Source organism: Frankia alni ACN14a, assembly GCF_000058485.1.
Classification (GTDB): domain Bacteria; phylum Actinomycetota; class Actinomycetes; order Frankiales; family Frankiaceae; genus Frankia; species Frankia alni.
Window position 1 is genome coordinate 3,276,664 of sequence record NC_008278.1, and the last position, 55,548, is coordinate 3,332,211.

A 55,548-nucleotide genomic window follows, 5' to 3' on the forward strand; every position below is an offset into this window, starting at 1 on the left:
CCGGGTGAAGTTCTCCTCCTCCGCGACCGCGACGAAGTACTCCAACTGCCGCAACTCCATAACTGGCGATGCTAGTCATTGCCAGAGCGATCTGTGGAGCTTCTGCATCGATGGCGGCGCGCGGAGCGTCTCCTACCGGACTGCCGCCTCCAGCTCGTCGCGGCTGCCGTACACCCGCAGTGGGCCGCCTGGTTACCGGGCGCCAGGCGTGATCCGGCTGCTGCGAGGTGCGTAGGGCTGGGTTCGTCGAGCGGACGATCAGCGGGACGGCAGGCCGAGGTTCGCCAGCGCCTCCCGCAGCCGGTGCCGGCCGGACAGCGACTGCGGGCCGGCCAGCCGGGCCAGCACGCGCTCGCTCCACGTGCCGGGCAGCCCGTGCCGGGCGTTGTACGCGCCCAGCCGCTCGTCGTAGGCCGGGATGTGCGCGTCGGCCGCGGCGGCGTCATACCGCTCGTGGTGCAGGACGGCGCCCTGCGGCAGCCGCGGCTTGATGCCGGCGTGCTCGGTCGGGTCGGGGGTGCCGACCGCGAGCCCGAACGCCGCCGCCGCGTGCGGTGGCAGGCCAAGCTCGGCCGCGATCTGCTCGGGACGGTTGCGGACCGCCCCGACGAACACCGTGCCCAGGCCGAGCGACTCGGCCGCGACGACGGCGTTCTGGGCCGCGAGGGCGGCGTCGACGAAGCCGAGGATCGTCGATTCCAGATAGTCGGTGCCCTCCGGCACCCCGCCGGTTCCCGCGGCGTCGGCGAGCCGATGCACCCGGCTCAGGTCGGCGACCCAGATCAGAAACAGCGGTGCCTGGTCGATGAACCGCTGGTTGCCCGCCAGCGCCGCGAGCCGGGCCTTGCGCTGCGGATCCCGCACGGCAACCACGCTCCACGCCTGCAGGTTCGACGACGTCGACGCGGACTGGGCGGCCGCGACCAGCGCTGCCAGCTCGTCGTCGGTGACCGGCCGGGGCGTGAACCTGCGCACCGACCGGTGCGCGAGCTGCAGCGTCACGATCTCGCTGGTGACGTGAAGCGTCGCCGCCGGATCCGCGTACCGCGCGGTGATCGTCATGGGGGTCCTCTCGTGGTGGTCCGGGGAAGGCCGGCGACCCAGGGCTACCCGGCCGGGTGGTGGCGGTTGCCCTGGCGGAGGGCCGCGTCCAGCTCGTCGCGGGTGACGAGGGAGATCGCGCGGCCGTCCCGCAGGACGACGGCGGCGGGGTGGCGCGGGCCGAGCGCGAAGCGGCCTCGGAGATCGTCTGGCCGCCGCCGACGGCCGGGAGCGGGTCGACGAGGTGATCCAGCACCGGGCTGTCCGCAGGGATCCGGCCCGCGGTGATCGCCGCCCCGAGCGCGGCGGGTTCGACCCGGCCCAGGATCTCGGTGGCGGACAGTCCGTGCCGGCGCCAGGTGGGCCGCGGGGTTCGCCGGGTTGTCGTACTGGTTCGCCAGCCATGCGCCCGGAATCTCGTCCCGACGATCACCCGGTAACCTCGCTGCCGGCCGATGATCGCGAGGCCGATCCCGATGTTGCCGGACGTGGCCTCGACGATCGTCCCGCCCGGCCGGAGCAGCCCGTCGCGTTCGGCCTGGAGCACCATCGACAACGCGGCCCGGTCCTTCACGCTGCCCCCGATGTTGAGGAACTCCGCCTTCGCGTAGAGGGGGGTCGCGATGCCGCGGCCGAGCCGCGTGAGCCGGAACAGCGGAGTCTCGCCGATCGCGTCGAGGACCGACTCGTGGACTGTCATGACACGCGCGCGTCCGCACCGACGAGGATCTTCTGGAAGCAGCGAGAGCGGCGACCGTGACCAGGGCGGTCACCGGCCCGCGGCACCCAGGGCGGTCACCGGCCTGCGGCGGCGGTGCCGCCGTCGCTCCCGTGTCGGCTTCGTCCTATGGCTTCGGCAACTGTTGCTGTCTCGCCAGCGGCTGTGGGAACGTCGGTCCCGTGCGAGTGATGAGCAGGTGAGCGAGCATTCCGTCGCCCAGACCCTCGAGCAGGCGCTGCAGATCGTTCAGGTCGGCGAGGATGACTTCCAGTCGGTGAGCCTGGTCGACACGGGCGGCTACCCGCTCTACGGCGGCCAGATCCTCGCCCTGGCCCTGCGTGCGGCGGCGATGACGATCGAACCCGACCGCCGGCCGCACTCGCTGCACGGTTACTTCCTGCGGGCCGGGCGGCTCGACGCCCCGGTGACCCTGCACGTCGACCGCGATCGCGACGGCCGCTCCTTCTCGGCGCGCCGGGTCGTCGCCCTCCAGGACGACAAGGTGATCTTCTCGATGGTCACGTCGTTCACCCGGGGCACGGGTGACTTCGTCCTCGACGCGGCGCCGCGGCTGGGCCGCACCTACACCGAGCCGCCGGACAAGCACCGGATGCTCCTGCTCGACCTGTGCGAGTTCACCCCCCGCCGCCAGCAGGGTGACCGGTTCTTCTTCCCGGACCACGCCGAGATCCTCCCCGTCGGCCCGCTGTCGGACGACTGGCTGACCCACACCTGCGCCATCGCCTACATGTCCGACATCGGCACCGGCTTCGGCCAGCTCGCCGATCCCGGCATCGCCAGCACGGAATCCAGCGTCAGCCACTCGATCTGGTTCCACGCCCCGGCGCGGGCCGACGACGGGATGACCCTGGAGATGTGGCCCAGCAGCGCCGCCAGCGGGCTCGGGCTGTACTCGGGCTCGGTCCGGGACGCCGCGGGGAACCTGGTCCTCGCGATCGCCCAGGAACAGCTCATCCGCTCCCGCCGGCCGACCCCCGACGCGGCGGCCTAGGGCTTGCGGGCGACGGCGCCGTAGAAGCTGACCTGGGCGTCGGTGAGATCGGTCGGGGCCGCGCCGTCCGGGCGCCAGCGGTGCACGATCTGCAGGCCGGGATCGAGCAGCTCGAGGCCGTCGAAGAAGCGGGCGACCTCGGCCCGGGTCCGCGCCTGCGCGGGGATGCCACCGGCCCGGTAGGCGGCGGCGAGCCGTTCCATCCCTTCGTCGTGGTCGGCGGTGGCGTGGGTGAGGGTCAGGTAGCTGCCGGACGGCAGTTCCCGCAGCAGCCGACCCAGCAGGCCGCGCGGATCGTCGGCGTCCGGGATGAAGTGCATGATCGCGATCAGGGAGAGCGCGACCGGCCGGGTGAGATCGAGGGCCGCCCGCAGTTCCGGGGCGGCGAGGATGCTCGCGGGGTCGCGCAGGTCCACGTCGAGGTAGGCGGTCGTGCCCTGCGGGGTGCTGGTGAGCAGCGCGCGGGCGTGGGTGAGCACGATCGGATCGTTGTCGGCGTAGACGACCCGGGCGTCGGGCGCGACGGCCTGCGCGACCTCGTGCAGGTTCGGGCTGGTGGGAATGCCGGTGCCGATGTCGAGGAACTGGCGGACCCCCGCCTCGCCGGCCAGGTGCCGGGTCGTGCGGACCATGAAGGCCCGGTTGGCGTGGGATGCGACGCGGGCGTTCGGGAAGGCGGCGAGGGCCTGTTCGGCGGCCGCCCGGTCGGCGGGGAAGTTGTCCTTGCCGCCGAGGTAGTAGTCGTACATCCGCGCCGAGTGTGGCTGGTCGATCTTCAGGTCGACCGGGCGGCGCTCGCCTGCCAGGGTCGTCCACCATGTCGCGTCTCCCGAGCCCTCGACCCCGGACTCGAGCGGCTCTCCGCTGGTCACGCGCGACCATCTCCCTTACGTACCAGGCGATCCACGGCCATCACCCTAGTACGGACCGTTATGGCGGGATCGCTGGGCCGGGCGTCAGTCGACCCAGTCGGCGGGCCAGCGGATGTCCGCCGCGGTGAGGCGGGGCCGTTCGGTCGCGGGCCAGTGAGCGTCCAGGTCCTCCTCGACGAGGGCGAACAGCCCGTGGTCGAACGGTTCGCCGGGCGGCACAGCGGTCTGGACCAGCCGTTCTCGCCGTCCGGCGCGCTGGTGGGCCAGCGCGCGGTGGTGACAGTAGGGGTTGTTGCCGGGGCGACCGAAGACGGTGTGGGCGGTCCAGGTGCAGCCGCCGCGGCAGACCTCCGCGAAGGTGCAGCCGCGGCAGAAGCCCCACAGCTTCCCGGTCGCGGCCGGTGTGCCCGCCGTCAGGTTGATGCCGAGCTCGGGGGCGTCGCGGAGCAGGTCGGTGAGGCTGCGGTCGCGGATGTTCCCCCCGGCGTAGTCCCGCGTGGGCAGCGACGGGCAGCCCTTGATCGTGCCGTCCGACTCGATGCCGAGGGTGGACAGCCCGGCCTGGCAGCCGGTCCAGAAGGCCGCGCTCTCGGGGGAGCGCAGCAGCCGTTCGTAGGGGCCGTAGTAGCCGACGTTGTTCCCGGCGTGGATCCGGACACCGTCCTGGCGGGCACGCCGGGCGATCCGGGCGAGCACCGGGAACACCTCGAGCAGCTCGACGGGCTGGAGCAGCAGGTCGGCGTGGTCGGCCGCATTGCCCATCGGGACGGTGAGCTGCCACTGCCAGGCGACGGCACCCGCGGAGCGTAACCGCCGGTACAGCTCCGGGAGCTCCGGCGTGGTCAGGCGGTTGAGCTGCGTGTTGCAGGTCGCCTCGACCCCGGCCGACCGCAGGCGCTCCATCGTCAGGAAGCACGACTGCCACGAACCCGCCCGTCCGCGGAGTCGATCATGGGTTGCGGTCATGCCGTCCACGGACACCGAGCACTGGGTGACGCCCGCGGCCCGCAGACCGCGCGCCATCGCCGCGCTCAACCGGTAGCCGCCGGTCGTGACCGTGCAGCCCATCCCCCGGCGGGTGATCTCGGCGGCGATCGTCAGCCAGTCCCGGCGCAGGAACGCCTCCCCGCCGATGAGCGTGACCTCGTCCACTCCGACCGCGTCGAGCTGGGCCACCACGTCGAGGGCCTGCCCGGTGGACAGCTCCGCCGGGCGCCGGGCCCCGGCGCGCGAGCCGCAGTGCCCGCACGCCAGGTTGCACGCCAGGGTCAGCTCCCACACGGCGTAGGTCCGCCGCCGTCCCCGCACCGCGTCCGGGTGGCTCCCGGACGGTGACCGGGCGGCCGGGGCTGCGGCGGCCCGACCCGCGGCGGCCCCGAACGGGCTCACCGCCGGAACAGCCGGCGCAGCCAGCCCCGCCCACGCCGAGCGGGGGGCCGACCTCCGTCGTCCCACGCCGGCAGCGGTGGACCGCCATAGACCGGCGTCGGCGCCGGCGGCGGGCCCTGCTGCCAGGGCGGCACGGAGGAGGGCCCGGCGGGCGGTGGCGGTGGGCCGGTGGGCAGCCAGCCGGCGGGCGCGATGAGCGTCTCGTCGCCGGTCTCCTCTCCGGCCTCCTCGGCAGCGAGCCGGGCGGCGATGTCGTCGGCGCGCCGCGGGCCGACCTGCGCGTCCCAGTCGGGACCGCGCGGCAGCCGGGGATCCGGCCGTTGCTCCGGTGATTCGCCCCTCGTCATCCCCCACCCCCGTTCCGGTCCATCATCGTCGATGGGGCGTTCGGCGCCTACGGACGGGTGGACATCCCCGCGAACCTTCGACAGCGCGGGGGTGGGGCCCGCACGGGCGATGCCGTCCGGACCCCGTGGACCACGCGGGGCTCAGTGGGCGGCGCTGAGCTGCGCGATCTCGTCGAGGGTGACGTCGTAGATGACCTCGGTGGGGGTCAGCGGGATCGCGGTGGCCACCGCGCTGTCGGGGTAGACGTCGACGCGGGTGTACTCCCCGCCGACCATGCCGGTCAGCCGGTCGGCCGGGCCGAGGGTGCGGGCGCTGTAGGCGGTCGCGCCCGCCACCCAGACGGGTACCCCGCCGATCACCCCGGCGGAGGAGTGGTGGGCGTGGCCGGTCAGGACGATCCGGACGTCGGTGCCGGCCAGCACGTCGGCCAGGTTCGCGGGCTCCGCCAGCAGGTACTTGTTCACCATGGCGATCGGCGACGGCACGGGCGGGTGGTGCAGGGCGAGGACCGTTCCGCCGGGTGCGGGGGTGGCCAGCTCGTCGGCGAGCCAGCGCAGCTGGGCGGTGCCGAGGAAGCCGCCGTGCTCGCCCGGTTCGGTGGTGTCCAGGACGATGATCCGCAGGTCGTCGACCCAGTGGACGTAGTCGTAGGCCTCCTCCGTCGGCTCCGCGCCGAGCAGTCCCGCCCGGAACGGGCCCCGCGCGTCGTGGTTACCGACGGCGTAGAGGACCGGCGCGCCCAGCCGCTCGGCGACCGGTTCGACCAGGTCACGCAGGCGCTGGTAGGCGACGAGGTCCCCGCTGTCGGCGAGGTCGCCGGTCAGCAGCAGCGCACCGACCTTCAGGGTGGACGCCTCGATCTGCTCGAGGGCCGTGCGCAGCCCGGCGTGGGAGTCGACCCTGCCGTGGAGCAGTTCGCCCTCGCGGACGATGTGGGTGTCGCTGAGCTGGATGAGGATGTGGCTGGGGGTGAAGTCGTTCGGGTCGAGAGAGCTGGACATGGGAGCCCCTAAAGATCGTGATGGTCGGAGGTGACGACGGCTGTCGGGTGCGGGGGAGCCAGGAGCGCGTCGACCAGGCGGTCCAGCGCGTGCGCGGTCGCGCCGTGCGCGAGCAGGTACGAGCGGGTGTCCCCGAAGCCGGCGCGGATGCGGTCCAGCGCGCGCAGGATGAGCTCCGGCGGGCTGGCCAGCATGGCCGGTGCGACCGCGGCGCCGTCCGCCGAGGTCCGGGCCGACATCCGCAGGACGGCGGCGGCGGCCTCGTCGCGTAGGAAGTGGGACGTCAGGGCGAAGTCCTCGGCGATGACCTCGACGGGCACCCCGGCGAGGTCGAGGACCAGGGCGATGACCAGGCCCGTGCGGTCCTTGCCGGCGCTGCAGTGCACGATCGCCGGCAGTGCGCCCGGCGCGGCGAGGGCGATGACCGCGGCGGTGAGGCGGCTGCCGCGCTGGTCGACGGCGAAGTCGAACACGCCGGCCAGATCGCCGTCGGCCCCCGCGGCCCGAACGGCCGCCATGCCGGCGGCGGCGCCGACGGCCACCGACTCGCCCGCGCCGCCTCCGGTGCCGTCGCCGTCGCCGCCGTTGCCGTCGCCGCCGCCGGCACCGGCACCGGCGCCGGCACCGTTACGGTCGGCCGCCTGGCCCACGGCGGCCTGCGCCGCGGCGGGCAGGGTGAAGATCGGTACCCGGCGGTGGGTGGCGGGCAGCCGGCCGAGGGCGTCCGGGTCGTGCTCGACCTCGGCGTCCTCGCGCAGGTCGACGACGGTACGCAGGCCGATCTGGGCGAGCACCGCCCGGCCGCGCCCGTCGAGGCCACGCAGGGCGCCGGAGCGCAGCAGCGTGCGCCACCGCACCGTCCGGCCGTCGGCCGTCGGGTAACCACCGACGTCACGCAGGTTGATCGTGCCGGGCAGCGGCAGGCTCCGTCGAGCCGGCGGCGCCGCGATCACCTCCGCGATCACCTCCGCGTCGGGGGAGGCGGGGGCGTCGGGGGCGGCGGGGGTGGATGGTGCCTGGGTGGTCACCGGGTTCACCGGGCCGGCATGAGGTCGGAGGCCTGCTTCTGGGCGCTGGCCAGGGTGGCGGCGGGGTCCTTGCCGCTGAACACGGCGCCCTCGACCGCTGTCATCATCGTGTCCTGGATCTGCAGGTAGTTGTCGCCGGGGAAGGCCGCCCACGGCTGCAGTCGGGTGAGCTGGTCGAGGTTGGGCCGGATGAGGGGGTTCGCCTTCGCCCACGCCTGCAGGCCGTTCGGGTCGTCGATGAGCCCGGTGCGCAGCGGCAGGTAGCCGATCTTCGAGGAGATCTGGGTGTAGGCGTAGTCGCTGGTGAGGAACTTGATCAGTTCCCAGGCGGCGCGCTGCTTGGCCGGGTCCTTGCTGAAGATGGCCAGGGCCGAGCCCGAGTTGGTGGGGACGACGGGCTTCGAGCCGAAGCCCGGTTCACCCGTGGCGCCGAGTTCCCAGTTGTTCGCCTTGGCGCCCGCCATCAGGGCGGCCTGCACGGCGCTGCTCTCGACCATCATGCCGAGCTGGCCGCTGCTGAACGCCTTGAGCGCCTGCTGCTGGTCGAGGTTGGGCATCGCCCCGCTGCGGACGAGGTCCTGCGACATCGCGACGGTCTCCACGGCGGGCGCGTCGGCGAAGGTCAGCCTGCTCGCGTCCGGCGCCATCACCCGGCCGCCGTTGGAGAGTACCATCGACTGCCAGCACCAGTCCACCGTCTGCTTGGTCAGGCAGTTGACCTCGACGCCTTCCTTGCCGGTCCTCGCCTTGATGGCCAGCGCCGCGGCCCTGACGTCCGCCCAGGTCTTCGGCGGGTTCGCCGGGTCGAGACCGGCCTGCGCGAACAGCGTCTTGTTGATCCACATCACCGGCGTCGAGAAGACGTACGGGACGGCGTAGGTGCGGCCGTCGACCTCGCCGAGCTTCGGCACGGACGGGGCGTACGGGTGCGCGCCGGCGTAGTTCGCGGCGAGGGCGCCCTTGCCGACGAGGGTGTCGATGGGCGCCGCGCCCAGGCTGGTGGCCGCGAACCGCAGCGCGTTGAAGGTGATCTGGCCGACGTCCGGCGGGTTTCCGGCCAGCACCTGGTTCTTGATGCTGGTGGTGTACTCGTTGCCGCTGGTCACGCCCTGCGGGGGCTGGCCCTTGACGGTGATGTTCGGGTGTTCCTTCTCGAACTGGGCGATGAGGCCCTCGACCACGGGCTTCCAGGTGCCGGTGCTCAGCAGGTTGTAGCTCTCGAAGACGATCGAGACCTTCTGGTCGGCGGCGAGCTGCGGGATCGTGCCGGTCGCGCCGGCCGGGGCCTGAGCGGACTCGGACGTGGACGAGTCCGTCGCGCAGGCGGCGGCCAGCGCCGCCACCAGCGTCACGGCGGCGGCGGCGCGCAGCAGGTGCGGACGGGGCAGTCGCGGCTGGGACAGACGCGGCTGGGGCAGACGAAGCCGGGGTCGGTGTTCACCAGCCGGATGCTCAGGAGCCCGGCGTTCACGAGCCAGGCGTGGTCGAGCCACGGGCATGCTCCTTGGGAGAGGGTGGGCGCCGCGCGCCAGGTACGGTCGTTCCGGGAGATTGCGTACTCCCGGTTCGTCGTTACGTCGGTAGCGTCCGATGCGCAGGTGAACGGCCTACGACGGTCGGGAAACGGATGGCCGTCACTTACCGCAACGAATTCGCCGGGCCTGTCTCCGTCTGGCGGGATCTTCCCTGGTCGGGGCCCCGGTCGGATGCTCGGTCGGTGTACCGATGGTGACGGGCCGGAGGCGGGTGTTGGTCGGCGTCAGGGCCGGGAGGGCGTTGCCCTCACCTGGACAGGTCGTCGAAGATCGGCTTGACCAGCTCGATGAGATGGTCGACGTCGACCTGGATGGTGCGATCGGCCCGCCCGCTGCCGCAGCAGACGACGCCCATCCGCCGGACGGCGGCGTCGAACACCACGACCACTCCCGGGACCGCGCACACCGGGCTCGCCCCGCCGGGCTCCATGCCGAGGTCCCGCAGATCCTCCGCAGCCGCCTGGCTGAGTTTCGCGCGGGAGGTTCCCGCCGCCCGGGCCAGCCTGCCGTAGTTGACCCGACCGGTGACGGGGAGCGCGGCGAGGACGAAACCGCGGTCCGCATTCCTGAACACCATCGTCTTCAGGAGCCGCTCGGTCGGAAAGCCCAGCAGCTCCGCGTCCGCCGGCCCGACGATCGGCTCGTGATCCACTGCCGTGAAGGGCACTCCGGCGGCCAGGAGCACCTGTTCCGGGGACGAAATTCCGTCCGGTCGGCACCCCAGCTCGGACATGAACGGGCCTTTCTTCGACGGAACGCGGAACCTGCCGTCCGGATACGCCGGCCGGACCACCGTATTCCGATGCTCCTTCATTCCGGCCGTCGGCCGCCGGCCGCCGGCTACCGGGTGTGCGGTCAGGGTCGGCGGCTGACGGCCAGCTTCACACCCAGTCCCATCATGACAGCGCCCGAGGCCCCGCCGATGGCCGACAGCCGGCGCGGTGACCGCGCCAGCCAGGTGCGGGCGGTTCCGGCGAGCAGTCCCCACGACACATCCGAAACCAGGGCGATCGCCACGCAGATCAGGCCGAGGAACAGCAACTGGACGGGCGCATCACCCGCCGAGCGGTCGACGAACTGCGGCAGCACCGCGGTGAAGATGAGCACTCCCTTGGGATTGCCGATTCCCACGACGAAGCCGTCGCGCAGGATGCGGCGGGACGTGTACGAGGACGTCGGCCCCGCGATCGCGACGGTGAGCTCGGCGCGATGCCGCCAGGCCTGCCAGCCCAGACATACGAGATAGCCGGCGCCGGCGAACTTGAGCACGGAGAACACCACCACCGAGCGTTCGACGACGAATCCCAGGCCGCACGCCACCGCCATGACCTGGACCAGCATCGCCGACTCGTTGCCGAACGCGGTGAACACCGCCGCCCGCCGTCCCAGCGAGACACCCCGGCTGACGACGAAGAGCACGCTCGGCCCGGGCAGCACGATCAGCGTGGCCACGACCAGCAGGAAGGACGCGAACCGCTGGGTGTCGATCACGGGAACTCCTCGGTCCCGGTCCCCCCGGTGGCGGTCCCCGCGGTTGTGGTCCCCGCGGTGGTGGTCATCGCGGTGGTGGTGATCGCGGCGAGGGCGCGGCGGGCCTCGTCGGCCCAGTGGGTGGCACCCCAGCGTTCGGCGACCGTGCGCGCCTGCCGGAAGTGGTCGGCGGCGTCGGGGTACCGGCCGAGGAAGGCGGCGAGGGCGCCGAGGGTGTGGGCGACCGGCCGCAGCGCCAGCGACAGGCTCAGGGCGCCGGGCACCTGCCCGCGCAGCGGCAGCAGCGCGCCGTACATCGCGCGGGCGAGCGGGCGGTCCGCGACGGCGATGGCCGCCTCGGCACGCAGGACGGCGAGGGTGGAGAAGAGAAAGTCGGGCCGCAGGGGCGGGGCTGCGGCGTGCAGGCGAGTGGCCTCGGCCAGCCGTCCGTCGCGGGCCAGCGCGAGCGTGAGCAGGTCGATCATGACCGGTCCGTGCGCGGCCAGCAGATCGTCGGCGTGCGCGGCGAACTCGGCCATTCGGCCCTGCGTCAGGCGCAGCGTCGCGACGGCCAGCAGCTGGAAGCCGGCGGCGTGGATCGACCCGTGGCGCAGCATCCGGGCGCTCGTCTCGGTGTAGCGACGCTCGGCGTCGTCGAGGTCGCCGGCGATGTGCGCGAGCATCGCCTGCCCGTAGGCCCCGACGCCCTCGGCCTCCGGCATCCGGTACAGGCGGGCGAGGTGCATCCCGTCGGCGACGAAGCGCCGGACGCCGGTGACGTCGGAGTCGGCGACCGCCGCGATGGCCCGGGCGAAGTTGCCGAAGGAGCGGTAGGCGGGCAGGTCGTACGCGACACCGATCTCGATCAGCTCCTGGCCGACCCGGTCCCGCTCCGGCCAGTCGGGCTCGTGGTTGCGCACCCGGGCCAGCGCGGTGAGGGCGAGCGCGCGCAGGGCGGGATCGTCCTGGGTCGCGGACAGCGCCACCGCCTCCTCGGCGGCCCGGCGGGGCCGGGCGTCGTCCTCCCCGGCGAGCTCGGTGGTCAGGGCGTCCAACAGCCGGCAGCGCACGGTGGCGTCGAGACCGGGCCGCTCGAGCAGGCGGGTGAGCACCGCGACGACGGGCGCGTCCACGGTCCCGTACGGCCGGCTCTGCCAGGGAGTGGGGTCCGTCCAGGCGGTGAAGGCGGCGATCAGCAGGTCCTCGCGACCGGCCGCCTCGGCGTGATCGACGGCCCGTTGCCGGCAGGCGCGTGCGGCCGCCACCGCGCCGGCGCGCACCTGCGCCCGCAGCAGCCGGCCGAGCAGCAGCACCCGTTCGGCGTCGCGATCGGTCTCGCCGCAGGCGTGGTCGCCGACGGGAAGGCGGTCGAAGCCGTCGACCGCGCCCGCGAGCAGGTCGGCCGCCGTGTCGTGGGCGTAGCGGCGCTCGGCGGCCTGCGCGGCTCGGACCGCGTAGTCGACGGCGCGGCGTGCCGTCGCCGCCGAGGCGGCCCGCAGGTAGTGGTGGGCCAGCGCGGGGGTGTTGTCGGGCTGCAGCCGTTCGAGGGTGGCACCGAGCCTGGCGTGCATGCGCGTGCGGCGCAGCAGGCTGAGGTCGGTGCTCAGGGTGTCCCGGACGAGGGCGTGGGTGAACCGGACCCGACCCGGCGCGGGCTCGGTGAGCAGGCCGGCGATGAGCCCGGCGTCCAGGGCGTCGAGTACGCCGTCCTCGTCGGTGTTGGCCGCGTCGATGAGCACCTCGACGTCGGCCTCCCGGCCGGCGACGGCGGCCAGGCGCAGCACCGCCACCGACGCCGCGGGCAGGCGCGCGAGCCGCCGGCGCAGCACGTCACGCACGCCGTCCGGCACCTCGGACAGCGCGACGAGCGCCCCTTCGCTGGCGAGCAGGCGTGCGCTCTCCCGCACGTGGAACGGGTTTCCCCCGGTGCGTTCGGCGAGGGCGAGCACGGTGTCGGCGTCGACGGGCCGCCGGCAGACCGCGCCGACGACGTCGGCGATCGCCGCCCGCGACAGCCCACCCAACGCCAGGCGCCGTGGTGACCGGGCGGCCAGCCCGGCGAGTGCCTCGGTCAGGGCCGGGCCGACCTCCCCGTCGCGGTAGGCCACCAGCAGCAGGATCGGCGCGTCGGTCACCTGCGCGGCCACCGCGCCGAGCAGCGCCAGGGTCTCCGCGTCGGCCCAGTGCAGATCGTCCAGGATGATCGCCAGCGGTTCCGCCGGCGTCCGATCGGCGACGGTGCGCAGCCAGGCGAGGACGGCCTGGTGGAGTCGGAACCGGCCGGCGGAGGCGTCGACGCGGTCCAGGCGGTCCGTGTCCGTGGACTTCTGGCCGGGCCGATGGCCGACTGCGCGGCCGAGATCGCTGCCGAGATCGTGGCCGGGCGTGGGGCCGGGTGGATGGTCGGGCCGCTGGTCCGACAGGAGGGGTGCAAGGAGCTCGGCCAGCGGCGCCGGCGGGGGAGCGGCGTCGGCCAGCACCCGCAGGGCCTGCAACCACGCCCAGGCCGGCGGAGCACCCTCGGCCTCGGGACACTGCCCGGTGACGACCAGCCATCCGGTCGTGGCCAGCCGGTGGCGCACCTGCCGCAACAGCGCCGATTTCCCGGCTCCCGGCTCGCCGCTGATCAGGGCGATCCTCGCCCGGCCTGCGCCGACGCCGGCGGCTCTGACCTCGGCGGCTGTGACCTCGGCGGCGACGTCCGCCAGCGCGGCGAGCTCCTGCTCGCGACCGGCGAACAGCTCGGCGGCCGAAGCGGCGGCTGGAAGGGGTGGAGACGAGCCGTCCGGTTGCGAGGATCCGGGTGGCTCGGAGGGGGGCGCAGAGGGGGGCGCAGAGGTCGGCGCCGAGGGGGGCATCGCCGCGTCGAGGAGCTCGCGGTTCTGCCGGAGGATCGCCTCCTCCAGCCGGGCGAGTTCGGGTCCCGGGTCCAGGCCGAGCTCCTCGGTGAGCTGTCGACGGGCCCGGCGCAGCGCGTCGAGGGCGTCGGCCTGCCGGTTGCCGCCCCAGAGGGACAGGGCCAGCAGGCGCCAGCCCTCCTCCCGCAGGGGCTCGCGCCGGGTGAGCGCGTCCGCGAGCCGCACGGCGGCGGCCAGGTTGCCCGCGCGCAGCTCGGCGGCGGCGAGCATCTGCCGTGCCTCGGCGCGTAGCTCCGCCAACCGGGCGATGTCGGCGGTCGCCCACGACTCGTCGGCGACCTCGCCGAAGGCCTCGCCGCGCCACAGTGACAGGCCCTCGGAGATCAGCGCCCGGGCGGTGCCGGCGGAGGAGTGCCGGCGGGCCTCGCGCAGCAGCGACTCGAACCGCCAGGCGTCCACCGCCTCCGGGCCGAGCGCGAGGGCGTAGCCGGGGCTCGCGCTGAGCAGGACCGTCGCAGGTGTCCGCGGGGGCCGTTGCGGCTCCAGCAGCCTGCGCAGATTGGAGACGTAGGACTGCAGCGAGGTCACGGCCTTGGCCGGTGGTTCGCCGCGCCACAGGTCCTCGATCAGCCTGTCCACCGAGACGAGCTCGCCGCGGGCGACGACGAGCCGGGCGAGGACCGCCCGCTGGCGTGGTCCGCCCAGGGTGACGGCGCGCCCGCCCACCTCGACCGCCAGCGGGCCGAGCACTCGGATCCGGACCATCGCCCACCGATCCTAGCCATCCGGCCGGTCCGGTTCCTCCGGTGAACCGGCGGACCGGCGAAGGGGCGAGACGGCTCCAACTCAGCTCCACGAGCACTCCAAGTGCCGATTCCGATGCTGGCTCCAGCACCACACAACAGTCCGAAGAAAGGGCAGGGCAATGAATCCTTCCGCAGCTCCCGACACCGAGGTGGAACGCCCGAACACACGGGAAATGGTGATCGTTCATCGGGCCTTCCGCCGCGAGTCGCGGCTGCTGGCCGAGCTGACCGCCCGGGTTTCCGCGGGGGACACCGCCCGGGCGGCGGTCCTCGCCGGCCACTTCCGGTGGTACCAGCGAGGCCTGTCCGTCCACCACCACGGGGAGGACGAGCTGGTCTGGCCGCTGCTGCTGGCCCGTCTGGACCTCGACGCCGATGTCGTGCTGCGGATGGAGGCCCAGCACGAGGGGGTCGCCGCGAGCCTCGCCCGCGCGCAGGCCGCCCTGGCCGCCTGGGAGTCCGGCGCGGACCCGGCGGCTCGGGACGCCCTCGTCGAGGCTCTCGTCGAGCATCGGGCGGCACTGGTCGAACACCTCGACGACGAGGAGGCGCACCTGTTGCCACTCGCCGCCGAGCATCTCAGCGTGCGGGAATGGCAGGCCCAGGGCGAGCACTTTCTCGCCAACACCCCGAAGAACGCGTTGCTGACCCTGCTGGGTGCCGTGTTGGAGGACGCGCGACCCGACGAGCGCACGGCGTTCCTCGCCGACCTTCCGCTGCCGGCCCGCGTCCTCTGGTACTCGGTCGGCCGGATCGTCTACGCGGCCCACGTGCGGCGGATCCGCGGCGGCCACCGACCCGTCGCCGACGCCGCCGACCAGGCGAGCACCGTCCACGGGGCGGCTCCCGCGACCGGATCGGCGCGGTAGACCATGACGACCGTCGGCTATGTGTTCTCGTGGATCGTCAGTGTCGCCATCATCTTCATCGGAATGCGGTTTCTGCTCGTGCCCCGGGCCGCCGCGGCCGCCTTCGGCGTCGCCGTGCCGGCGGACATCGGCCGGGCCGACGCCTACTTCGCGGTCAAGGGGATTCGGGACATCGCCTCGGGGCTCGTCCCGATAGCCCTGATCCTCGCCTCGACCGCACACGCACTCGGCTGGTTCATGATCATGATCGCGGTCGTCCCGGTCGGCGACGCCCTCATCGTGCTGCGCCATCAGGGGCCCAGGCTCACCGCGTACGCCGTGCACGGGCTGACCGCGGTGCTGCTGCTCGTCACCGCGGGCCTGCTGCTCGGCTGACGGCCGTGTCCCCTGTCGGACAGCCGACACCACCGCCGAGACCGAGTGGCGGCGGCGTCGACTTCCGGTCAGTGGCCGTCGACTCCCGCGGCGTCCACCGGAAACGCAGGACGGTGGCCTGGGAGCGCATCGCGGGCTTCTCGGTGCACGAAGGCAGGTTCCGGCTCTGGGAGGTCGATCGGAAGCGCGCCACCATCACGGCCCAGCTCAACGGCGTCAACGAGTTCCCCATCCTCGTCACCCTGCTGAAGGAGGCGACCACGCGCAGGGATCACGCAACCGACGCGTCCTGAGGGGAGCCGCCGAGATCGAGGCCAGGGAGCCGGGACCGGGCGTCGATGCGGACCGGGCGCGCATGCGGACCTGGCGCGCATGCGGACCGGGTGTGGATGTAGACCGGGTGTGGATGTAGACCGGGTGTCGGTGCGTTGCCGTAAGGGGGAGAGCCGACCGGCGCTCACCCGGGTCCGGTTCGCCGGGCACTGCCGAGCGGCGACACTCGACGCGAGTGGCGCCCGACCGAGAAGAGGACGTGCAGATGGCTTCGGATCCCGAGCGCACGGTGGGTGTCGGCATCGTCGGCCTGAGCGCGAACGGCGGCTGGGCGGCCGGGGCGCACCTGCCCGCGCTGGCCGCCGTCGACGGCTTCGCGGTGCGGGCGGTCGCGGCCAGCAGCCCGCAGTCGGCGCGTGCCGCCGCGCAGGCCCACGGCGTGCCCGCGGCCAGCGACAGCGTCGAGGAGCTGGCCGGGCGCGACGACGTCGACCTGGTCGTCGTCTCGGTGAAGGTGCCGCGTCACCGCGAGCTGGTCCTGCCCGCGCTGGCGGCGGGCAAGGCGGTGCTGTGCGAGTGGCCGCTGGCAGCCGGCCTGGACGAGGTCCGGGAGCTGGTCGGAGCCGCCACGGGCGTGCGGTCGTTCGTCGGGGTGCAGGGGCGGTTCGCTCCCGCGGTGCGCTACCTGCGCGACCTGGTGGCCGACGGGTACGTGGGCGAGGTGCTGTCGACGACGCTGGTGGGCAACGGCGGGGTGTGGGGGCCGGTGATCCACCCCGGCGGTGAGTACCTGCTCGACCGCGACCTGGGTGCGACCATGCTGACGATCCCGTTCGGCCACACCGCCGACGCCCTCACCAGCGTGCTGGGGGAGTTCGCCGACGTCGTCGCCACCACCGCGACGCGGCGGCCCCAGGTCCGCAACGCCGAGACCGGCGCGGCCGTCCCGATGACGGCCGAGGACCAGATCGCCGTCTCCGGGACCCTCGTCGGCGGGGCCGTCGCGAGCATCCACCTGCGCGGCGGGACGCCCCGCGGCACCGGCTTCCTGTGGGAGATCAACGGTACCGACGGCGACCTGCAGGTCACCTCGTCCACGGGCAGCCTCAACTACGGTCAGATCACCATCCTCGGCTCCCAGGGCGGCGAGCCGCTCGCCGAGCTGACCACGCCGGCGTCGTACGACGCCTTCCCCGCCCTGGCCGGACAGCCGGCCGCCGCCGTCGCCCATGCCTACGCACAGATCGGCCGCGATCTGGCCGAGGGAACGACGGTGGCGCCCGACTTCACCCACGCGCTGCGCCGCCACGAACTGCTCGACGCCGTCGCCCGCTCCGCGGCCACCGGCCGTCGCGTCGAGGTGCCCGAGAAGTGACGTCACCTCCCGGCTGAGGGCTGAGGGCTGAGGGCTGCGGGCTGAGGGCTCAGGGCGTCCGGGCGGGGCGTCGCGGCGAAACCGTGGCGAGCCGCCACGCGGGACGGGCCGGGCGCGCACGGGGCGGCGTCCGGCCCCACCGGTGCGCGGGGCGGGCAGAGGAGGTAGGCATACAGGGGTGAGCACACCCGAGCCGGCCGAGTTCCCGGCCTCCCACCGCGACCTGATCGACAACCCGCTGACCGGTGTCCTGACCACGATCGGCACGGGCGGTCGGCCCCAGTCGACCGCTGTCTGGTTCCTCCCTGACGGGCCGACGGTCAAGGTGTCGATGATCAGTACGCGGCAGAAGCTGGCGAACCTGCGGCGTGTCCCGGTGGCCACCCTGTTCGTGTTCGATCCCGCCAACCCGGGACGCACCCTGGAGATCCGCGCCGACGTCGAGCTCGTGCCCGACCCGGACAAGTCCGTCCTCGCCCGGATGACGGACCGGTACGGCGCCGACTTCGCCCGGCTCAGCGCTCTCGACCCCGAACGGACCACGGCCGTGCTGCATCCACGCCGCGTCGTCGTCCGCGGCTGAGACCGGGCCGCGGCGGGTCGCTCGGCTCGGCTCGGCTCGGGTCGGGTCGGGTCGGGTCGGAACAGTTTCCCGGTCGACAGGGTTGGAGACTGCGCGTGGCGGGCGCCGGTGCCTCGCCCCGGTCGTCGAGGAGCGCGGACCATGAAAATCGGGATCATCGGGGCGGGACAGATCGGCGGGACGCTGACGCGGCGACTGAGCGAGCTCGGCCACCAGGTGCGGGTGGCCAACTCGCGCGACCCGCAGACCCTGGCGGAACTCGCGGCGCAGAGCGGGGCCACGGCCGTCTGGGCGGCCGACGCCGCCGAGGACGCCGACGTGGTCATCATCAGCATCCCGCAGAAGAACGTTCCGAGCCTGCCGGCGGGCATCCTCAAGGGGGCGAAGCCGGGGGCGCCGGTGATCGAGACGAACAACTACTACCCCCAGCAGCGCGACGGGCGCATCGACGCGATCGAGGCCGGCACCCCGGAGAGCATCTGGGTCGCCGAGCAGATCGGTGCGCCGGTGGTCAAGGTGTTCAACGGGATCTTCTGGAAGCACCTGTTGGAGCGCGGCCGGCCGAAGGGCGCCGAGGGCCGCATCGCGCTGCCGATCGCAGGCGCGGACGGCCCCGCCAAGGAACTGGTGTTCGCGCTGGTCGACGAGCTGGGCTTCGACCCGGTCGACGGCGGCACGCTGGCGGACTCGTGGCGTCAGCAGCCCGGCACCCCCGTCTACGGCGCGGACCTCGACGCCGCCGGCACCGTCAAGGCCTTGGCCGCCGCCTCCCAGGACCGCCCGGCGGACTTCCGCGCCTGACGGCAGCCGCCTGCGGACTCGACCGCGTCAGCCGACGGTCCCGCGCCCGCCGACGGTCCCGCGCCGCCGACGGTCCCGACGCCGCCGACGCTGGTGGCGCCGGTGGCGCACTGGCCGGATGGCCCTACCGTTGAGAGGTACGGGAGGGTCCGCGACCGGACGGTCTCCGGCAGGCGGGGACCGTCGGAGCGCACCCGGCCCGGGAGGTCTGCATGCCGACCGCAGCCCTGCGCACCGTCAAGCTTCCATCCGGCGAACCGATTTCCGCTCTGGGCCTGGGAACCTGGCATTTCGCCGAGGATCCCCGCCTGCGCGATCAGGAGATCGAGGCGATCAGGACCGGGTTGGATCTCGGGATGTCCCTGATCGACACCGCGGAGATGTACGCCGACGGGGCGGCGGAGGAGCTTGTCGGCGAGGCGATCGACGGCCGCCGCGAAGGCGTGTTCCTTGTCAGCAAGGTGCTCCCGCAGCACGCCACGGCGCGTGGGACGATCGCCGCCTGCGAGGCCAGCCTCGCCCGGCTGCGCACCGATGTTGTCGACCTCTATCTCCTGCACTGGCGGGGGCCGGTCCCGCTGGCCGAGACGCTGGAGGCGTTCGTCGAGCTGGTGGAGGCCGGCAGGATCCGGCACTGGGGGGTCAGCAACCTCGACGTGGAGGACATGGCGGAGCTCGTGGAGCTGCCGGGCGGCGAGGCCGTGCAGACCGACCAGGTGCTGTACAACCTGAACCGCCGGGGCACGGAGCTCGACCTGCTTCCGTGGTGCCGCGAACGGGGAATCCCGATCATGGCGTATTCCCCGCTCGAGCTCGGCCGTCTGGCCCACGAGCCGGCGCTCACCGGGATCGCGACCAGCCATGGCGCGACACCGGCCCAGGCCGCGCTCGCCTGGGTGCTGGCGCAGGAAGGCGTGGTCGCGATCCCGCGTTCCCACGACCCCCGCCACGTCCGCGAGGACCGGGAGGCTCTCGACCTGCGGCTGGCCCCCGACGAGCTCGCCGACCTCGACCGTGCGTTCCCGCCGCCGCCCGAGCCGGTGCCGCTGGAGATGCACTGAGCCCGGTCGGCCCGCAGGCCGGCCGGCCCCGCCGCGGGTCGGTTCCCCAAGGCCGGCGGCGGTGATCAACTTCTCCGTTATAGCGGCACTTCTCCTGCCCTGCCACGAAATGTCTCCGCCGGTTCTTCCGCCCGGGGAGCCGTGTTTGAACCGAGCGTTCCTGGGCAGATGCGCGTTGTCGATGTTTTCTCGGTGTGATTCCGATCCCCTGGCCCGGAGACGGGCCTTCGACGGGGGGTTCTTCGCGCCATGCACCCGGACGACGACCCACCACGGCGCCGAAGTCCGGATCACGCGATACGTGGCGAGTTGGCGACTGTGCTGCCCGACGCGCTCGCCGAGTTCGAGTCCATTCTCGGTCATACTCCAGAGCGAATTTCGGGGGTGCGGAGGACGGACGACGGTTGGTCGATCCTGGCGGATGTCGTGGAACTGGATCGCATACCGTCCACGACGAGCGTGCTGGCTACGTACCGGCTCGATGTGGATGCGCGCGGCGCGCTCGTGGGTTATGAGCGCCTACGACGATTCGTTCGGGGTGCTACCGACTAAGTTCCCCTGACCTTGCCAGGACCGCTGATGACCGTCGATCGAAGCCTCGCCACCGGGCCGTCTCGGGCACGGGCGTGGAGTGGGCCACGTTCCGACTCCCTCGCGGATGTGCTGGAACGGGTGCTCGACAAGGGCATCGTGATCGTCGGTGACGTGGTCGTCAGTGTGCTGGACGTCGAGCTGCTCACCCTGAAGCTGCGTCTGTTCATCGCCTCGGCGGACACGGCCCGCGAGATGGGTCTGGACTGGTGGACGGCCGATCCCTTCTTCAACTCCAAGGCACGCTCGTTGCGAGAGGAGAACGAGGAGCTGCGCGGCCGGCTGGCGGCCCTGGAGGCCGCCGGCCGTACGCCTGCGACCGAGGTCGGGCGGGGTCTGCCGGACCGGGCCGCGGTCGAGGCGCCGGCGAGGATGGTCGACGAGCGGCGATGGGCGGCCTCCGCCCCGGTCGCCGCCGCCACTCGACGGCCGTACCTGCCCTGGGCCGATTCCGTGGCAAGCGGAGGAGCGGTGAGCGCAGGAGCGCCGGACGCGACGAGGGGGGAGAGCCGCCATGCCCGCGGCGAGCGACGCTGACAGCCTCGCCGCCCTTGCCCGACAGCTCGCACCCGGCGTGCTCGAGGAAGCCGTCTCCGAGGCGCGCAGTGTGGCCCGGCGCCAGCTCGCGCAGCGCCTGGCGCAGGAGATCACGCGGGTCGTGTTCGACGCGGGGGTGCCGGGACTCGCGCAAGGGTGGACGGGCCTCGCGGAAGGGCTGTGGGGCGAAGGGCTGCCGGGCGAGGCGCCGCCGGGGCCCGACGAGGGGCTGCCGGGTGAGCGCGGGCTAGTGCGGGAGGCCGAGGTCCCCACCGACGACCGCGTGTCAGACGACCGCGTGTCAGGAGACCTCGCGGTCCCGGGCGGTGAGGGGACTGCGGCCGCATCCACGGGCGGGTCTCGCGGGCGCGGTTGCGGCGTCGACGTGGACCACGGCCTGTACGCCTACGGGATCGTACCGGAGCAGAGCCGTCACGTGTCCGATCTCGAAGGTCTGGTGGCCGGGACCGGGGTGCGCGCCGTGGTCCGCCCGCCGGTGGCCCTGGTGGTCTCCGACATCGAGCTCGCGCTGCTGCGTGACCTTGAACAGGACGTCTCGGAGACGGGGCGGCTTGCGGACCTTGCCCGCCGGCACGATCAGGTGCTGCGGGCGTTGGCGGAACGCGGTGGGGTGCTCCCGCTGCGTTTCGGCACGGTCCTGCCAGACGCGGAGCAGGCGTACGCGGTGCTCGATGATCCGGAGCAGACGCTTTCCCGCACGCTGGCCCAGGTTCAGGACACGAGGGAATGGGGCCTGCGGGTCGACGCGCCTCAGCCGGTGGCCGATGCGGCGCCTCTCGACCAGCCCATCGATCCTCCGGTGGAGGTGGCGGGACTCGCGCCGGGATCGGGGACGGCCTATCTTACGGCCCGGCGCCGGGAGATCCGGGCGCAGGAGGCACGCCGGGAAGAACTCGGCACGCTGATCGAACAGGCGGACGAGGAACTGACCGCCTTCGCCCGGGACACCGCGCGACGCCGGGGCGGCCGGGCCGGGCGGATGTTCGACTGCGCGTACCTCGTGCCGCGCTTGGCCGACGAGGAGTTCCTCGCGGCGGCGCGGACGCTGGTGCGGCGACTGACGCAGGCCGGTCTCGACGCCGAGATCACGGGGCCCTGGCCGCCGTATTCCTTCGTGCACGTCACCCTCGGCGGTGGTGGGGACGGCGGTGGTGCGGATGGCGGTGGTGCGGATGGCGGTGGTGCGGATGGCTGAGTCGGGTCGGAGGTGCGAGCCGGGCGGCGGGCCCGTTCCCCGGGGCCGGGCCGGTGTCGCCGGTCTGGTCCGACCCCGCACCCCGGCCACCACGGGCACGCCCTGCTCTGCGGCCCAGCCGCTCGCCGACCTGTTGGACCGGCTCGTGGATCGCGGTGTCGTGATCAGCGGAGACGTCGTGATCGCCCTCGCCGGGGTCGACCTGATCCGGCTCGATCTGCGGCTGCTCCTCGTCGGCATCCAGACGGCCGTGGAGGGTGCTGGGGAGGTGGCGGAATGAGTGGTTCCGGCGGTGCCGGTCGCCCGTTGCGCCTCGACGCCGACCCGGACCAGGTCGGTCGAGGTCTGGGACAGCTCGTCGTGGTCGTCCTCGAACTGCTGCGCGAGGTCCTGGAACGCCAGGCGATCCGCCGGATGGACGGCGGCGAGCTGACGGCGCAGCAGCTCGACGACCTGGGCCAGGCACTGATCGAGATCCGGCACAGCCTCGAGCGGGTCCGCACGTCGCTCGGTGTCACCCAGCGGGAGGCCGACGACGCCGTCGCCCGGGCGCGCCGCCTCGTCGAGGCCGGCGCCGGGGCGGTCCCGGACCGCGGGCCGATGGCACCCGCGCGGCGCTCCGCCCGATCCTGCGCCGACCAGCAATCCTGTCAGAAGGCGAGGTCAGCGCCATGACCGTTGCCAGTCGTCCGATCAATCGAGCTCCCCAACCGAGCAGTCTCGCCGACGTCCTAGACGTGGTTCTCGACAAGGGGATCGTCATCGACGCCTACGTTCGCGTCGCGCTGGTGGGAATCGAGATCCTCACGATCGACGCGCGGATCGTCATTGCCAGCGTCGACACCTACCTGCGGTTCGCGGAAGCGGTGAACCGGCTCGATCTGCAGCCCAGGGAGCAGGTCGCGGGCCTTCCCGGGCTCATGCACGAGGTCACCGAGGGCACCGCTCGGCACAAGACGAGCGGAGCACTCGGCGGACTCAAGGACACCGCCGAGGAGGTGGTCGGCGCGCTGCGTGGTGCGCCCGTCGAGGAACGTCGCGGGCGGGACCTGCCGGTAGGTCGCGAGGCCCCGGCAGAGCGCCGCGGCGGCAAGAAGGGGTGAGCGCCGTGCCCGTCATCGTGTATGGCGTCACGCGAGCGGGGCACCCGGCTCCCGAACCCGCCCCGCCCGGCCTTGGCCACCCCCCGGAACCGGTGCATCTGGTGCGCTTCGGGCCGTTGTCGGCCGCGGTGAGCTGCACCGCCGACGTCGGGGTCCTCGGCGACCAGGAGGCGGTGCACCATCTGGACATCCTGCAGCGGCTGCTGGCACGAGGCCCCGTGCTGCCCCTGCGGTTCGGCACGGTCGCCCCCGACGAGGACGCCGTGCGCGCGGAGGTCCTCGCGCCGCTGGTCGACGTGATGCCGGAGCGGCTCGACGCCGTCGATGGTCTCGTGGAGCTGCGTCTCGACGTGGACGAGGAGGAGCACTCCGCGTTGCAGGCGGTGCTCCCCGGGTCGCCGGCGGCCGCTTACCCGCCACCGGACGATCTGGACGAGCGGATCAGGTTCGGGCAGGAGATCGCCGAGCTGGTCGTGCAGCGGCGGCAGCGGCAGGCCGACGAGATCCTCAGCGAGCTGCAGCCGCTGGCCCGCTCCGATCGGCCGCGACGGCGACACGGCGGGGCAGAGGATCCCGTGCTCAGTTGGGCCTTCCTGCTGGCCGCCGACGACGTCGAGACCTTCGACGCCGCGGTCGCGAGGCTGCGTCGGGCCCGCCCGGAGCTCTCGATCGAGTACGTCGGTCCGTTGCCCGCCATCGACTTCATCGAAATCCCCACCGTCACCCGGGCTTCAGCGGCGGGACCCGCCGACTCGTTTGCGGGCACCGGCCGCTGGGGCTGGGGACCGGAGGGGGACGACCGCAAGGGAGATGATCAACCGTGAGTAGTGCGAAGATCGCCGCGGCGCTCGTCGGCGGCTACGTCCTCGGCCGGACCAAAAAGGCGAAGACGGCCATCGGCGTGGCGCTCTGGCTCACCGGACGCCATCACGACCCCAAGGATGTCCTGCGGGATCAGGCCGTGAAGCTGCTGAAGTCCCCCCAGGGCGAGGAGCTGCTCGCCCAGGTGCGCGGGCCGGTCGTGGAGGCCGGCCGGCGTGCCGCCCTGTCGGTGTACGAGTCCCAGGTCGAGCGTCTCACCGAGAACCTGCAGCAACGGACCCAGCAGCTCGCGGAGACCCTCACCGAGAAGGGCGGCACCACCGCGAAGGCGGCGGCCGGAGCCGTGACCGACGTCCTGAAGACGGTGCCCGGCGCCGGGGGAAAGAAGGACGAGCAGGCGCCCGCGGGGGAGGAGGCGGACGGCACCCCCGAGGGGCAGGCCGAGGGCAGTCCTGGCGAGCAGGCCGAGGGCAGCACCGGCGACCAGCGCGACGGCGCTGCTGGTGATCAGGCCGAGGAATCCGACCAGGGGTCGACGGGAGCGGAGCGGGAGGAGGCGGAGACCGAGGAGAAGGGGTCCGACGACAGTGATGGGGAACGCCGTCCCGCCGGCCGTGCCCCTGCACCCGCGCGCGGCGCTCGTCCTCGCCCTCTCATGGCGGAAGCCGAGTGACGACAGATCGATGAGGAGGGGACATGACGCAGACGACGGCAAAGCAGACGGGCATAGTCGGCGCCCTGCGCGAGAACCCGGCGACGAAGAACCTGGTCGACCAGGCGAAGAACCTGGCGAAGGCGCGGGGTGCCCAGCTGGTCGGGAAGACGACGGAGCGGCTCACCTCGGGTACGGACAAGCTGAACGTGCTCGCCGACACGGGCGGTGCGGCCTCCGCGCTCAAGGCGGGCTCCCAGCAGCTGGCCAGCGGGAAGTCGCCGCTGCGGGCCGCGTTCGCGACGGCGGCCACGGCGGCGAAGGACAAGGTCAAGTCGGTGCTGCATCTCGGTGGCAAGGGGGCCGGCGGAAAGGGCGGGCCGCCGAAGGCCACGAACATCGAGGAGACGATCGATGTCGGGGTGCCGGTCTCCGTGGCCTATGACCAGTGGACGCAGTACCCGCAGTTCTCTCGCTTCATGAAGGGCGTCGAGGCGGTGGACGCGAAGAGCGAGACCGAGCAGAACTGGCGGGTCAAGGTCTTCAAATCCCGGCGTAGCTGGGCGGCCAAGGTCCAGGAGCAGATACCGGACCGGCGGATCGTGTGGACCTCGGAGGGCCCGAAGGGCTCCACCAAGGGAGCCGTCACGTTCCACCCGCTCGCCGACGACCTGACCCGGGTGCTGCTGGCCATGGAATACTACCCGTCCGGACTCATGGAGAAGATCGGTAATATCTGGCGGGCCGGTGGTCGACGGGCCCGGCTCGATCTCAAGCATTTCCGCCGCTACATCACGATGCAGGGTGAGGCGAGCGGTTCGTGGCGGGGTGTGATCCGCGACGGCGAGGTCGTCCAACGGCCCGACGAAGGAGAACAGGGCGCGGAGGAGTCCGAGGGCACGCGGGACGCCGACGACGCGGCCAACTCGGGCCGCGGCGACGCCGGGCGGCCCGCGGGCGCGACACCCGGGCCCTCGGGCGAGGACACCGGCGACGAGTCCGAACAGACCTCCGACGCTGAAGCCAGGCCCAAGGCGTCGGTCGGCGGCTGATCGTCCATGCCGGCGGGACGTGCCGGAGGGTGATCTCGGCAGGCGGGCCGGGCCCGACGACCGGGGGCCTCGTCGTCGCCGACGAGGCTACGGCCGCGCGCAGGGCACGCGGTCAGGCCGGGGCCCCGGCCAGCAGGGCGTCGATCTGGCCCAGGGCCTCGGACATGCCCTCGACCATGCCCATGGACACCATCTGCTCCATCGCCTCGGAGGAGGGGAAGGTGCTCTCGATCGTCATCACGGTCGCCGACTCGTCCTCCGCGGTGAGCCGGACGCGGACGATCGTGGTGGGCATGTCGAGGTTGGGGCGGCCCTCGTCGTCGGCGAAGCCGTCCTCGAACTCCAGCCGGTGCGGGACGTCGACCGCCCGGACGCGCCACCATCCGTAGTGCCTGTCTCCCTCCGGCCCGGTCATGAAGTAGGTGACCGAGCCGCCGGGAGCCAGGTCGTGCTCGACGACCGTCGCCGGGTAGGTCGGCGGGCCCCACCACCGCTCGAGCTGGCGCGGGTCGGCCCAGATCCGCCACACCCGCTGCGGCGGTGCCTCGAACCTGGAGCTGATGGCGAGGCTGAGGGCCTCAGGATCGGTCTTCACGTCGATCACGGTCATGCGCGTTGCTCCCTGCCGTCTGTATCGTTCGTCGGATCTGGTCGGTGCCTGTCTGCGGTGTCGCTGATTGCGGTGTCGCTGTCTGCGGTGTCGCTCTCGGGTGGGTCCGGCTCGGCGAGGATCGCGGCCATCCGATCGATGCGTCCCCGCCACAGGTCCGCAAGCTCGTCCAGCAACCGACGCACCTCGCGCAGCGCGTCCGCGTTGCCCCGCACGCGCTGCTCCCGACCCTGCCGCCGCTTCGTGACCAGCCCGGCGCCCTCCAGCACCGCCACGTGCTTCTGCACGGCCGCGAAGCTCATCGGGAACCGCCGGGCCAGGTCGGAGACCGAGTGCTCACCGGTCAGGGTGAGTGCCACGATCTCGCGCCTCGTCGCGTCGGCCAGGGCATGGAAGAGGCGATCGGCCTGCTCGGTGGAGCTCTGATCTACAACCATCAGGTTGTACGTTAGCGGACGCCGGTGAACGAGGCAAGGTCGGCGTCACCGCAACCGCCGGTCCGTGCGGCGGCGGCCGACGACCTTCCCGCTCTGGCTGCCCGCTCCCGGCCGCCCGCGTCCGCAAGCTCGCGTCGCCTGTGCCGCCCGCAGGCTCGCGTCGCCCGTTCCGCCCGTTCCGCCCGTTCCGCCCGTTCCGCCCGTGCCGCCCGTTCCGCCCGTTCCGCCCGTGCCGCCCGTTCCGCCCGTGCCGCCCGTTCCGCCCGTGCCGCCCGTGCCGCCCGTTCCGCCCGTTCCGTCCGTGCCGCCTGTCCGTCCGTGCCGCCTGTCCGTCCGTGCCGCCTGCAGGCTCGCGTCGGTCGCTCTCGTCTGCACACTCGCGTCGATCGCTCTCGGTCTTGGACCCGCGCTGCGGGTTCGGGCGCGTGCGGACTGCTCTCGGCCCTGTGTCCGCTCATGCCCTCATGCGCTACCCGCCCAGGCGCTAACGCTCGGAGCTGGCTGCGGCGCTGTCTGCTCCGCAGGCCTGTCCCCCAGGGTTGTCGGGGGCGCGAGTCTCGGCGCGGCCTACCGGTGCGGTTCGAGCTCGCTGCCGGTGTCACCGGTTCCTGAGATGCCCCACCGGAACCCGGAAGTTGCCCCCTCCACTGTCATCGGGCGCCCGGCGCACCAAGACCGGACACACGCTGGGAGCGGCCACTCCGTAAGAGTACGACTACGACTCATTGTTGGCGGATCGGCACGGAGATGGTTCTGCTGGCGCCGCAGGGGGACAGCCTTGGTGCTGTGGTCGTGCCTTCCGTCCGCGTGGCGAACAGAAAGCCGCCCTGGTTACGGATACGAACATACGTTCGACTTTTGAAAGGGATTTACTTAGGCTTTCCTCATGGTCTGGAATTCTGCCGGTGCCGGTGGGTCGTCTGCGCTGCTCGAAGGGGTCGCGGCAGTGTCCTCCGGGGTGGACGAGCTGAACGACGGCCGAGTGTGGGCGCTGTCGGATGCCGAGCTGGATGCCTGTCTGATTGACTGCACGGCGGTAATGACACGGCTAGCGGCGTTTCGGCTTCAGGTGGTCGCTGAGGTGCACGGCCGGGGTCTGGCGCGGCGGGTCGGTGCAAGCAGCACAGCGGCGTTGCTGCGGGAACGGCTGCGGCTGCGGGCGGCGGACGCCGGCCGTCTGGTTGATCTGGCCGTGGCCGTGGACGGCCCGCTGGCGGCCACCGGGCAGCGGCTGGCCGCGGGGGAGATCCGTGTGGAGCAGGCATTGGTGATCGCTGCGGGGATGCGGTCGCTGCCCGCCGAGGCGACCGCAGACGTGCGCCGGCGGGCGGAGGCGTTCCTGCTGCGGCAGGCCGATGAGTTCGATCCGACCGCGCTGGCCCGGCTGGCCCGTCACCTACGCGAGACCTTGACCTGGGTAGATCCCAGCCCCGGCGGCGATCCGCCCGAGTCGACTCCCGGCGGCGGGTCTGCCAGCCAGGGCGATGCGCCGGATGCCAGCGGGCAGTCCGGTGACGGAGAGTCAGGCGGTAGCGGCGCGAACAACGGCCAGCCCCACAACCCCGCTGACCCCGCCGGCCCTGCCGATCCCGGGGGTCCCGGCGCCGATCCCGGCGGTCTGGCTGGTGGGGGTGGAGAGGATCCGGCGGGGCGGCGGGGGCTGTGGTTGTCGGAGTTGCCGGACGGGATGACCCGGATCAGCGGCGAGCTCGAGGCGGAAGCCGCCGCTCTGCTGCGCACCGCGCTGGACTCGCTGTCCGCACCCCGCCCCGCCTTCGACGGCACTCTCGACCCGCGTAACCCCGCCCGGCGGCGCGCCGACGCCCTCGTCGACCTGCTCGGCCGCCCCCTCGACACTGCCGCACTGCCCGTCACCGGCGGGATCCGCCCGCACCTGGCCGTGACCGTCCCCTGGGCGGCGCTGCTCGGCGGCTCTGGCCTGCCCGCGACCACCAGTTGGGGACAGCCCCTTTCCCGGGAGGTCCTTCGTCGCATCGCCTGTGACGCGTCGGTCCGTCGCATCATTCTCGACCCCGCCGGCGTCCCCCTCGACGTCGGCCGTGCGCACCGCACTGTCACCGCCGACATCCGCCAGGCACTGATCGCCCGGGACAACGGCTGCGCGTTTCCCGGCTGCGATCGTCCGGTAGGATGGTGCGAAGCGCATCATATCCGCCATTGGATTGACGGCGGTCATACTTCGCTGGACAACAGCGTCCTTCTCTGCGGTTATCACCACCGGACTGTCCACCATCAGGGTTGGACCGTTCAACTAGGCCCTGACCGGCGACCCGAATTCCTGCCTCCGGCCTGGATCGACCCCGACCGTACCCCCCGCCGGAATCCCTACACCCGCCACCCCCACTCCCTACTCTACGACGTCGCCGCCGGATGAACCCGACCGCAGCCGTGACCATATTCCGCCTGCTCTCGCTCGCAATTGGGCGAGGACTAACCCCTCGGTGGCGGCCCCGGCTCTGGGCGGCCCCGAACACTGGAGGCGAGCAGTTGATGGATGACGACAGCGACATGATGGCCACTCATCCGGCGGAAGGGGACTGCTGGCATGGCGCCGACCCCGCCGAGGGGCTCCGAGCCAGTGAACGTCGGCTGCAGGCGGCGCAGTTGGCCTCCGACGTCGAGGTGCTCGACGAGCCGATCGATGAGCGACTCGTGTTCACGGGGCCCGACGGCGCACTCCACACCAAGGCGGATGACCTGCACATCCACCGGTCCGGCGACCAGGTGATGAACAAGGTCGTCGAGGAGGACCTCACCGTCATCGTCGCTGGGCGGACCGGCGTGACCCTCTTTCTCGGCACGGTCGAGGGCCGGCTGCGCGGCGAACCGTTCAGCGCCCGCGTCCGCTACACCCGCACCTGGCATCGCGGCGAGCACGGCTGGCGGTTGCTCGCGGCCCACGTCAGCGCCGCATGACCGGCGCCGGCAGCGGCCCCCCACGGCACCGCGACACCATCGCCGGCCGCGGATACCGGCGACGGGCGGTTCCGAGAAAGGACGCCGGTTCCGGAAGAAGGGTAGGCGACTCCGGGGGACGTCAGACGGCTTCGCAGGAGGACGGTCGGCCGCGGGGACGGCCGGCCGGTCTGCGGTCCGCATCGCCTTGCCCGGCCGGCCGCCACGACCCACGCCCAGCCCGTGGCCGTCGCGGATGCCCGGTTCCCGACCCTCGTCCGGCGGTTGTCCGCACGGTGCCACCGCCGGGACGTCACAGGCGCGATCCCCGGTCAGTCGCGGGCGAAACCCCGACGGTCGCCGACCCGCTCAGCCGCGGATGAGCAGTACGACGGCCGCGGTCACCCCGCCGAGGGCGACGGCGGCGGCGCCGACGTCGAGGCGGTTGTCGCGCAGGACGGGCAACCGGGCGTCGACCGAGAGGCGACCGGGGCCGGTCAGGGCGAGAGACAGGGCCGCCATGGCGATCAGGATCTCGTACTCGATGCCGTCCGGGGCGAAGAACCCGCCGCCCCAGCGGATCGCCATGGCATTGATCAGCGTGCCGAGGATCGCGGCGGCGGCGAGCGGCGTGAGCAGGCCGACTGCCAGGCCGATTCCACCGAGGGTCTCGGTGAGCCCGGCGACGACGGCGAAGGCCCGGCCCGACGGATAGCCGGCGCTGGTGAAGAACGCCCCGGTGCTGTCGAGGCCGCCGCCGCCGAACCAGCCGAACAGCTTCTGGGTGCCGTGGCCGGCCATGGTGACGCCGACGGTCAGACGCAGCAGGAGCAGTCCGAGATCGCGCCCCGTCGGCGCCGGGCGCCGACGTGCCTTCTCTGCGCGTGCATCGCCTGCTCCGATGATCGCTCCGTCTCCCGTCCGGCCAGGGGCTGCTTGCTGAGCATCCAATGTCATTGACGCATCGTATACAGACGATCACTTTTCGCGTCCGCGACCCCGGTCGCGATCGACCCCCCGGGGGTGTCACATCCGGCTGAATGCGTCGATGTCCTGGTAGAAGTCGCGGACGGTCTGTTCGGTCGGCGACGGCCCACGTCCCGAGGGGCGAACGCGAGCCGGCGCACACCGGGGATACTCGGGGTTGGCCCGCGTCACCCCGGGCGATGGCGACCTAGGCCCGGCGGGCCGACCTGGAGGAGCGTCGGATGAAGTCGTCGGCTCGCCTCGGCCGCCCGGTGAACGCCGACGCCGAGCGCACCCGGCGCCGGATCCTGCTGGCGGCGATGACGCATGTGGCCGAGGTGGGGTACTCGAGGGCGACGATGAAGTCCATCGCCGAGCAGGCGGACCTGACGAGCGCGGCGATCTACCGGTACTTCCCGTCCAAGGCGGACCTGGTCCTCCAGGCGCTCGACGACGTCTTCGCCGACGTGGTGGGGCGGCTGGAGGCGGCGGCCTTCTCCGTCGAGGGGCTGCGGGCCCGTCTGGTCGCCCTGCTGGAGGAGGCCCTCGCGTGCATGGCGGATCACCCGTCGATGACCCGCTTCGAGGCGAGCCTGCTGTTCGAGTCGACGCACTCGCCGGAGTTCGCGGCCGCGGTGGGGTACCGCCGCCACACCGAGGAGACGCTCTACCGTCGGCTGGTCGTCGAGGCGGTCGACACCGGTGAGCTGCCCGTCGGCACCTCCGTCGAGGCCATGGTCGATCTGCTCACCTCGGTGAGCTGGGGGCTGACCCACCTGTCGGTGACGGCCACGGCCGATCGACACCGGGCGGCCATCCGACTGACCGAGTCGTTGCTCGCCCAGGGATTCCCGACCGGCTCCTGAGCGGGAGCGGCCCGCCCCACCCGCCCTGCAGGCGCCGTGGGTGTCGGGCGGGTCGGCGTGGCGGGCGGCGGTGTGGCGACCTGGCCGATTCCTGCCGATCCATCGCCGTTCGAGCATTGACATGAGCTACGTCACATCTTAAAGTAAGTGACTGTTTATTTACTTCTACGTCACTGCCGTGCAGGCGACCGCCGGATGCGGCGCGCCGGGGGACCCGACGCGCACCGGTGCGGGCGCACCCGCGAAGGAGGAGATGCGTTGACCATCCACGCCGAACCGGAGGCTCCCAGGCGGGCGGCCTCGCCGGCCTTCCCCCACGCGATCACCGATCCCTCGCGGGTACCGGTCGGACGGTACTTCGACCGGGAGTTCGCCCGGCGGGAGAACGAGAAGCTGTGGCCGCACGCCTGGCAGTTCGCCTGCCGGCTGGACGAGATATTACGGCCCGGCGACTTCACCGAATACCGCATCAACGACCAGTCCATCCTCATCGTGCGGGAGACCGCCGACACCGTGAAGGCGTACTTCAACGCCTGCCGGCACCGGGCGACCGCGCTGGGAAACGGCACCGGCACGTTCCACGGCGGTCAGATCGTCTGCCCCTACCACGGCTGGCGGTGGAACCTGGACGGGTCGAGCTCCTACGTCTACGCACGGCGCGGTTTCGCGCCCGACTGCCTCGATCCGGACTCCCTGCGGCTGCGCGAGTGCCAGGTCGGGACGATGTTCGGGCTGGTCTTCGTCAACATGGATCCCGCGGCCCCTCCGCTGGCCACGGCGATGGCCGGAATCGCGTCGACCCTGGCGCCCATCGGGTTCGAGCGGATGCGGGTCCGCTGGTGGCGTCACCTCATTCTGCCGGCGAACTGGAAGATGGCGCAGGAGGCCTTCATGGAGGCCTACCACATCATGCAGGCGCATCCGTCGCTGAGCATGGGCGCGGCGGACGACGACTACGACATCGACGTGCTCGGCGGCAACTTCGAGTGCTTCGCCGGCGGGCATGCTCATCTGCGGCCCAGCGACGGCTCGGTGCCCGTCCCCGGAATGTCCATGGCGGACTACTTCACCCAGTTCAACAACGCGCTCTACGTCGGGACGGACGCGTACGCGACCGACCGGGAGATGTTTCTCCAGCAGAGCCTGGCGACCCGCGACATCGACCCGGACGAGTACCCCATGGCCTTCTTCGGGGCGCTCTACGAGTACGCAGCGGGCGCCGGCATCCCGCTTCCGCCGCCGGCCACCGACACCACCGGCTATGCGCACATCTTCCCGAACATGACGGTGCTCCCCGCGTACGGGAACTCCATCATCTACCGGGTGCGGCCGAACGGGAACGACCCCGAGTCGTGCCTGTTCGAGGTGTGGGCGGTCCAGATCCCCGCCGACGGCGACGACGAGCCCGACCCCCCGGTCCTGGAGGGCCCGATCGAGATCGAGGACTGGCCGCAGATCTTCAAGGAGGACTTCCGTAACATCGCCGCGCAGCAGAAGGGCGTGCACACCCAGGGCATGCGGGACCTGGTCCTCTCCGGCCGCTACGAGTCGATGATCGTGAACAGTCATCGGGTGATCGACGAATACCTGTCCCGATGACGCCGCGCCCGGCGCGGGTGCGGGTCGAGCCCGCCGGGATCGACCTCCAGGTCGGCGTGGGCGAGACCGTCTTCGCCGCCGCGCTGCGTACGGATCTGACCTGGCCGACGATCTGTTACGGACAGGCTCGGTGCACCGCGTGCGCCCTTCGGGTGGTCGACGGCCACCAGCACCTCGGCCCGCCGGACTCCGTCGAGCAGGGCGTCCTGCGCCAGCTCGCCAGCCGGCGCGGCCGGCGATCCAGTCGTGACACCAGGCTGGCCTGCCGGCTCACCGTCACCGGTGACGTGACGGTCGAGAAACGGGGCGTCCGACCGAATTCCCGGAACGCCGCGGACGCCGACCCGGCGCGGTAGCACCGGCGCGGATCGGCGCCGCCTGCCGCGAAGCCCAGAACCGACTCTCTGACATCTGTGCCGGAGCCCACCGGGGGAGTGCTTCGGAACCGAGGAGCGAGCACCCATGGATTCAGCTGAACCAACACACTTATCCGCGGCCACCGCCGACACCGTCACCGAATCGTTCGACGTGGTCGTGGTCGGATTCGGCGGGGCGGGGGCGTGCGCGGCGATCGCGGCCGCCGAGCGCGGCGCCTCCGTCGTCGTCCTGGACCGCTTCTACGGCGGCGGTTCGACGACGCACTCGGGCGGTGTCGTCTACGCCGGCGGTGGCACCGCCCAGCAGACCCAGGCCGGGGTCACCGACACCGTCGAGGGCATGTACGAGTATCTCCGCCTGGAGGTCGGCGACGCCGTCAGCGCCGGCACGCTGCGCCGGTTCGTCGAGGGCAGCCGGGAGATGCTCGCATGGCTCGGCCGGCAGGGGGTCGAGTTCGAGGGCAGCCTGTGCCCGTACAAGACGTCCTATCCGACGAACCGGCACTACCTCTACTACTCGGGCAACGAGCTGGCCACCGGCTACGCCGACGTCGCGCGCCCGGCACCGCGGGGGCACCGCACCCACGCGAGGAACTTCTCGGGGGCGACCTTCTACGGCCGGTTGCGGGACTCTGCGCTGCGCCTGGGGGTCACCTTCCGCCCGCTCGCCGAGGCCCGCGGCCTCGTCGTGGAGAACGGCCGCGTGGTCGGCGTCGACTACGACGGGCCACCGCCGGGACGTGAACCGGGCGGATGGCACCGGACGTACACGGAGCTCGCGGCGAAGGCCCACGTGTGGAATCCGGCGCTCGGCGCCCGGCTCAGCGCGCTCGCGGTCGCCGCCGCCCGTCGGCGGTCGACACCGCGGCGGGTCCGGGCGATCGGCGGGGTGGTGCTGACCACCGGTGGGTACGGCTTCAACCGGGAACTCGTCGCGCGCCACGCCCCCGACTGGGCGGGGCTCGCGGCGCTCGGCACGGCGGGCGACACCGGCGCCGCCCTCGGCCTCGCCGCCGCGGTGGACGCCGCTACCTCGCACCTGGAGAAGATGTCCGGCTGGCGGTTCCTCTCTCCGCCCTCGGACTTCATGCGCGGAATCGTCGTGAACGACCAGGGCGCACGCTTCGCCAACGAGCAACTCTACGGCGCGACCTTCTCCGCGCCCCTCGTCGAGGAGCAGCACGCCCGCGGCTACCTCGTCGTCGACGCCGAGACGTGGCGCCGGGCCCGGGGCCAGATCCGCACGCAGTCGGCGTTCTTCCACCTTCCCCAGCTGGCCTACCTGTTCGGCCCCGCCGGCCACCGGCGCGCCGCCACCCTCGGCGAGCTGGCCCGCCGGGTGGGCATCGACCCGGCCGGCCTGGACAGGACGGTCCGGGAGTACAACGACACGGCCGCGGCCGGCCTGCCGGACCGGTTCGGCAAGACCGGCGAGTTCCACCGCGCGATCGGCGCCGGCCCCTACTACGCGGTGGACGTCTCGGCCCGCACCTCGTCGCTCTACCCGTTCCCGTTCATCACCCTCGGGGGGCTGGTGGTCGACGAGGACAGCGGCGAGGTCCTGCGCCGCGACGCCTCGCGCGTGCCCGGCCTGTACGCCGGGGGGCGGGCGGCGGTCGGCCTGTGCAGCAACAGCTACGTCTCCGGGCTCTCGCTCGCCGACGCCGTCTTCTCGGGCCGGCGCGCCGGTGCGCATGCGGCGGGCCGAGCCGGCCGCTCCACGCAGGCCGTCGCCCCCGGTCAGGCCGCCCACTCCGGTCAGACCGCCCACTCCGGTCAGGCCGCCCATCCCAGTAAGACCGCCCACTCCAGCAAGACCGCCCACTCAAGGCAAGGGGAGCTCTCGTGAGCATCTCGGCACCCCCGGACTCGGCCGCCGCGGTGGATTTCTCCGCGCCTCCGGACCTCGACGTCCAGCTCGGTCTGTTCCGCACCGCCACCCGGATCGCGCGCTTCGACGAGAAGTACCGCTCCCTGATGACCAGCGGCGCGATCGGGGGCATGTACTACTCGCCGCGCGGGCAGGAGTTCGCCGCCGCGTCCGTCGCCGCCCACCTGCGCCGCGACGACTACGTCGTCACCACCTACCGCGGACTGCACGACCAGATCGCCAAGGGCGTGCCGCTGCGCGAGCTGTGGGCCGAGTACCTCGGCAAGGCGGCCGGCACCTGCGGGGGCAAGGGCGGCCCGATGCACGTCACCGCGCCCGAGTACGGGCTCATGGTGACCACGGGCGTCGTCGGATCGGGCCTGCCGATCGCCAACGGGCTGGCCCTGTCGGCCCAGCTCCGCGGCACCGACCAGGTCACCGTGGTCAACTTCGGCGACGGCGCGTCCAACATCGGCGCGTTTCACGAGTCGCTGAACCTGGCGTCGATCTGGCGCCTGCCCGTCATCTTCGTCTGCCAGAACAACCGCTACGCCGAGTACACGCCGCTGCGTGAGGGCACGTCGGTCGACCGGATCGCGCAGCGGGCCGCCGCGTACTCCCTTCCCGGCGTCACCGTGGACGGCAACGATCCGATCGAGCTGTACAACGCCGCCGGCGCCGCGATCGAGCGGGCCAGGACCGGCGGCGGCCCGACGCTGCTGGAGGCGATGACCTTCCGGTTCTGCGGCCACATCATGGGCGACCAGCAGGTCTACATGCCCCCGGAGGAACTGCGGGCCGCCATCGCCGCCGACCCGCTGGTGCGCTTCCGGGCGCAGCTCGCCGCCGATGTCGGCGAGGACGAGCTCGCCGCGGTCGAGCGCGCCGCCGCGGACGAGGTGGCCGACGCCTGGGAGTTCGCGCGAACCGCCGAGCTGCCCGCGGCGAGCGCACTGACCACCGACGTGTACGCGGACACCACGCAGGACGGAGCGACCAGATGACAGGCGCCGGGACGGCGACGCAGCAGAAGGCCCGCACGCTCGGCATGGTGCAGGCCGTCAACGAGGCCCTCGACGTCGCGCTGGGCGCCGACCCGGCGGTCTTCGCCCTCGGCGAGGACATCCAGGAGCCCGGCGGCGGCGGGTTCGGCGTCCACAAGGGCCTGGGTGTGAAGCACGGCGCGCACCGGGTGCGGATGACCCCCATCTCCGAGCAGGCCATCCTGGGCGCGGCGATCGGGGCGGCCATCTCGGGCCTGCGGCCGGTCGCCGAGATCATGCTGATGAACTTCGTGCACGTCTGCATGGACCAGCTCGTCAACCACGCCGCGAAGCTGCGTTACATGTCCGGCGGGCGGACGCCGGTGCCGCTGACCGTGCGGACCGCCACCGGTGCGGGCGGCGGCTTCGGCGCACAGCACTCGGACATGCTCGAGGCCCAGCTCGTGCACGCGGCCGGGCTCAAGGTGGTGGTGCCGAGCAACCCGGCGGACGCCAAGGGGCTGCTGCTGTCCTGCATCTTCGACGACGACCCGTGCGTGTTCGTCGAGGTGACCGGGCTGTACTTCGCCGCCCGCGGCCCGGTGCCCGAGGGGGACTACCGGATTCCGCTGGGCCAGGCGCACATCGCCCGGGCGGGTGATGACATCACGGTGATCACCTACGGGCGCCAGGTGGCCGACTGCCTGGCGGTCGCCGAGCAGCTCGCGGGCGAGGGGGTGGGCGTCGAGGTGATCGACCTGCGCACCCTGCAGCCACTCGACACCACGACCCTGCTCACCTCCGTCGCCCGGACCCGCCGGGCCGTGGTCGTCCACGAGGCGGTGCGCCGCAACGGCTTCGGCGCCGAGCTCTCCGCGACGATCCACGCCGAGCTGTTCGGCCAGCTCGCGGCCCCCGTCGCCCGGGTCACCGCGCCCGACACGCCGGTGCCCTACGCGCGCTCCCTGGAGGAGGCCTACATCCCGAGCCAGGCACGGATCGCGGCGGCCATCCGCTCCACGCTCTGACCTGGCCGGCGATCCAGGCACCGAACCGATCAGCCGAACAGTCAGAGGAGACACGCCCGGTGGCGGAGGAACTGCGCATTCCCCAGCTCGGAGTGACGATGACCGAGGGCGTCATCGGCGAGTGGCTCGCCGATGACGGAGCCGCCGTCGAGGCGGGCCAGCCGCTCTACGTCCTGGCGACCGACAAGACCGAGACCGAGATCGAGGCGCCCGCCGCGGGCACGCTGGTGATCCTCGGCGTGCCGGAGGAGACCTACCCGGTGGGCACCCTGGTCGGCCGGATCGAGTGACCGCGAGGCACCCCGCCGCGGTCCTACCAGGCGGGGTGCAGCTCGCGGGCCCGGCAGAGGTCCTGGGCCTCGATCGTCGTGCCGAGCAGGGAGTCGGCGTCGGGGCTGTCCAGCAGCCAGCGCACGGTCGCGCCGATCGCCGAGGGGGGAGCGGCCCCGACGAGCTCGCGACCGTAGTCGCGCACCGAGATCTCGTTGCGCTCGGTGGCGACGAAGCCGGGCTCGACGTTGAACACGCGCAGCCCGCGCCCGGCGTATTCGGTGTGCAGGATTCCGACCAGCGGGTTTCCCGACGCCTTGCCGACGGCGTAGGCCAGCCCCCAGCCGCCCTGCCCGGCCGGGGCGGGCGGGACGAGCCACGCGGCGCCGGAGGTGATGGTGACGACGGCCCCGCCGCCGCGGGCGAGCATCGCCGGCAGCAGCGCGCGGGTGAGGATGATCGGGGCGATGCAGTGCGCCTCGAACATCTTCTCGTAGGCGTCGAGCGGGGTGTCGAGGAAGACGTCCATGATTCCGGGGCCGATGTAGCGCCCGTTGTGGACGATGACGTCCACGCCGCCCCAGGTGTCGAGGATGCGGCGCGCGGCCGCCTCGACCGATTCCCGGTCGGTCAGGTCGCACGGTACGACCAGGGCCTCGCGCCCGCGGGCCTCGATCTCGGCGGCGGTCTCGGCCAGGCTGCCGGGTAAGGGGCGCTCGTCGGAGTGGTGCACCGTCAACGCGTTGTCGCGGATCTCGCCCGGCCGCACCGTGCGGGCCGAGACCGCCAGGTCGTAGCCGGCCTCGGCCAGGGACAGGGCGATCGCCTTGCCGATGCCGCGGCTCGCGCCGGTGACGAATGCTGTGGGCATCAAACCTCCAGAGCCGGATTGGATCATCAACAACCTATCGTCTTGTAGTGATCGCCGTCACCTGTGGCGGGGAGCCAGGTCTGTTGCAAGCCCGCCGCAAGCGGACCGCCGCGCAGGCCAAGCGGCGGCCAAGTGGGCGTCGGCACGGTGGAGCACGTCCACAGATTCGTGCCTCACCTGGGGAGCCGCCCATGTCCACGCTCGCGCCCGACCCCGCCGCCCCCGAGCGCACCGCCCTTGATCGCACCGTCCCCGATCGCACTGCCCTCGCCACCGCCCTCGATCGCGGGCTGGCCGACCTCGCCGGGCGTATCGGTGGTGAGATCCTGCTGCCCGGCAGCGACGCCTACGCCGCCACCGCCACGCCGTGGAACGTCACCGCCGCCTCGGCGCCGGTGGCCGTCGTCGCCGTCGCGGACGCCGCCGACGTGGCGGCCGCGATCCGCTTCGCCGACGTCCACGACCTCGACGTCGTCGTCCAGGCGACGGGGCACGGCGCGGTGGCGTACAGCCGGCCGAGCCTGCTCGTGCACACCGGGCGGCTCGACGAGGTGACCATCGACCCGGTGCGCCGCACGGCCCGCGTCGGCGCCGGGGTGCGCTGGCAGCGGGTGCTCGACGCCGCCGCGCAGCACGGTCTCGGCGCGCTGGCCGGCTCCGCGCCGCACGTCGGCGTCGTCGGCTACCTCACCGGGGGCGGGCTGTCCCCGGTGGCCCGGACCTTCGGCTACGGCAGCGACCTGGTGACCGCGTTCGACGTCGTCACCGGCGACGGCGAGCCGCGCCGGGTCACCGCCACGCAGAACCCGGCGCTGTTCTGGGCGCTGCGCGGCGGCAAGGGCGCGCTCGGCGTGGTCACCGCGGTGGAGTTCGCGCTGCTGGACGTCGCGGAGCTCTTTGGCGGCTGCCTGTACTTCGACGGTACTCACGCGGACCGGGTCGTGTCGGCGTGGAAGACCTGGTCGGCGGGCCTGCCGGAGCAGGCGACCACGTCGCTGGCGGTGCTGCGGCTGCCGCCGTCGCCCGCGGTGCCGCCGCCGCTGGCGGGCCGGTGCACGGTCGCGGTCCGCTTCGCCTGGGTCGGCGACTCCGCGGACGGCGAGCGGATCGTCGACCCGATCCGCGGGCTGGCACCGGTCATCCTCGGCGGCCTCGGGGTCCTGCCCTTCCACGCGCTTGGCATGATCCACGCCGACCCGGTCGACCCGATGCCGGTCCACGAACGCGCGGCGCTGCTGCGCGACCTGCCGGACACGGCGGTGCAGACCCTGCTGCGGCTGACCGGGCCCGACTCGGCGTGCCCGCAGGTCATCGTCGAGCTGCGGCTGCTCGGCGGGGCGCTGGGGCGCGAGCCCCGCGAGCCCAGCGCCGTCTGCCACCGGGACGCGGCGTATTCGCTGCTGACCATCGGCGTCGCCGCGCCGCCGATCGTCGAGGCCACCGTCGGGCACGCCGCCGGCCTGATGGCGGCGATGCGACCCTGGACGGACGGGCGCTCGGCGCCGAACTTCGAGGCGAGCGCGGACCCGGCGGTCGTCGCCGGCAAGTACGATCCCGCCGTGCTGACCCGGCTCGCCACCCTCACCGCCGGCTACGACCCGAACGCCCGCATCGCGGCGTCCCACCCGGTGCGTGCCGCGGCCGGCCTGCTGCACTCCTGAGCGGGCGAGGCGGGAACGGCCATCATGGGGAACGTGTCGTTCTACCGGCTGTTCGGGCCGATCGAGGTCGTCCGGGACGGGCGGCCGATCCTGCTCGGTGGCCCCAAGCAGCGGGCCGTGCTCGCCACGCTGCTGCTCGACGCCGGCCGGGTGGTCTCCGTCGACCGGATCGCCGACGCCGTCTGGGGGGCGCAGCATCCGCCGAGCAAGCTGTCGAGCCTGCACGCGCACATCTCCAACCTGCGTCGGCTGCTGCGCGACGACGAGCGGGCGACCTCGCCGATCCTGCGCCGCACCCCCGGCTACGTCGCGGATCTGCCCGCCGGCGACATCGACGTGCGACTGTTCGAGGCCGAGTGCGACCGGGCCCAGGCGGCCGCGGACGGCGAGGACTGGCCGAGGGCGGTCGAGGCGGCGGACCGGGCGGCGGCGCTGCGCCGGGGGCCGTTGCTCGCCGAGTTCGCCGACGAGCCGTGGGTGCTGGCCGCGGCGGGAGCGCTGGACGAGCGGTGGGTGCAGGGCGAGCAGAGCGCGGTCGTCGGCCTGCTCGGCGCGGGGCGGATCACCGCCGCGGTACTGCGCTCGCGTCGGCTGCTCGCCGATGCGCCGCTGGCGCAGCGGGCCTGCTGGCTGCACGTGATCGCGCTGTACCGGGCGGGACGCGCCGCCGAGGCGCTGGAGGTGCTGCGCGCGCAGGCCCGCCGCATGGACGTCGAGCTCGGGCTGGAGGTGGGCCCGGCGCTGCGGGACCTCCACGGCGCGATCCTGCGCCAGGATCCCGGCCTGGAGTCGTGGCCGGTGCCCCGCCACCAGGCGGCGACCGGCCCCCTCGACCGGGCCGGGTCCGCCGGCGGCAGCGGCGCCCCGACCGCCGACGGTGTCGCCGGTCGGGGGGCGCAGGCGGCGTCGGAGCCGGGCGATCTGGTGGGACGGGTGCGGGAGCTCGCCGCGTTGGAGTCGGTGCTGTCGCAGGCGCGCACGGGAGCCGGGCGCTGGGTGGTGCTCACCGGGCCGGCGGGCATCGGCAAGAGCCGTCTGGCCGAGGAGGCCGCGGCCCGCTGGCAACGGGCCGGCGGGGCCGTGTCGCGCACCGGCTGCCCGGACGACGACGCGGTTCCGCCGTGGTGGCCGGTGCGCCAGCTCCTGCGCGACCTCGGCGCCGACCCCGAGGACGCGCTCACCCCACCGAGCGGCGTCGACGCGGACGCGGCCCGCTTCGCCGTCTACGACCGGGTGCTCGGCGCGCTGGCCGAGGCGGTGCGGGTCCGACCCCTGCTGCTGGTCGCCGAGGACGTGCACTGGGCGGACCCCGCGTCGTTGCGGCTGCTCACCCACCTGGCGGGCGCGGGCACCGTGCCCGGCCTCGCGGTGATCGCGACCGCGCGTGACGTCGCCGGGCGGCCGGAACTGGACCGGCTGCTCGCCACGGCGGCCCGCCGGCACGGCTCCCGGCACCTGGCCGTGCCGCCGCTGACCGAGGCCGAGGTGTCCGAGCTGGTCAGCCGGATCAGCGGGCAGGCGATCGACGCCGCCGAGGCCGCGCAGCTCGCCGAGCGGACCAGCGGCAATCCGTTCTTCGTCTGCGAGTACGCCCGGCTGCCCGCGGACGAGCGCGCCGGCGGGCAGGTCCCGGTGGCGGTGCGCTCGGTGCTCGGCCAGCGTCTCGCCGGTCTCGACCCAGCGGTGCTGCAGGTGCTGCGGGCCGCCGCGGTCATCGGCGACGCCCTGGACATCGAGCTGCTCGCCCGCGTCACCAGGCTTGACCGCGACGAGCTCGCCGACCTGCTCGACGAGGCCGCGGACGAGCACGTGATCGTCCAGGCCGCCGGCACCGGACGGTACGTGTTCGCGCACGCCCTGCTGCGTGAGGAGGTCGTCGCCGGGATCTCCCATCTGCGCCGCCAGCGGCTGCACCTGCGGATCGCCGAGGCGATCGGGTCGGCACCGGGCGGCGAGGCGCTGACCCGGCGGGCCGCGCACCTCGTCGCCGCGGCCCCCCTCGCCGACGCGGCCGACGTGTTCGACGCCTGCCGGGCGGCGGCGGTCGAGGCCGACAACCGGTGGCACGCCGACCTGGCCGCCTACTGGTGGGCGCAGGCGTTGGACACCCTCGACCGCGGCCCGGTCGACCTCGACCCCGAGGTCGACCGGGACGAGCTGGTCGTCGCCCGGGTCGGCTCGCTGGCCCGGGCGGGTCGGGGGCAGACACTGCTCGACGTCGTCGACGCGGGACTGCTCGACGCGCTGCGCCGCGGACGGCTGGACTCCGCCGGCCGGCTGGCCGCCGCGCTCCTGCGTACCAGCGGCTCCTGGCCGTGGGCGGTCTTCGGCGACGACCCGGCCCCGCTGCTGGCCCGCCTCGCCGGGCTGGAGACACTCGTCGCTGCCGATCCCGTCGCGCACGTGCGGGTGCTGTCCGCGCTCGCCGTCGGAAGTTGCTACGACCCGGACGGCTCGGTGCCCGACCTGCTCAGCCGCCGGGCGGTCGAGCTGGCCGAGCGGATCGGCGACGGCGAGGCGCTGGCCGACGCGCTGCTCGGCCGGGCCCTGGCCTTCTCCGGGATCGCGACGCGGGCCGCCGAGACCGTCGAGCTGATCGGCCGGCTCGCGACCGTGCCGCATGCCAGCGCCCCGGTCGACGAGGTGATCGGCCACGGTCTGCTCTATCTCGCGAAGGCGGCGCTGGGCGACCCGGCGGCGGTCGAGCACGCTCGCCTGGGCGCGCTCGGCAGCGACCTGCTGCGGCTGCCGGCGAGCCGGGTGCAGTTCCGCTGGGCGCAGGGGTCGCTCGCCCTGTGGCGCGACGACGAGCTGAGTACCGCCGAGGGGATCTACCGGCACGCCGCCGAGCTGCACCGGGAGACCGAGCTCTACCAGAGCGGCGCCGACCACGCGGCGCGGCTGACCCTGCGCTGGGAGCAGGGCCGACTGCACGAGGACGACGCGCAGGCGCTGCCGGACAGCCCGTTCGCGCCGTTGGCGGCGGTGCTCACCGCCGTCGCCCGCGGCGAGCCGGTCGCCGACGAGCTGATCGCCGCGGAGCTCGCCCGGTCCGAGCCGGTGTCCTGGACGACGCACAGCCGGCTGACGATCCTCGCCCACGCCGTCGCCGACCGCGGTCTGCGCGAGCACGCCGCCACGCTCGCCGCCCGGCTGGCACCGGTGTCGCACTGCGTGGCCAACGTGGGCCACTGCGGCATGGCCGGACCGGTCGCGCTGGCCCTCGCCCGCCTCGCCGCCCTGACCGGCGACGTCGCGGGCGCCCGGGTGCACCTGGCGACGGCGACGGCGCTCGCCGCCCGTTCCCACGGCGTCGGCGCGTTGCTGCGGTGCCGGCTGGTCGCCGCCCAGCTCGCCCAGCTCGCCGATCCCGCCGATCCGGCGGACGCCGCCGATCCGGCCGACGCCGCCGAGCTGCGCGACATCGCCGAGCGGGCCACCCGGCGCGGGATGGTCGGCGTCGCCGGCGACGCCCGCGCCCTGCTCGCCGCGCGGAGCTGACCGCTGATCTCGGGGGTGGTCGACCTTGACAGGACGATCCACTTCCGCCAGGATCGAATGTATGTTCGATCTCTTCGGAGTCCGGCCCCGCCCTCGCCTCGCCCCCGAGCGCCGCACCGCGTCCAGGAGCCACCTGACGCCCAGGGGTCACGCCGCGCCCAGGGGCCGCGTCACGCCGGACGGTCGGATTCCGCCGCAGATGGTCGATTCCGGCGATGGCCGCCCGCTGTCGGACCGGGCCTCCTCCGGCCTCCCGCCGAGCGTGGCCCGGGTGGCGGCGCGGATGAGACTGTCCGCCGAGCTCCTCGCCGCCATCCTCGAGGTGGAGGGCCGATCCCGGGCCACCCTCGACGACATGGAGCGCGCGGACGCCCTCGCCGACGTTCTGCTCGCCCGCCGCCGGCAGCGGGTCAGCAGCCATCGCCCCGAGCTCGCCCGGACCGGGCGTGGCGGCTGACGGGTCAGCCGGAACTCGCAGGGCGGGGCTGGTCGCGGGTGGCCGGGTACATCACCAGGGCACCACCCCGCGTCGTCGAAGACCCCGCCGGTCGGGCCGTCCTCGGCAGGATCGCGACGGCATGGATCCGGACGGGCCGGGTCACCCCACGGGGTCGGCGGCAGCGGCGGGAGCGGGGTCGGCGCCGCCCTCGGCCAGCAGGCGGGCGAGGTTGGCGAGCCCCTCGACGGACTGCGCGCGCATCGCGTCGGCGAACGCGGGGCCCAGGTCGGGGAAGTCCACCGTCCGCCGGAACCGGGTTCGTCCGTCGGCCAGTGCGGCCAGGGCGTAGCCGATCCGCACCTGACCGGCGTCGACGTCGGTGGTGAACGCCAGCCGCTGCGGACGCTCGCAGTCGACGATCGTCCAGGTCACGGTGTTGTCGACGCCGGCGACCGTCACCTGCTCCAGGATTCGGTCGCCGAGCCGGGCCGGACGGTCGACCGCGCCCTCGACGCGCCGCGCGGCCGGGTGCCACCGGGGCCAGTGCCCGGCCGTGGCGGCGAAGTCGAACACGGCCTCGATCGGCCGGTCGGTGACGAGATCGTCGCTTACCTGCGGCATGTCAGCTCCCGGTGGCTGGTCAGGACTGGGGTGCGGAACAGGGCTGGGCGGCGGGTCAGGGCTGGGCGGCGGGCGCCGGCGCGGGGGGTAGCAGGCGCAGGGCGGGCGGGGTGCCGACCTCCTCGTAGAGGGCGGCGAGGTGATCGGGGGCGAAGAACTCCTCGCCGGGGTAGCCTCCGCCGACCATGGCGAAGAACTTCGCGCGGTAGGCCGGGCTGCGCGTCGCCGCGGACAGCACCGCGTGCAGGAACGGTGGCAGCGCGAGCGCCGCCACCGTGACGGTGAACGCGAAGGTGCCGGCGGTCTCCCGGTCGCGCCGCGCCGCGTAGCCCGCGACGGCGCCGTCGATCGGGGACTCGCCCGCCAGCCCCCGGTGCAGGGCCTCGGCGAGCAGCTCGGCGTGGCGGAAGGCGTCGGTGATGCCCCAGGCGGTGAGCGGGTCCTTGTGATAGCCGGCGTCTCCGACCAGGGCCCAGCCCGGTCCGTGGGACCGGCGGTAGTAGCTGTCGGCGTAGCGCAGCCCCCGGAAGCGTTCGGCCCGCGTGGCGGCCCGAAGGTCCGCGCCGAACTCGGGCACGACGCCTGCCACCACGGACCGGAAGCTCTCCTCGACGTCGGCCCGGAACGCGCCGTAGGCGTCCCGGCGGCGCATGACCGCGACCATGGTGCGCCCGTCGTGGGTGGGGCAGCTCGCGAACTGCCGCCCGTGCGCCGTCCGGTTGTGGAAGCCCCAGTCGAGTCCGTCGAAGTAGGAGTAGTAGACGAATCCGCTCGCGGGCACGTCGCGGTAGACCTCCGCGCCCACCAACCGGGCGACCGTCGACTCGACCCCGTCCGCGCCGACGACGAACCGTCCGGCGAAGGCGGTCTCGGTGCCGTCGGCGTCGTATCCCCGGATCCCCGCCACCCGGCCGTCGGTGACGATCGTCCCGGTGACGGTGAAGCCCTCGATCACCTCGGCGCCGGCCGCGCGGGCCGCGTCGACGAGCAGCGCGTCGAGCACCGTACGGCGCGGGCAGAGGACCTCGGCGACGCCGTCGATCGCCCCGGCGAACCCCTCGGCGTGGATGCCGTCGTACGAGAAGGTCATGTGCTGCACCGGCGGCACCCCCGTCGCCCGCAGGCGGTCGAGCAGCCCCCAGTCCCGCAGCCGGGCGAGGCCCGCCTGGTGGATGAAGTGCGTCGACACGGTGTCGCTCGGAAAGGTCGCCCGGTCCACGGCCAGCACCCGGTGGCCGTGGCGGGCCAGCAGCATGGCCAGCGGCGAGCCCGCGCACCGCGCCCCGACGACGATCACGTCGTACATCGTTCCTCGCTTCCTCGCGCGCCTGCTTGCGTGCTTCCCTGCTCTCCCGCTTCCCTGTTTTCCCGGCTACTCGTCGTGCCGTCAGCCGTACTGCTCGAGCACCCGGGCGATCACGGTGCGGGCGGGGACGGGCAGGTCCTTCCAGCTCGGGTCGAGGTCGTCGGCGAAGGAACGCCGGTAGTCGGGCGGGCGGGTGCGCAGCGTCGGGCTGTAGGCGGAGTGGAACTGGACGGAGAGCTTCAGCCCGGGTGCGCCGGCGACGGCCACCGGTCCGGCCCCCAGCGCCAGCGCGTCGAAGACCTGCAGCTCACTGCGGTCGGCGTGGTGCACGACGATGACCGCCCAGCCCGCGCCGCCCGCGGGATCGGGGACGTACACCGGCGACTCACCCACCGTGCCGGCGGGAAAGGACCACGCCGACTGCTCCGTCATCGACTCCAGGTCGAGGCAGACCAGGGAGGATGGGATCTCCCGGGTCGGCAGGCGGTCCACGGGGACGACGCGCCACGGGTGCGTGGCGTACAGCTCGACGATGCGGGCGACGAGCATCTCCGGGTCGCATCCCCAGTACGCCTGCCAGAGGTACCGGCCTCGTTCGAGTGCGCCGCGGCGCATGTCCCGGCCGTACAGCAGGGTCGCCCAGTGCTGGTGCGGGGCCAGGAACAGCCGGCTGTCGCGGACCTCGCCCGTCCGACCGTCGATGACGTACCGCCCGACGGGCGAGGCGTCGACGGGCGCCGAGATGAACCCGTGCAGTCCCGGGGCGAGGGCGGTGCCCGTTCGCCAGACCCGGTCGGAGGCGGCCAGGCTGTAGTTGAGGTCCCAGCCGTTGGAATGCGCGATGTACAACGTCACGTCGTCGCCGTCCTGACGATAGTCGGCGAAGTGGTGGAACGACTCGTACGGGACGCGGGCGTGGGTCACCGGGACCGTCCGGCCGCGTCGGGCCGCGGTCAGGTCCCGTTTGGCGACGAGGTAGATGTCGGTGAACGGCAGGTGCGGCTTCGTGCGGTTGCGGCCGGCGACGCTGCCCGGCTCCTGCTGGAAACCGATCTCGGTGACGATGACGTAGTCCTGTGTCACCGTGACCTCGTGGACGCCCTGCACGAGGTGCGCACCGGGCACGCACCAGGTGTCCACGGGTCCGGCACCGTCCCAGCGCGCCACCCACAGTGTGCCCTCGACGTCCGTCGTCGACGTGCCCTGGGGGTGCAGCCGGGTGTTGCACCACCACATGCAGCCCTCGTCGAGATCCTCGACCGGATGCGCCGCCGTCCGCACCCCGGGGAACAGCGGATGGGCCGCCACCTCCGGATACTCGTCGACGCCACCGAGGAAACTGTGAAAGTCCGCGGTGATCGGATCGACTTCGACCGGACGTTGACTGATGCCGGTGAGCACCAGCCGGTCGCGGTAGAAGTGCGGCGCGACGTTCGTCAGCGACGGGCGTGCCCCGAGGGCGAGCGCGGCGAAGTCCTCGGCCGGCAGGGCCTGGCGCAGAGCCGTGTACAACGCCAGGTCGGGGGTGCGGACCCGGGTCGTCCGCCAGCGCCGGGCGGCCAGGTCGACATGGGTGAGAATGCCGGGGCCGGCAAACATGAAACGGACGTCGGTCGGCTGGGCGGGGCCGATGAGAAACAACTCGCCGGTGAGGGCGTCGGGCCATCGTCCCGCTGTCACGGTGAGTTCGAGGTCGTATTCCTGGCTCGCCTCGAGGGCATGGTGAAGAGCGTGGCCCATAGTGTGTCCCCTCGCCGGGTTGGGCGCGGCAGTGCGCCCTTGCGCCCGTAGCGCGCCGGGCGCTGTGCCGGTGCGCGGAACGTGCGGCTGGGCTGGTGCGGCATGACCGTACTTCTGCCCGCCGCGGCCGGCCCGGGAGGATCGAGGTTTCCAAACGTGTCATTGGACGCGTAGGTCGCGTATCCCATCGTGTTCGCGTCCGGACAGCAGGGTGACACCCCGGCACACGAGCGGGCCGACCACCCGGAAGAAGACCGCGGACGAGGACAGCTCCGGGCTGCACCGGTCGGAACGCAGTGGCGACAGGCCGGATCAGATCCGGTGCACATCCGCGCCTTCGCCCCCAGGGCCTACGCCAGGCATGGGTGTCGTCGATTACTCCTCGCCGGCTATCGGGCGTCGAAAATCTGGATGCGGCCGGGTCCGCGCAGCGCGAAGATGCCGATGCAGTCCGCCTGGCCGGTGGCGGGCAGCCAGGCGTCGCCCAGGTGGCTCCGGATGGAAACGCTGCGGCCGGAGGCAAGGGTGGTCTGCGCGATCCGGTTTCCCGTCGCGTCGAGATAGTAGAGCTGGATGATCTGGGAGCTGCGGTTGTCCACCACGAGTTGCGCCGGGGCCTGGAACAGTGACCGGATCCGGCCCTCCGACGAGCACGGGTACTGACTCGCCCCGGCGAAGGTGTACTGCAGCGGCCGGGGATTGTCGAGGGCCGTCCCGTCGGACGGTCGGGACGGGGAGGCCAGCCGGCCGTCGGTGGTGACGAACGGCCGCGGCGACGTCGTCCGCACGGTGGGGGACGAGTCGCCACCCGATGGGTCCCCGGACGGCGACGGGGCGGGAGATGGCGACCGCGTCGGCGTTGGCGACGGCGTGGGCGAGGTGGGGGAGGAGATGCTCGGGGTGGGGGTGGGACCGTCGGGCCCGGCCGTCAGTCTGGTCGCGACGCCCACGCTGAAGGTCACCACTGCGAGAATGCCCGTAACCACCGCCCAGAAGGCGACGGCCCTGTTGCCGAGCAGGCCACCGTCGGAACCACCCGAAGCACTCACAGGCCCCCCAACCCATGACGCACGGCCGCCGTGGATCCGGGTCATCTCGAGCATGACCGCGCCGAATTTCGCCGCCCGTGCAGTGATCTGATCGCACTGTACCCGTTGGACGCCGAGCCCTTCCCGGTGCTACGGGGCCGGGGTAACGGCCGCGGCGACGAGGTCGACGGAATCGGGGCGATCGACCCGATCGAGTTCCGCGTGGAGCATGTCGCTGCGGCCGGGCGGATCGACGAATCCCGGGAGATCGGTCCCGCGCGGTGGGGTCGAAAAAATGCCCAGCAGGAAACGGTCGGGTCGGACGACGGCGACCCTCGGTGCGACGGCCCTCGACGCGACGGCCCTCGACGCGACGGCCCTCGGTGCAACGGCCCGTGGGGCCGGGCTCACGTCCGTGGCCGAACTCCCGCGGCCCACGCGGGTCGGGTGGGCCAGGCGGGCGACGCGGGCCAGGCGGGGGGCGGTCAGCAGGCGGATCAGGGTGCCGTCCAGATCCTCGACGGCCGGGCAGGTCACCCCGGCGAGGGTGCGCAGGCCGCCGGGTGCCACGACCGCGAACGCGGTGACGCCGCGCCGGTCCGCCCAGGCGCGCGCCGCCGGATCCAGGCCGGCGACGGGGTCACCGCCGAGGCCGATCAGCGTCCACCCGTCCGTGAGAAGATCGTCGAGGTGGCAGCGGCGGCCGTCGAGAGTGCGCAGGCGGGGATTGGGCAGGACGAGGCCGGCGCCCGGCAGGGGGCCGGCGACCTGCCCGGGGAGGCGGGGTCGCTGTTGGATGGCACCGCCACGCAGTGCCTGGCGCAGACCCGGGGTGCGGTCGAGGGTGAACAGCAGGGCGCGGGTGAGCCGGGAGACGGTCGGGTCGGTGGTCTGCAGGATGCGGCCGATCCGCAGCGCTCCGGCGATCACCGTCTCGACGTGCCGGCGCCGTTCTCGTTCGTAGCTGTCCAGCAGGTCGTCGCCGGCGAGGCCGCGCAGGATCTCGTCGAGTCGCCAGGCGAGGGCGGCGGCGTCGCGGACGCCCGCGCCCAGGCCCTGCCCGCTGAACGGTGGCATGCTGTGCGCCGCGTCGCCGGCGAGCAGGACGCGTCCCCGCCGCCACCGGTCGGCTGTGCGGGCGTGGAAGGTGTAGACGGCCGTGCGGGCGACCTGGACCTGGTCCGGGTCGACCCAGGGGCGCAGCAGCGCGCGCACGCCGTCGGGCGCGGCCATCCGCTCCGGATCCTCGCCGGGCAGGAGCATCCACTCCCACCGGTGACCCCCGGGCATGGGCATGCTGACCGACGGGCGTCGCGGATCGCAGCTGTAGGTGAAGTACGGCAGGTGCGCCAGCGGCGCCGGGGCGGTGACGTCGACGACCAGCCAGCGCTGCGTGAAGGTGGAGCCCTGGTAGCCGATGCCGAGCATGCGTCGCACGGGGCTCGCGGCACCGTCGCAGCCGACGACCCAGCGGGCGCGTAGCCGGCTGCCGTCGTCCAGTTCGACGGTCACGCCGCCGTCGTCGTGGCGGATGGTGCCGCTGGTGCCAGTGGTGCCAGTGGTGCCGGTGTTGCTGGTGCTGGTGCTGGTGCCGGTGCCGGTGCCGGTGTTGCTGGTGCCGGTGCCGGTGCCGGTCCGGGGGTGCTGGTGCAGGGCGGTGACGGCGCGGCCGAGATGGGTTCGGACCGTCGGCAGGGTGGCGATGCCGGCACGCAGGTCACGTTCGAGTGTGGGCTGGTGGAAGAAGGCCGCGGCGGGCATGCCGAGCTCGCTCTCGCCGAGGCCCAGCTCGATGAGGACCCGCCGGCTGGGCCCGAGGATCGTGCTGCGCTCCGAGGCGTGGACGTGGTCGAGCAGGTCACCGAGGCCCGGCAGCCGGACCAGCAGGCGCAGGATCTCCTCGTCGAGGCTCACCGCGCGGGGCAGCGGCACGGGCTCGTGCTGCGGGTCGACGACGGCCACCGACAGCCCGCGTCCGCCGAGCAGGGCGGCCAGCACGGCGCCGACCGGGCCGTAACCCGCGATCAGCACGTCGACCTGCGGGTCATCCCGGACGTGCGGGTCATCCCGGACTCGCGAGTCAGGCTGGACGTCCGGGTCATCCTGCGATCCGGCCACCCGCGGTGCCGGGATCGACAGAGGCGAACGCCCTGGGGCCAGCACCTGGACATCGTCGTCCACAGGTTCGTTTCCCTTCGTGTTGCCGTTCCGCGAACCGTCCAGTTACGGAACGTAGAAGACCCGTCTGCACAGCGCAACGGCCGGCTCCGCCGCGCCGCGAACTCTCGCCGGCGGCCGGACGCCGGACGGTGGCAAATCCCCCGTCGGGGTCCCTGCGGTCGGTAGGCGCCCGCCCCCGCTCGCCGGCTGCCGACGTCGACGTCCGGGGGCGTTTGCCGGCAGGATGCGGTCATGAGGATCGAACAGGGGCAGGTCGCGGTGGTGACGGGGGCGGCCAGCGGCATCGGGTACGGGCTGGCCGAGGCGCTGGCCGCCCGGGGCGTTCACGTCGTCCTGTCCGACGTGCAGACCGACGCCGTCGAGCGGGCCGCCGCCACGCTCGCCGCGGCCGGGGCCACGACGCTCGCGGTCGCGGCCGACGTCGGCGACGCCGACCAGGTGGGCGCCCTCGCCGCGGCCACGATCGACCGGTTCGGCCGGGTGGACCTGGTGTGCAACAACGCCGGCGTGGTGAGCCGGCCGGCGCCGATGTGGGAGCAGGGTCTGGCCAGTTGGCGCTGGCTGATCGACGTGGCGCTGCTCGGGGTGGTCCACGGCGTGCACCACTTCGTGCCGCACCTGATCCGCCAGGGTGGCGGCCACGTCCTCAACACCGCGTCCGTCGGCGGCCTCATGCCGCTGCCGACGTTGACGCCGTACAACGCTGTCAAGCATGCCGTCATCGGGCTGACCGAGACGCTCGACCTGGAGCTTCGGGCGGTCGCCCCCACCCTCGGCGCGAGCGTGCTGTGCCCCGGGCCGGTGGCGACGGCGCTCAGCGAGACGTCGCGGGCGAACCGGCCGGCGGGGGCGCGGACACCCGACCCGACCGACACCCTCGCCGACCGGGCGGCGCAGCGCGGCGGCTCCGTCCTGCTACCGGCGGACGTCGCCCGGATCGCGCTCGAGGGCGTCGAGGCCGACCGGGTTCACATCCTCACCAACCCGGAGACGGCGGCGGGGGTGCGAGCGCGCGTCGAGGCGCTGCTCGCCGACGTGCCCTGGTAGACCGTTGCCCGCAGGACGGACGGGCACCGCAGGACGGACGGGCACCGCAGGACGGACGGCGCCAGGCGTGGTGGTCAGACGAGCAGGAGCCGCTCCAGGCCGGCGCGCTGCTCGGCGGTGAAGGGCATCGAGTGCAGCCGGTCGGCGTCGACCTTGACCAGGGTCGCGGTCAGGTTCGCCGCCGAGTGGTCGTGCTGGGTGAGTTCCAGGGCGAAGGTCAGCGAGCTCGTGCCGAACTTCGCCAGGCTGACGTCGAACAGGACGTCGCCGGTGAACAGCTCCCGGCGGTAGGTGCTGGCCACGTCGACGACGGCGAGATCGGCGGGGGAGAGCAGCCCCTCACAGGTCGTCGCGAGCGCCCGCGCCCAGGCCTGCGAGGCGATCTCCAGGGCCAGGAAGAAGGGGACGTGGCGGTGTCGGCTCACCGCGCCGTCACGATCCGGCCGGTGTGTCACCGGCAGCATGTACCGAAGCATCGACCGCGGTGCCTCGCTCCCCCTGACGGCCGCGCGGCACGGCCGCGGGCACAACCGACCCGGGCCGCTCCGACTGCTCGACCCGCTGGGCTTGACCCGGTGAGCTGCGTGTTCGGCTCTCATCCGGCGTCGCGCCGAATTCCGACACTACCGGTCGACGGGGCTCGGCGCGTCGGAGTGGATGTGCCGGCTCGTCTGCGCCGAGACCGGGGCGGCGAGGATCGCCGTCACCAGGTCGACGAGGTGGCTGGCGAACAGGCGGTGGTCCGGGCGGTGGTGCTCCCGGGCGCGGGTGGCCAGCTCCCCGTTGAGGAAGCGGATCGCTGCGAACCGGCGGTGCAGCGGCGGGCCCACCGCGGCGGGTGGCAGGAACGGCGTGACCAGGGCGCGCCAGCGGACCATGCTCGGTGCGGCCGACGCCGTCGCGAAGCTGGTGGCGAAGTGTTCGGGGCGCGCGGTCACCTCGGCGATGATCTGCAGATACTCGGGTCCGCCGTCGTGGTGGTCGAGGCGGGCCGCCTGGGGGAGCACGAGCGCGGCGGCCAGCGCGCGCAGCCCGGGATTCCCGTCGGGCTCCCCGGGGATCTTCCCGGGGAGCCCGACGGGGGGTTCCCCGTCGAGCTCCAGGGCGTCGAGCAGGCCGAGCCGGTGGGTCTCGATGTCCCGGTGATGCCGGTCGATGATCGCGGCGAGAACGGCCTGCCGGTCGCCGAAGTGGTACTGCAGCGCGCTCGTGTTGAGCTGGCCGGCGGCCTTGCTGATCTCACGCATGCTGGGGCCGTCGATGCCGCCGGCGGCGAACAGCCGCTCGGCGGCCAGCAGCAGGTCGCGGCGGGTGTGCTCGCCGCTCATGCCGCCGCGATGCGCGCGCTCGCCTGGGCGAACAGCCGCCGGGCGGTCGCGCGCAGCTGCCGGCCGACCGCGGGATCGGCCTGGCCGGCGCAGGCGCGGGCGTAGGTCCCCTCCAGGATGATCCCGATCTTGTAGCCGGCGAGGACCTCGTACCAGGGCAGGGACCGCAGGTCCCGGCCGCTGACCTCGCCGTAGCGGGCGACGAGCTCGGCGGCCGTGGGGAACCCGTCCCAGGGACGCACGCCCAGCGCCCCGGGGGGTGGCCCCTCGGGACCGGGCCAGGTGCTGAGCAGGCCACCGAGGTCGAGCAGGGGATCGCCGATGGTCGCCAGCTCCCAGTCGATGATCGCGGCGAGCGCCGGGCGGTCCGCCGTCACGAGCACGTTGGCGAGATGGTAGTCGCCGTGCACCAGCCCGGGGCGGAAGTCGTCGGGCCGGTGGGCGTCGAGCCAGGCACCGATCGCATCCAGCTCCGGTGCCTCGGGCCCCGGGTAGCCGGGCAGCGTGTGATAGCTCTCGAGCTGACTACGCCAGCGGCCGACCTGGCGTTCCAGGTAGCCGTCGGGGCGGCCGAGATCCGCGAGGCCGGCGGCGACGTGGTCGACGGCGGCGATCGCGGCGGCCCCCTCGGCCATCGCGAGACCCAGCCGGTGCCGCCAGCCCGGCGAGGTCCGGTAACCGGCGGGCAGCTCGACCGTGGGATTGGCGCCGTCGACCGGTTCCATCAGGTAGAAGGCCGCGCCCAGGACGGTCTCGTCGGCGCAGGCGGCGAGCAGCCGGGGGTGCGGCACGGCCGTGGACGCGAGCGCGGCGAGCACGCGGGCCTCGCGGCGCATCGTCCGGTCGCTGTCGGGCCGCTTGTGCACGGGCGGACGGCGCAGCACGAATCGCAGCCCGCCGCGGTCGAACCGGACGAGCACGTTCTGGGTGCCGCCGGCGAGCCGTTCGACGGCGGTGATCGGCCCCGCCGGCAGACCCTGGTCGTCCATCCACGCGGCCAGGCGGCCGAGGTCCACCCCGGGCACGGCGACCGCCGGACCGTCCACGGCCCCGCTCATGCCTGCGCCGAGGCGACACCGTCATCGAGGCCGCCGAGACCGCCGCCGCCGAGACCGCCGCCGCCGAGGCGGTCGGCGAACCGGCGGGTGGCCGCCTCCCGCAGGGTCGGCAGGTGGTCGCTCGGGAACAGCGTCTCGACCGCGCGGTGATCCTTGAGGACCTCGCGGGCGATCGTGACCCGGTGCACCTCGGTGGGACCGTCGGCGAGGCCGAGCAGCTCCGCGGCGACCAGCATCTCGACGAAGTTCATCTCGTTGGAGATCCCGAGCGCGCCGTGCAGGTGCAGCGCGCGGCGGGAGATGTCGTGCAGCACCTTCGGCATCGCCACCTTCACCGCGGCGATGTCGCGGCGGACCCGGCGGTAGTCGTTGTGCTTGTCGATCAGCCAGGCCGTGCGCAGCACCAGCAGGCGGAACTGCTCGATCTCGATCCAGCTGTCGGCGATCTGCTCCTGCACCACGCCGAGGGAGGCCAGCGGGCCGGAGCGCACCTGGCGCGACAGGGCCCGTTCGCACATCGCGTCGAAGACTCGGCGGGCCATGGCGATGGTCCGCATCGCGTGGTGGATGCGGCCGCCGCCGAGGCGGGTCTGGGCGATCGCGAACGCCCGGCCGCGCTGCCCGAGCAGGTGATCGGCCGGGATGCGCACGTCGTCGTAGCGGACGTACCCGTGCGCGCCGAGCTCGGGCGCCTCGTGGCCGAGTGCCACGTTGCGGACGATCTCCAGACCGGGCGTGCCCGCCGGCACGATGAACATGCTGGCGCGCTCGTACGGGCCGGCGTCCGGATCGGTGATCGCCATGACCAGGAAGAAGCTGGCGTAGCGGGCGTTGGTGGAGAACCACTTCTCGCCGCGCAGGACCCACTCGTCGCCGTCGAGGCGGGCGGAGGCGCGGAACAGCGTCGGGTCGGCGCCGGCCTGCGGCTCGGTCATCGAATAGCACGAGCTGATCCGGCCGTCGAGCAGCGGCTGGAGGTAGCGGGCCCGCTGCTCGGGCGTGCCGAAGTGGGCGAGGATCTCGGCGTTGCCGGAGTCCGGCGCCTGGCAGCCGAACACCGACGGCGCCCAGCGGGAGCGGCCGAGGATCTCGTTGAGCAGCGCGAGGTGTACCTGCCCGTAGCCGGATCCGCCGAGCTCGGGCCCGAGGTGGGCGGCCCACAGCCCGCGCTCCCGCACGAGGTGCTGCAGCGGTTGCACGATCGCGTTCGCCACCTCGTCGGTCTTGTCGAACGGCTCCCGCAGGACATGATCCAGCGGCTCGACCTCCTCCCGCACGAACGCGTCGACCCACTCGAGCTGCTCGGCGAACGCCCGGTCCGTCTCGAAGTCCCACGCCATGACGTCGATTTCTAAGCCACCTGCTTTAGAACGTCAAGCGAGAGACTTAGTCCGCGTCCGCGTCTGTGATCGGGACGGCTCGTCGGCGCCAGGTGATCCGGGCCCGTTAGGAGC

The 55,548-nt window shown here is 73.3% G+C and carries 55 protein-coding genes and 1 pseudogene (1 of these 56 only partly in view); 31 read left to right on the forward strand and 25 right to left on the reverse strand.

All coding sequences use genetic code 11. From position 1 onward, the window contains the following. Positions 1–60, reverse strand: partial view of a LysR family transcriptional regulator gene (locus FRAAL_RS13095; RefSeq protein ID WP_011604145.1) — the 5' portion only. Its footprint begins 834 nt before the window's first position; 60 of the gene's 894 nt are visible here — the first part of the coding sequence; the start codon lies at positions 58–60; the stop codon falls past the left edge of the window. A gap of 198 nt (positions 61–258) precedes the next feature. Beyond that, on the reverse strand, positions 259–1,062 hold the full coding sequence (locus FRAAL_RS13100; RefSeq protein WP_011604150.1) for an NADPH-dependent oxidoreductase: 804 nt from the start codon (positions 1,060–1,062) through the stop codon (positions 259–261). 59 nt (positions 1,063–1,121) lie between these two features. Between FRAAL_RS13100 and FRAAL_RS34895 the strand changes: the two genes are divergently transcribed. Beyond that, on the forward strand, positions 1,122–1,289 hold the full coding sequence (locus FRAAL_RS34895) for a hypothetical protein (RefSeq protein ID WP_231861630.1): 168 nt from the start codon (positions 1,122–1,124) through the stop codon (positions 1,287–1,289). A gap of 236 nt (positions 1,290–1,525) precedes the next feature. Here FRAAL_RS34895 and FRAAL_RS34900 read toward each other — a convergent pair. Continuing rightward, positions 1,526–1,741 (reverse strand): annotated as a pseudogene (locus tag FRAAL_RS34900) (pyridoxal-phosphate dependent enzyme); the annotation flags it as partial. Between the two features lie 217 nt (positions 1,742–1,958). On the opposite strand from FRAAL_RS34900, the gene FRAAL_RS13105 reads away from it, so the two are divergent. Then, positions 1,959–2,774: an acyl-CoA thioesterase gene (locus FRAAL_RS13105; protein ID WP_011604152.1), complete on the forward strand. Its 816-nt coding sequence runs from the start codon at positions 1,959–1,961 to the stop codon at positions 2,772–2,774. On the opposite strand, the gene FRAAL_RS13110 is transcribed toward FRAAL_RS13105, so the two are convergent. The 9 genes from FRAAL_RS13110 to FRAAL_RS13150 all read right to left on the reverse strand — a co-directional run bounded on the left by FRAAL_RS13110 (position 2,771) and on the right by FRAAL_RS13150 (position 14,040). Next, positions 2,771–3,646, reverse strand: a complete 876-nt coding sequence (locus tag FRAAL_RS13110; RefSeq protein ID WP_011604153.1) for an SAM-dependent methyltransferase — start codon at positions 3,644–3,646, stop codon at positions 2,771–2,773. The genes FRAAL_RS13105 and FRAAL_RS13110 overlap by 4 nt on opposite strands. Positions 3,647–3,730: 84 nt before the next feature. Continuing rightward, entirely contained in the window at positions 3,731–5,035 is a 1,305-nt protein-coding gene (locus FRAAL_RS13115; RefSeq protein WP_231861631.1) for a radical SAM/SPASM domain-containing protein, read from the reverse strand. Then, on the reverse strand, positions 5,032–5,382 hold the full coding sequence (locus FRAAL_RS13120; RefSeq protein WP_011604155.1) for a hypothetical protein: 351 nt from the start codon (positions 5,380–5,382) through the stop codon (positions 5,032–5,034). The genes FRAAL_RS13115 and FRAAL_RS13120 overlap by 4 nt, the downstream gene beginning before the upstream one ends. A gap of 141 nt (positions 5,383–5,523) precedes the next feature. Further along, positions 5,524–6,384, reverse strand: coding sequence for a metallophosphoesterase (locus FRAAL_RS13125; RefSeq protein WP_011604156.1), 861 nt, complete (start codon positions 6,382–6,384; stop codon positions 5,524–5,526). 8 nt (positions 6,385–6,392) lie between these two features. Next, complete coding sequence (locus FRAAL_RS13130) at positions 6,393–7,412, reverse strand: tyrosine-protein phosphatase (protein ID WP_231861632.1); 1,020 nt, start codon at positions 7,410–7,412, stop codon at positions 6,393–6,395. Between the two features lie 5 nt (positions 7,413–7,417). Then, positions 7,418–8,911, reverse strand: a complete 1,494-nt coding sequence (locus FRAAL_RS13135) for an ABC transporter substrate-binding protein (protein WP_011604158.1) — start codon at positions 8,909–8,911, stop codon at positions 7,418–7,420. Positions 8,912–9,194: 283 nt separating this feature from the next. Continuing rightward, positions 9,195–9,680: an aminoacyl-tRNA deacylase gene (locus FRAAL_RS13140; protein ID WP_041940490.1), complete on the reverse strand. Its 486-nt coding sequence runs from the start codon at positions 9,678–9,680 to the stop codon at positions 9,195–9,197. 122 nt (positions 9,681–9,802) lie between these two features. Then, a complete protein-coding gene (locus FRAAL_RS13145) occupies positions 9,803–10,438 on the reverse strand; it encodes a LysE family translocator (RefSeq protein WP_011604160.1) in 636 nt (211 codons plus the stop codon). Further along, positions 10,435–14,040 (reverse strand): ATP-binding protein, encoded by a 3,606-nt coding sequence (locus FRAAL_RS13150; RefSeq protein WP_011604161.1) that lies wholly within the window; start codon positions 14,038–14,040, stop codon positions 10,435–10,437. Before FRAAL_RS13150 ends, FRAAL_RS13145 begins: the two co-directional genes overlap by 4 nt. Before the next feature lie 214 nt (positions 14,041–14,254). Here FRAAL_RS13150 and FRAAL_RS13155 point away from each other — a divergent pair, with 214 nt between their 5' ends. From FRAAL_RS13155 to FRAAL_RS13230, 16 genes are all read left to right on the forward strand, one after another. After that, positions 14,255–14,950 (forward strand): hemerythrin domain-containing protein, encoded by a 696-nt coding sequence (locus FRAAL_RS13155; protein WP_011604162.1) that lies wholly within the window; start codon positions 14,255–14,257, stop codon positions 14,948–14,950. Positions 14,951–14,953: 3 nt separating this feature from the next. Beyond that, positions 14,954–15,325: a DUF4267 domain-containing protein gene (locus FRAAL_RS13160; protein ID WP_011604163.1), complete on the forward strand. Its 372-nt coding sequence runs from the start codon at positions 14,954–14,956 to the stop codon at positions 15,323–15,325. A gap of 71 nt (positions 15,326–15,396) precedes the next feature. After that, positions 15,397–15,618 carry a hypothetical protein gene (locus FRAAL_RS13165; RefSeq protein ID WP_041939265.1) on the forward strand — a complete coding sequence of 74 codons (222 nt, stop codon included), beginning with the start codon at positions 15,397–15,399 and terminating at the stop codon, positions 15,616–15,618. 245 nt (positions 15,619–15,863) lie between these two features. Further along, entirely contained in the window at positions 15,864–16,973 is a 1,110-nt protein-coding gene (locus FRAAL_RS13170) for a Gfo/Idh/MocA family protein (RefSeq protein WP_041939266.1), read from the forward strand. A 178-nt stretch (positions 16,974–17,151) separates the two neighbouring features. Further along, positions 17,152–17,556, forward strand: coding sequence for a PPOX class F420-dependent oxidoreductase (locus FRAAL_RS13175; protein ID WP_011604167.1), 405 nt, complete (start codon positions 17,152–17,154; stop codon positions 17,554–17,556). A 141-nt stretch (positions 17,557–17,697) separates the two neighbouring features. Continuing rightward, positions 17,698–18,357: an NADPH-dependent F420 reductase gene (locus tag FRAAL_RS13180; RefSeq protein WP_041939267.1), complete on the forward strand. Its 660-nt coding sequence runs from the start codon at positions 17,698–17,700 to the stop codon at positions 18,355–18,357. Positions 18,358–18,569: 212 nt separating this feature from the next. Then, entirely contained in the window at positions 18,570–19,418 is an 849-nt protein-coding gene (locus FRAAL_RS13185; protein ID WP_011604169.1) for an aldo/keto reductase, read from the forward strand. A 249-nt stretch (positions 19,419–19,667) separates the two neighbouring features. Further along, positions 19,668–19,970, forward strand: coding sequence for a gas vesicle protein GvpO (gene gvpO, locus FRAAL_RS13190; RefSeq protein WP_082121838.1), 303 nt, complete (start codon positions 19,668–19,670; stop codon positions 19,968–19,970). 27 nt (positions 19,971–19,997) lie between these two features. Further along, complete coding sequence (locus tag FRAAL_RS31680; RefSeq protein ID WP_083866787.1) at positions 19,998–20,546, forward strand: gas vesicle protein; 549 nt, start codon at positions 19,998–20,000, stop codon at positions 20,544–20,546. Continuing rightward, complete coding sequence (locus FRAAL_RS13200; RefSeq protein WP_011604171.1) at positions 20,524–21,762, forward strand: GvpL/GvpF family gas vesicle protein; 1,239 nt, start codon at positions 20,524–20,526, stop codon at positions 21,760–21,762. The genes FRAAL_RS31680 and FRAAL_RS13200 overlap by 23 nt, the downstream gene beginning before the upstream one ends. Next, positions 21,755–22,042, forward strand: a complete 288-nt coding sequence (locus FRAAL_RS13205) for a gas vesicle protein (RefSeq protein WP_083866999.1) — start codon at positions 21,755–21,757, stop codon at positions 22,040–22,042. The genes FRAAL_RS13200 and FRAAL_RS13205 overlap by 8 nt, the downstream gene beginning before the upstream one ends. Continuing rightward, on the forward strand, positions 22,039–22,437 hold the full coding sequence (gene gvpK / locus FRAAL_RS13210) for a gas vesicle protein GvpK (RefSeq protein ID WP_041939268.1): 399 nt from the start codon (positions 22,039–22,041) through the stop codon (positions 22,435–22,437). Before FRAAL_RS13205 ends, gvpK begins: the two co-directional genes overlap by 4 nt. Then, positions 22,434–22,865, forward strand: coding sequence for a gas vesicle structural protein GvpA (locus tag FRAAL_RS13215; protein ID WP_011604174.1), 432 nt, complete (start codon positions 22,434–22,436; stop codon positions 22,863–22,865). The genes gvpK and FRAAL_RS13215 overlap by 4 nt, the downstream gene beginning before the upstream one ends. A gap of 5 nt (positions 22,866–22,870) precedes the next feature. After that, complete coding sequence (locus FRAAL_RS13220) at positions 22,871–23,689, forward strand: GvpL/GvpF family gas vesicle protein (RefSeq protein WP_041940497.1); 819 nt, start codon at positions 22,871–22,873, stop codon at positions 23,687–23,689. Beyond that, complete coding sequence (locus FRAAL_RS13225; protein WP_011604176.1) at positions 23,686–24,360, forward strand: hypothetical protein; 675 nt, start codon at positions 23,686–23,688, stop codon at positions 24,358–24,360. Before FRAAL_RS13220 ends, FRAAL_RS13225 begins: the two co-directional genes overlap by 4 nt. Positions 24,361–24,383: 23 nt before the next feature. After that, on the forward strand, positions 24,384–25,391 hold the full coding sequence (locus tag FRAAL_RS13230; RefSeq protein ID WP_011604177.1) for an SRPBCC family protein: 1,008 nt from the start codon (positions 24,384–24,386) through the stop codon (positions 25,389–25,391). Positions 25,392–25,503: 112 nt separating this feature from the next. Here the strand turns inward: FRAAL_RS13230 and FRAAL_RS13235 are convergent, their stop codons facing one another. Together FRAAL_RS13235 and FRAAL_RS13240 are read right to left on the reverse strand one after the other, a co-directional pair. Next, a complete protein-coding gene (locus FRAAL_RS13235) occupies positions 25,504–26,001 on the reverse strand; it encodes an SRPBCC family protein (protein ID WP_041939269.1) in 498 nt (165 codons plus the stop codon). Further along, positions 25,998–26,438 (reverse strand): ArsR/SmtB family transcription factor, encoded by a 441-nt coding sequence (locus FRAAL_RS13240; protein WP_011604179.1) that lies wholly within the window; start codon positions 26,436–26,438, stop codon positions 25,998–26,000. The genes FRAAL_RS13235 and FRAAL_RS13240 overlap by 4 nt, the downstream gene beginning before the upstream one ends. Before the next feature lie 886 nt (positions 26,439–27,324). Here FRAAL_RS13240 and FRAAL_RS13245 point away from each other — a divergent pair. Both FRAAL_RS13245 and FRAAL_RS13250 read left to right on the forward strand, forming a co-directional pair. Continuing rightward, positions 27,325–28,833, forward strand: a complete 1,509-nt coding sequence (locus tag FRAAL_RS13245; RefSeq protein ID WP_011604181.1) for an HNH endonuclease signature motif containing protein — start codon at positions 27,325–27,327, stop codon at positions 28,831–28,833. A 116-nt stretch (positions 28,834–28,949) separates the two neighbouring features. Then, positions 28,950–29,375: a nuclear transport factor 2 family protein gene (locus tag FRAAL_RS13250; RefSeq protein WP_200912873.1), complete on the forward strand. Its 426-nt coding sequence runs from the start codon at positions 28,950–28,952 to the stop codon at positions 29,373–29,375. 348 nt (positions 29,376–29,723) lie between these two features. Here the strand turns inward: FRAAL_RS13250 and FRAAL_RS13255 are convergent, their stop codons facing one another. After that, entirely contained in the window at positions 29,724–30,311 is a 588-nt protein-coding gene (locus FRAAL_RS13255; protein ID WP_011604183.1) for a DoxX family protein, read from the reverse strand. 251 nt (positions 30,312–30,562) lie between these two features. Between FRAAL_RS13255 and FRAAL_RS13260 the strand changes: the two genes are divergently transcribed. From FRAAL_RS13260 to FRAAL_RS13290, 7 genes are all read left to right on the forward strand, one after another. Then, the gene (locus FRAAL_RS13260) at positions 30,563–31,186 is read left to right on the forward strand and encodes a TetR/AcrR family transcriptional regulator (RefSeq protein ID WP_011604184.1); all 624 of its coding nucleotides are present in this window, start codon (positions 30,563–30,565) and stop codon (positions 31,184–31,186) included. A gap of 258 nt (positions 31,187–31,444) precedes the next feature. Then, the gene (locus tag FRAAL_RS13265; protein ID WP_011604185.1) at positions 31,445–32,785 is read left to right on the forward strand and encodes an aromatic ring-hydroxylating oxygenase subunit alpha; all 1,341 of its coding nucleotides are present in this window, start codon (positions 31,445–31,447) and stop codon (positions 32,783–32,785) included. Further along, complete coding sequence (locus FRAAL_RS13270; protein ID WP_011604186.1) at positions 32,782–33,141, forward strand: 2Fe-2S iron-sulfur cluster-binding protein; 360 nt, start codon at positions 32,782–32,784, stop codon at positions 33,139–33,141. The genes FRAAL_RS13265 and FRAAL_RS13270 overlap by 4 nt, the downstream gene beginning before the upstream one ends. 106 nt (positions 33,142–33,247) lie before the next feature. Next, entirely contained in the window at positions 33,248–35,011 is a 1,764-nt protein-coding gene (locus FRAAL_RS13275; RefSeq protein WP_011604187.1) for an FAD-binding protein, read from the forward strand. After that, positions 35,008–36,036 carry a thiamine pyrophosphate-dependent dehydrogenase E1 component subunit alpha gene (locus tag FRAAL_RS13280; protein WP_011604188.1) on the forward strand — a complete coding sequence of 343 codons (1,029 nt, stop codon included), beginning with the start codon at positions 35,008–35,010 and terminating at the stop codon, positions 36,034–36,036. Before FRAAL_RS13275 ends, FRAAL_RS13280 begins: the two co-directional genes overlap by 4 nt. Beyond that, on the forward strand, positions 36,033–37,043 hold the full coding sequence (locus tag FRAAL_RS13285) for an alpha-ketoacid dehydrogenase subunit beta (protein ID WP_011604189.1): 1,011 nt from the start codon (positions 36,033–36,035) through the stop codon (positions 37,041–37,043). The genes FRAAL_RS13280 and FRAAL_RS13285 overlap by 4 nt, the downstream gene beginning before the upstream one ends. A gap of 59 nt (positions 37,044–37,102) precedes the next feature. Further along, complete coding sequence (locus tag FRAAL_RS13290; protein WP_011604190.1) at positions 37,103–37,333, forward strand: lipoyl domain-containing protein; 231 nt, start codon at positions 37,103–37,105, stop codon at positions 37,331–37,333. Positions 37,334–37,356: 23 nt separating this feature from the next. Here the strand turns inward: FRAAL_RS13290 and FRAAL_RS13295 are convergent, their stop codons facing one another. Further along, entirely contained in the window at positions 37,357–38,184 is an 828-nt protein-coding gene (locus FRAAL_RS13295; protein WP_041939270.1) for an SDR family NAD(P)-dependent oxidoreductase, read from the reverse strand. Positions 38,185–38,375: 191 nt separating this feature from the next. On the opposite strand from FRAAL_RS13295, the gene FRAAL_RS13300 reads away from it, so the two are divergent. From FRAAL_RS13300 to FRAAL_RS13310, 3 genes are all read left to right on the forward strand, one after another. Next, positions 38,376–39,845 (forward strand): FAD-binding oxidoreductase, encoded by a 1,470-nt coding sequence (locus FRAAL_RS13300; RefSeq protein ID WP_011604192.1) that lies wholly within the window; start codon positions 38,376–38,378, stop codon positions 39,843–39,845. A 24-nt stretch (positions 39,846–39,869) separates the two neighbouring features. Continuing rightward, positions 39,870–43,346, forward strand: coding sequence for an ATP-binding protein (locus FRAAL_RS13305; RefSeq protein WP_011604193.1), 3,477 nt, complete (start codon positions 39,870–39,872; stop codon positions 43,344–43,346). 199 nt (positions 43,347–43,545) lie between these two features. Continuing rightward, positions 43,546–43,803: a hypothetical protein gene (locus FRAAL_RS13310; protein ID WP_011604194.1), complete on the forward strand. Its 258-nt coding sequence runs from the start codon at positions 43,546–43,548 to the stop codon at positions 43,801–43,803. A gap of 141 nt (positions 43,804–43,944) precedes the next feature. Here FRAAL_RS13310 and FRAAL_RS30450 read toward each other — a convergent pair whose 3' ends face one another. The 5 genes from FRAAL_RS30450 to FRAAL_RS13340 all read right to left on the reverse strand — a co-directional run bounded on the left by FRAAL_RS30450 (position 43,945) and on the right by FRAAL_RS13340 (position 50,661). Next, positions 43,945–44,406: an SRPBCC family protein gene (locus FRAAL_RS30450; protein ID WP_011604195.1), complete on the reverse strand. Its 462-nt coding sequence runs from the start codon at positions 44,404–44,406 to the stop codon at positions 43,945–43,947. A 55-nt stretch (positions 44,407–44,461) separates the two neighbouring features. Then, positions 44,462–45,712, reverse strand: coding sequence for an NAD(P)/FAD-dependent oxidoreductase (locus FRAAL_RS13320; protein ID WP_011604196.1), 1,251 nt, complete (start codon positions 45,710–45,712; stop codon positions 44,462–44,464). Between the two features lie 81 nt (positions 45,713–45,793). Beyond that, complete coding sequence (locus tag FRAAL_RS13325; protein ID WP_011604197.1) at positions 45,794–47,452, reverse strand: carotenoid oxygenase family protein; 1,659 nt, start codon at positions 47,450–47,452, stop codon at positions 45,794–45,796. 389 nt (positions 47,453–47,841) lie between these two features. Beyond that, positions 47,842–48,501, reverse strand: a complete 660-nt coding sequence (locus FRAAL_RS31690) for a hypothetical protein (protein ID WP_083866789.1) — start codon at positions 48,499–48,501, stop codon at positions 47,842–47,844. A gap of 129 nt (positions 48,502–48,630) precedes the next feature. Further along, positions 48,631–50,661: a bifunctional 3-(3-hydroxy-phenyl)propionate/3-hydroxycinnamic acid hydroxylase gene (locus tag FRAAL_RS13340; protein WP_231861634.1), complete on the reverse strand. Its 2,031-nt coding sequence runs from the start codon at positions 50,659–50,661 to the stop codon at positions 48,631–48,633. 231 nt (positions 50,662–50,892) lie between these two features. Between FRAAL_RS13340 and FRAAL_RS13345 the strand changes: the two genes are divergently transcribed. Then, on the forward strand, positions 50,893–51,708 hold the full coding sequence (locus tag FRAAL_RS13345) for an SDR family NAD(P)-dependent oxidoreductase (RefSeq protein WP_011604201.1): 816 nt from the start codon (positions 50,893–50,895) through the stop codon (positions 51,706–51,708). A 74-nt stretch (positions 51,709–51,782) separates the two neighbouring features. Here FRAAL_RS13345 and FRAAL_RS13350 read toward each other — a convergent pair whose 3' ends face one another. The 4 genes from FRAAL_RS13350 to FRAAL_RS13365 form a co-directional block, all read right to left on the reverse strand. Then, complete coding sequence (locus FRAAL_RS13350; RefSeq protein ID WP_231861635.1) at positions 51,783–52,172, reverse strand: acyl-CoA thioesterase; 390 nt, start codon at positions 52,170–52,172, stop codon at positions 51,783–51,785. Positions 52,173–52,331: 159 nt separating this feature from the next. Then, a complete protein-coding gene (locus tag FRAAL_RS13355) occupies positions 52,332–53,036 on the reverse strand; it encodes a TetR/AcrR family transcriptional regulator (protein WP_011604203.1) in 705 nt (234 codons plus the stop codon). Next, positions 53,033–54,094, reverse strand: a complete 1,062-nt coding sequence (locus FRAAL_RS13360) for a phosphotransferase family protein (RefSeq protein ID WP_011604204.1) — start codon at positions 54,092–54,094, stop codon at positions 53,033–53,035. The genes FRAAL_RS13355 and FRAAL_RS13360 overlap by 4 nt, the downstream gene beginning before the upstream one ends. Beyond that, on the reverse strand, positions 54,091–55,434 hold the full coding sequence (locus FRAAL_RS13365; protein ID WP_011604205.1) for an acyl-CoA dehydrogenase family protein: 1,344 nt from the start codon (positions 55,432–55,434) through the stop codon (positions 54,091–54,093). Before FRAAL_RS13365 ends, FRAAL_RS13360 begins: the two co-directional genes overlap by 4 nt. Positions 55,435–55,548: the final 114 nt, after the last annotated feature.

Bases quoted from the DNA above. Each gene is read 5' to 3' on its own strand.
- FRAAL_RS13100 (WP_011604150.1), bottom strand. From the start codon at position 1,062: ATGACGATCACCGCGCGGTACGCGGATCCGGCGGCGACGCTTCACGTC.
- FRAAL_RS13120 (WP_011604155.1), bottom strand. From the start codon at position 5,382: ATGACGAGGGGCGAATCACCGGAGCAACGGCCGGATCCCCGGCTGCCG.
- FRAAL_RS13125 (WP_011604156.1), bottom strand. From the start codon at position 6,384: ATGTCCAGCTCTCTCGACCCGAACGACTTCACCCCCAGCCACATCCTC.
- FRAAL_RS13135 (WP_011604158.1), bottom strand. From the start codon at position 8,911: ATGCCCGTGGCTCGACCACGCCTGGCTCGTGAACGCCGGGCTCCTGAG.
- FRAAL_RS13140 (WP_041940490.1), bottom strand. From the start codon at position 9,680: ATGTCCGAGCTGGGGTGCCGACCGGACGGAATTTCGTCCCCGGAACAG.
- FRAAL_RS13150 (WP_011604161.1), bottom strand. From the start codon at position 14,040: ATGGTCCGGATCCGAGTGCTCGGCCCGCTGGCGGTCGAGGTGGGCGGG.
- FRAAL_RS13155 (WP_011604162.1), top strand. From the start codon at position 14,255: ATGGTGATCGTTCATCGGGCCTTCCGCCGCGAGTCGCGGCTGCTGGCC.
- FRAAL_RS13160 (WP_011604163.1), top strand. From the start codon at position 14,954: ATGACGACCGTCGGCTATGTGTTCTCGTGGATCGTCAGTGTCGCCATC.
- FRAAL_RS13170 (WP_041939266.1), top strand. From the start codon at position 15,864: ATGGCTTCGGATCCCGAGCGCACGGTGGGTGTCGGCATCGTCGGCCTG.
- FRAAL_RS13180 (WP_041939267.1), top strand. From the start codon at position 17,698: ATGAAAATCGGGATCATCGGGGCGGGACAGATCGGCGGGACGCTGACG.
- FRAAL_RS13185 (WP_011604169.1), top strand. From the start codon at position 18,570: ATGCCGACCGCAGCCCTGCGCACCGTCAAGCTTCCATCCGGCGAACCG.
- gvpO (WP_082121838.1), top strand. From the start codon at position 19,668: ATGCACCCGGACGACGACCCACCACGGCGCCGAAGTCCGGATCACGCG.
- FRAAL_RS31680 (WP_083866787.1), top strand. From the start codon at position 19,998: ATGACCGTCGATCGAAGCCTCGCCACCGGGCCGTCTCGGGCACGGGCG.
- FRAAL_RS13200 (WP_011604171.1), top strand. From the start codon at position 20,524: ATGCCCGCGGCGAGCGACGCTGACAGCCTCGCCGCCCTTGCCCGACAG.
- FRAAL_RS13205 (WP_083866999.1), top strand. From the start codon at position 21,755: ATGGCTGAGTCGGGTCGGAGGTGCGAGCCGGGCGGCGGGCCCGTTCCC.
- gvpK (WP_041939268.1), top strand. From the start codon at position 22,039: ATGAGTGGTTCCGGCGGTGCCGGTCGCCCGTTGCGCCTCGACGCCGAC.
- FRAAL_RS13215 (WP_011604174.1), top strand. From the start codon at position 22,434: ATGACCGTTGCCAGTCGTCCGATCAATCGAGCTCCCCAACCGAGCAGT.
- FRAAL_RS13230 (WP_011604177.1), top strand. From the start codon at position 24,384: ATGACGCAGACGACGGCAAAGCAGACGGGCATAGTCGGCGCCCTGCGC.
- FRAAL_RS13235 (WP_041939269.1), bottom strand. From the start codon at position 26,001: ATGACCGTGATCGACGTGAAGACCGATCCTGAGGCCCTCAGCCTCGCC.
- FRAAL_RS13240 (WP_011604179.1), bottom strand. From the start codon at position 26,438: ATGGTTGTAGATCAGAGCTCCACCGAGCAGGCCGATCGCCTCTTCCAT.
- FRAAL_RS13245 (WP_011604181.1), top strand. From the start codon at position 27,325: ATGGTCTGGAATTCTGCCGGTGCCGGTGGGTCGTCTGCGCTGCTCGAA.
- FRAAL_RS13250 (WP_200912873.1), top strand. From the start codon at position 28,950: ATGGATGACGACAGCGACATGATGGCCACTCATCCGGCGGAAGGGGAC.
- FRAAL_RS13255 (WP_011604183.1), bottom strand. From the start codon at position 30,311: ATGACATTGGATGCTCAGCAAGCAGCCCCTGGCCGGACGGGAGACGGA.
- FRAAL_RS13260 (WP_011604184.1), top strand. From the start codon at position 30,563: ATGAAGTCGTCGGCTCGCCTCGGCCGCCCGGTGAACGCCGACGCCGAG.
- FRAAL_RS13270 (WP_011604186.1), top strand. From the start codon at position 32,782: ATGACGCCGCGCCCGGCGCGGGTGCGGGTCGAGCCCGCCGGGATCGAC.
- FRAAL_RS13275 (WP_011604187.1), top strand. From the start codon at position 33,248: ATGGATTCAGCTGAACCAACACACTTATCCGCGGCCACCGCCGACACC.
- FRAAL_RS13285 (WP_011604189.1), top strand. From the start codon at position 36,033: ATGACAGGCGCCGGGACGGCGACGCAGCAGAAGGCCCGCACGCTCGGC.
- FRAAL_RS13295 (WP_041939270.1), bottom strand. From the start codon at position 38,184: ATGCCCACAGCATTCGTCACCGGCGCGAGCCGCGGCATCGGCAAGGCG.
- FRAAL_RS13300 (WP_011604192.1), top strand. From the start codon at position 38,376: ATGTCCACGCTCGCGCCCGACCCCGCCGCCCCCGAGCGCACCGCCCTT.
- FRAAL_RS13305 (WP_011604193.1), top strand. From the start codon at position 39,870: ATGGGGAACGTGTCGTTCTACCGGCTGTTCGGGCCGATCGAGGTCGTC.
- FRAAL_RS13310 (WP_011604194.1), top strand. From the start codon at position 43,546: ATGGTCGATTCCGGCGATGGCCGCCCGCTGTCGGACCGGGCCTCCTCC.
- FRAAL_RS30450 (WP_011604195.1), bottom strand. From the start codon at position 44,406: ATGCCGCAGGTAAGCGACGATCTCGTCACCGACCGGCCGATCGAGGCC.
- FRAAL_RS13320 (WP_011604196.1), bottom strand. From the start codon at position 45,712: ATGTACGACGTGATCGTCGTCGGGGCGCGGTGCGCGGGCTCGCCGCTG.
- FRAAL_RS13325 (WP_011604197.1), bottom strand. From the start codon at position 47,452: ATGGGCCACGCTCTTCACCATGCCCTCGAGGCGAGCCAGGAATACGAC.
- FRAAL_RS13345 (WP_011604201.1), top strand. From the start codon at position 50,893: ATGAGGATCGAACAGGGGCAGGTCGCGGTGGTGACGGGGGCGGCCAGC.
- FRAAL_RS13350 (WP_231861635.1), bottom strand. From the start codon at position 52,172: ATGCTGCCGGTGACACACCGGCCGGATCGTGACGGCGCGGTGAGCCGA.
- FRAAL_RS13355 (WP_011604203.1), bottom strand. From the start codon at position 53,036: ATGAGCGGCGAGCACACCCGCCGCGACCTGCTGCTGGCCGCCGAGCGG.
- FRAAL_RS13360 (WP_011604204.1), bottom strand. From the start codon at position 54,094: ATGAGCGGGGCCGTGGACGGTCCGGCGGTCGCCGTGCCCGGGGTGGAC.
- FRAAL_RS13365 (WP_011604205.1), bottom strand. From the start codon at position 55,434: ATGGCGTGGGACTTCGAGACGGACCGGGCGTTCGCCGAGCAGCTCGAG.